The sequence below is a fragment of the Clostridioides sp. ZZV14-6345 genome (assembly GCF_020657775.1).
Taxonomy (GTDB): domain Bacteria; phylum Bacillota; class Clostridia; order Peptostreptococcales; family Peptostreptococcaceae; genus Clostridioides; species Clostridioides difficile_D.
In genome coordinates, this window is record NZ_JAGWCX010000023.1 from 1 (window position 1) to 54,242 (window position 54,242).

At 23.4% G+C, this 54,242-nt stretch carries 60 protein-coding genes; 17 read left to right on the plus strand and 43 right to left on the minus strand.

Annotation, left to right across the window (positions count from 1 at the left end; all coding sequences use genetic code 11):
• Positions 1–670 (plus strand): hypothetical protein (locus KGF39_RS08000; RefSeq protein WP_227821870.1); only part of this gene is annotated, 670 nt, incomplete at its 5' end.
• A gap of 154 nt (positions 671–824) precedes the next feature.
• A complete protein-coding gene (locus tag KGF39_RS08005; RefSeq protein WP_227821871.1) occupies positions 825–1,940 on the plus strand; it encodes a hypothetical protein in 1,116 nt (371 codons plus the stop codon).
• A 47-nt stretch (positions 1,941–1,987) separates the two neighbouring features.
• On the opposite strand, the gene KGF39_RS08010 is transcribed toward KGF39_RS08005, so the two are convergent.
• Positions 1,988–3,979, minus strand: coding sequence for an AAA family ATPase (locus KGF39_RS08010; RefSeq protein WP_227821872.1), 1,992 nt, complete (start codon positions 3,977–3,979; stop codon positions 1,988–1,990).
• 196 nt (positions 3,980–4,175) lie between these two features.
• Between KGF39_RS08010 and KGF39_RS08015 the strand changes: the two genes are divergently transcribed.
• On the plus strand, positions 4,176–4,703 hold the full coding sequence (locus tag KGF39_RS08015) for a helix-turn-helix domain-containing protein (RefSeq protein WP_227821873.1): 528 nt from the start codon (positions 4,176–4,178) through the stop codon (positions 4,701–4,703).
• A 47-nt stretch (positions 4,704–4,750) separates the two neighbouring features.
• On the opposite strand, the gene KGF39_RS08020 is transcribed toward KGF39_RS08015, so the two are convergent.
• The 14 genes from KGF39_RS08020 to KGF39_RS08085 form a co-directional block, all read right to left on the minus strand.
• Entirely contained in the window at positions 4,751–10,111 is a 5,361-nt protein-coding gene (locus KGF39_RS08020) for a DUF960 family protein (RefSeq protein ID WP_227821874.1), read from the minus strand.
• Positions 10,112–10,134: 23 nt separating this feature from the next.
• Entirely contained in the window at positions 10,135–11,097 is a 963-nt protein-coding gene (locus KGF39_RS08025; RefSeq protein WP_227821875.1) for a hypothetical protein, read from the minus strand.
• A 259-nt stretch (positions 11,098–11,356) separates the two neighbouring features.
• Positions 11,357–12,154 carry a hypothetical protein gene (locus KGF39_RS08030; RefSeq protein ID WP_227821876.1) on the minus strand — a complete coding sequence of 266 codons (798 nt, stop codon included), beginning with the start codon at positions 12,152–12,154 and terminating at the stop codon, positions 11,357–11,359.
• Positions 12,155–12,251: 97 nt separating this feature from the next.
• Positions 12,252–12,941, minus strand: coding sequence for a ThiF family adenylyltransferase (locus KGF39_RS08035; RefSeq protein WP_227821877.1), 690 nt, complete (start codon positions 12,939–12,941; stop codon positions 12,252–12,254).
• 5 nt (positions 12,942–12,946) lie between these two features.
• The gene (locus KGF39_RS08040) at positions 12,947–13,303 is read right to left on the minus strand and encodes a hypothetical protein (RefSeq protein ID WP_227821878.1); all 357 of its coding nucleotides are present in this window, start codon (positions 13,301–13,303) and stop codon (positions 12,947–12,949) included.
• 25 nt (positions 13,304–13,328) lie between these two features.
• On the minus strand, positions 13,329–14,165 hold the full coding sequence (locus KGF39_RS08045) for a hypothetical protein (RefSeq protein ID WP_227821879.1): 837 nt from the start codon (positions 14,163–14,165) through the stop codon (positions 13,329–13,331).
• Positions 14,166–14,192: 27 nt separating this feature from the next.
• Positions 14,193–14,882, minus strand: a complete 690-nt coding sequence (locus tag KGF39_RS08050; protein ID WP_227821880.1) for a hypothetical protein — start codon at positions 14,880–14,882, stop codon at positions 14,193–14,195.
• Positions 14,883–14,947: 65 nt separating this feature from the next.
• The gene (locus tag KGF39_RS08055) at positions 14,948–15,238 is read right to left on the minus strand and encodes a hypothetical protein (protein WP_227821881.1); all 291 of its coding nucleotides are present in this window, start codon (positions 15,236–15,238) and stop codon (positions 14,948–14,950) included.
• Positions 15,239–15,249: 11 nt separating this feature from the next.
• Positions 15,250–15,924 (minus strand): hypothetical protein, encoded by a 675-nt coding sequence (locus tag KGF39_RS08060; RefSeq protein ID WP_227821882.1) that lies wholly within the window; start codon positions 15,922–15,924, stop codon positions 15,250–15,252.
• 232 nt (positions 15,925–16,156) lie between these two features.
• Positions 16,157–16,723, minus strand: coding sequence for a hypothetical protein (locus KGF39_RS08065; RefSeq protein ID WP_227821883.1), 567 nt, complete (start codon positions 16,721–16,723; stop codon positions 16,157–16,159).
• The gene (locus KGF39_RS08070; protein WP_227821884.1) at positions 16,716–17,495 is read right to left on the minus strand and encodes a hypothetical protein; all 780 of its coding nucleotides are present in this window, start codon (positions 17,493–17,495) and stop codon (positions 16,716–16,718) included. The genes KGF39_RS08065 and KGF39_RS08070 overlap by 8 nt, the downstream gene beginning before the upstream one ends.
• 83 nt (positions 17,496–17,578) lie before the next feature.
• Positions 17,579–18,130, minus strand: a complete 552-nt coding sequence (locus KGF39_RS08075) for a hypothetical protein (protein WP_227821885.1) — start codon at positions 18,128–18,130, stop codon at positions 17,579–17,581.
• Positions 18,131–18,784: 654 nt separating this feature from the next.
• Entirely contained in the window at positions 18,785–19,435 is a 651-nt protein-coding gene (locus KGF39_RS08080) for a YiiX/YebB-like N1pC/P60 family cysteine hydrolase (protein WP_227821886.1), read from the minus strand.
• A gap of 49 nt (positions 19,436–19,484) precedes the next feature.
• Positions 19,485–20,519 (minus strand): hypothetical protein, encoded by a 1,035-nt coding sequence (locus KGF39_RS08085; protein WP_227821887.1) that lies wholly within the window; start codon positions 20,517–20,519, stop codon positions 19,485–19,487.
• Positions 20,520–20,874: 355 nt separating this feature from the next.
• Between KGF39_RS08085 and KGF39_RS08090 the strand changes: the two genes are divergently transcribed.
• Together KGF39_RS08090 and KGF39_RS08095 are read left to right on the plus strand one after the other, a co-directional pair.
• Complete coding sequence (locus KGF39_RS08090; protein WP_227821888.1) at positions 20,875–21,234, plus strand: hypothetical protein; 360 nt, start codon at positions 20,875–20,877, stop codon at positions 21,232–21,234.
• 30 nt (positions 21,235–21,264) lie between these two features.
• A complete protein-coding gene (locus KGF39_RS08095; protein ID WP_227821889.1) occupies positions 21,265–21,636 on the plus strand; it encodes a BlaI/MecI/CopY family transcriptional regulator in 372 nt (123 codons plus the stop codon).
• A 95-nt stretch (positions 21,637–21,731) separates the two neighbouring features.
• Here KGF39_RS08095 and KGF39_RS08100 read toward each other — a convergent pair whose 3' ends face one another.
• The 7 genes from KGF39_RS08100 to KGF39_RS08130 form a co-directional block, all read right to left on the minus strand.
• Positions 21,732–22,310 carry a hypothetical protein gene (locus KGF39_RS08100; RefSeq protein ID WP_227821890.1) on the minus strand — a complete coding sequence of 193 codons (579 nt, stop codon included), beginning with the start codon at positions 22,308–22,310 and terminating at the stop codon, positions 21,732–21,734.
• 33 nt (positions 22,311–22,343) lie between these two features.
• Entirely contained in the window at positions 22,344–23,210 is an 867-nt protein-coding gene (locus tag KGF39_RS08105) for a site-specific DNA-methyltransferase (RefSeq protein ID WP_227821891.1), read from the minus strand.
• Positions 23,211–23,366: 156 nt separating this feature from the next.
• Entirely contained in the window at positions 23,367–23,720 is a 354-nt protein-coding gene (locus KGF39_RS08110; protein ID WP_227821892.1) for a BlaI/MecI/CopY family transcriptional regulator, read from the minus strand.
• Positions 23,721–23,789: 69 nt separating this feature from the next.
• Entirely contained in the window at positions 23,790–24,371 is a 582-nt protein-coding gene (locus KGF39_RS08115) for a hypothetical protein (RefSeq protein ID WP_227821893.1), read from the minus strand.
• 241 nt (positions 24,372–24,612) lie between these two features.
• Positions 24,613–24,963 (minus strand): helix-turn-helix domain-containing protein, encoded by a 351-nt coding sequence (locus KGF39_RS08120; RefSeq protein ID WP_227821894.1) that lies wholly within the window; start codon positions 24,961–24,963, stop codon positions 24,613–24,615.
• A 2-nt stretch (positions 24,964–24,965) separates the two neighbouring features.
• Positions 24,966–25,313: a helix-turn-helix domain-containing protein gene (locus KGF39_RS08125; protein WP_227821895.1), complete on the minus strand. Its 348-nt coding sequence runs from the start codon at positions 25,311–25,313 to the stop codon at positions 24,966–24,968.
• A gap of 295 nt (positions 25,314–25,608) precedes the next feature.
• The gene (locus KGF39_RS08130) at positions 25,609–25,956 is read right to left on the minus strand and encodes a helix-turn-helix domain-containing protein (RefSeq protein ID WP_227821896.1); all 348 of its coding nucleotides are present in this window, start codon (positions 25,954–25,956) and stop codon (positions 25,609–25,611) included.
• Between the two features lie 159 nt (positions 25,957–26,115).
• Between KGF39_RS08130 and KGF39_RS08135 the strand changes: the two genes are divergently transcribed.
• Positions 26,116–26,703: a hypothetical protein gene (locus tag KGF39_RS08135; RefSeq protein WP_227821897.1), complete on the plus strand. Its 588-nt coding sequence runs from the start codon at positions 26,116–26,118 to the stop codon at positions 26,701–26,703.
• 283 nt (positions 26,704–26,986) lie between these two features.
• On the opposite strand, the gene KGF39_RS08140 is transcribed toward KGF39_RS08135, so the two are convergent.
• Positions 26,987–27,718, minus strand: coding sequence for a LytR/AlgR family response regulator transcription factor (locus KGF39_RS08140; protein ID WP_227821898.1), 732 nt, complete (start codon positions 27,716–27,718; stop codon positions 26,987–26,989).
• 359 nt (positions 27,719–28,077) lie between these two features.
• On the opposite strand from KGF39_RS08140, the gene KGF39_RS08145 reads away from it, so the two are divergent.
• Entirely contained in the window at positions 28,078–28,761 is a 684-nt protein-coding gene (locus KGF39_RS08145; protein WP_227821899.1) for a hypothetical protein, read from the plus strand.
• Positions 28,762–29,026: 265 nt separating this feature from the next.
• On the opposite strand, the gene KGF39_RS08150 is transcribed toward KGF39_RS08145, so the two are convergent.
• From KGF39_RS08150 to KGF39_RS08175, 6 genes are all read right to left on the minus strand, one after another.
• Positions 29,027–29,827 carry a hypothetical protein gene (locus tag KGF39_RS08150; RefSeq protein WP_227821900.1) on the minus strand — a complete coding sequence of 267 codons (801 nt, stop codon included), beginning with the start codon at positions 29,825–29,827 and terminating at the stop codon, positions 29,027–29,029.
• 525 nt (positions 29,828–30,352) lie between these two features.
• Positions 30,353–31,009, minus strand: coding sequence for a class B sortase (gene srtB / locus KGF39_RS08155; protein ID WP_227821901.1), 657 nt, complete (start codon positions 31,007–31,009; stop codon positions 30,353–30,355).
• A 108-nt stretch (positions 31,010–31,117) separates the two neighbouring features.
• A complete protein-coding gene (locus KGF39_RS08160; protein ID WP_227821902.1) occupies positions 31,118–31,318 on the minus strand; it encodes a hypothetical protein in 201 nt (66 codons plus the stop codon).
• Positions 31,319–31,458: 140 nt separating this feature from the next.
• Positions 31,459–33,849, minus strand: a complete 2,391-nt coding sequence (cas3, locus tag KGF39_RS08165; RefSeq protein WP_227821903.1) for a CRISPR-associated helicase Cas3' — start codon at positions 33,847–33,849, stop codon at positions 31,459–31,461.
• 112 nt (positions 33,850–33,961) lie between these two features.
• Entirely contained in the window at positions 33,962–34,174 is a 213-nt protein-coding gene (locus tag KGF39_RS08170; RefSeq protein ID WP_227821904.1) for an HTH domain-containing protein, read from the minus strand.
• A gap of 137 nt (positions 34,175–34,311) precedes the next feature.
• Positions 34,312–35,397, minus strand: a complete 1,086-nt coding sequence (locus tag KGF39_RS08175; RefSeq protein ID WP_227821905.1) for an Rpn family recombination-promoting nuclease/putative transposase — start codon at positions 35,395–35,397, stop codon at positions 34,312–34,314.
• Between the two features lie 1,239 nt (positions 35,398–36,636).
• Between KGF39_RS08175 and KGF39_RS08180 the strand changes: the two genes are divergently transcribed.
• Positions 36,637–36,969, plus strand: coding sequence for a hypothetical protein (locus KGF39_RS08180; RefSeq protein WP_227821906.1), 333 nt, complete (start codon positions 36,637–36,639; stop codon positions 36,967–36,969).
• A 283-nt stretch (positions 36,970–37,252) separates the two neighbouring features.
• On the opposite strand, the gene KGF39_RS08185 is transcribed toward KGF39_RS08180, so the two are convergent.
• From KGF39_RS08185 to KGF39_RS08195, 3 genes are all read right to left on the minus strand, one after another.
• Positions 37,253–37,774 (minus strand): hypothetical protein, encoded by a 522-nt coding sequence (locus tag KGF39_RS08185; RefSeq protein WP_227821907.1) that lies wholly within the window; start codon positions 37,772–37,774, stop codon positions 37,253–37,255.
• Between the two features lie 153 nt (positions 37,775–37,927).
• Positions 37,928–38,692 carry a phospholipase D-like domain-containing protein gene (locus tag KGF39_RS08190; RefSeq protein ID WP_227821908.1) on the minus strand — a complete coding sequence of 255 codons (765 nt, stop codon included), beginning with the start codon at positions 38,690–38,692 and terminating at the stop codon, positions 37,928–37,930.
• A gap of 276 nt (positions 38,693–38,968) precedes the next feature.
• Positions 38,969–39,349, minus strand: a complete 381-nt coding sequence (locus KGF39_RS08195) for a BlaI/MecI/CopY family transcriptional regulator (protein ID WP_227821909.1) — start codon at positions 39,347–39,349, stop codon at positions 38,969–38,971.
• Positions 39,350–39,562: 213 nt separating this feature from the next.
• Between KGF39_RS08195 and KGF39_RS08200 the strand changes: the two genes are divergently transcribed.
• Positions 39,563–39,940 carry a helix-turn-helix domain-containing protein gene (locus tag KGF39_RS08200; RefSeq protein ID WP_227821910.1) on the plus strand — a complete coding sequence of 126 codons (378 nt, stop codon included), beginning with the start codon at positions 39,563–39,565 and terminating at the stop codon, positions 39,938–39,940.
• Positions 39,941–40,066: 126 nt separating this feature from the next.
• Here KGF39_RS08200 and KGF39_RS08205 read toward each other — a convergent pair whose 3' ends face one another.
• The gene (locus tag KGF39_RS08205; protein WP_227821911.1) at positions 40,067–40,444 is read right to left on the minus strand and encodes a BlaI/MecI/CopY family transcriptional regulator; all 378 of its coding nucleotides are present in this window, start codon (positions 40,442–40,444) and stop codon (positions 40,067–40,069) included.
• A 51-nt stretch (positions 40,445–40,495) separates the two neighbouring features.
• On the minus strand, positions 40,496–40,723 hold the full coding sequence (locus KGF39_RS20230) for an IS3 family transposase (RefSeq protein ID WP_413927079.1): 228 nt from the start codon (positions 40,721–40,723) through the stop codon (positions 40,496–40,498).
• Between the two features lie 100 nt (positions 40,724–40,823).
• On the opposite strand from KGF39_RS20230, the gene KGF39_RS08215 reads away from it, so the two are divergent.
• Entirely contained in the window at positions 40,824–41,420 is a 597-nt protein-coding gene (locus KGF39_RS08215) for a hypothetical protein (RefSeq protein ID WP_227821913.1), read from the plus strand.
• A gap of 285 nt (positions 41,421–41,705) precedes the next feature.
• Here the strand turns inward: KGF39_RS08215 and KGF39_RS08220 are convergent, their stop codons facing one another.
• Positions 41,706–42,818, minus strand: a complete 1,113-nt coding sequence (locus KGF39_RS08220) for a tyrosine-type recombinase/integrase (protein ID WP_227821914.1) — start codon at positions 42,816–42,818, stop codon at positions 41,706–41,708.
• Between the two features lie 429 nt (positions 42,819–43,247).
• On the opposite strand from KGF39_RS08220, the gene KGF39_RS08225 reads away from it, so the two are divergent.
• Positions 43,248–43,457: a BlaI/MecI/CopY family transcriptional regulator gene (locus KGF39_RS08225; protein ID WP_227821915.1), complete on the plus strand. Its 210-nt coding sequence runs from the start codon at positions 43,248–43,250 to the stop codon at positions 43,455–43,457.
• 100 nt (positions 43,458–43,557) lie between these two features.
• Positions 43,558–44,685, plus strand: coding sequence for a M56 family metallopeptidase (locus KGF39_RS08230; protein WP_227821916.1), 1,128 nt, complete (start codon positions 43,558–43,560; stop codon positions 44,683–44,685).
• Between the two features lie 313 nt (positions 44,686–44,998).
• Here KGF39_RS08230 and KGF39_RS08235 read toward each other — a convergent pair whose 3' ends face one another.
• Positions 44,999–45,244 (minus strand): helix-turn-helix domain-containing protein, encoded by a 246-nt coding sequence (locus KGF39_RS08235; protein WP_227821917.1) that lies wholly within the window; start codon positions 45,242–45,244, stop codon positions 44,999–45,001.
• Between the two features lie 111 nt (positions 45,245–45,355).
• Between KGF39_RS08235 and KGF39_RS08240 the strand changes: the two genes are divergently transcribed.
• Positions 45,356–45,562, plus strand: coding sequence for a hypothetical protein (locus KGF39_RS08240; RefSeq protein ID WP_227821918.1), 207 nt, complete (start codon positions 45,356–45,358; stop codon positions 45,560–45,562).
• A 34-nt stretch (positions 45,563–45,596) separates the two neighbouring features.
• On the opposite strand, the gene KGF39_RS08245 is transcribed toward KGF39_RS08240, so the two are convergent.
• The gene (locus KGF39_RS08245; RefSeq protein WP_074178672.1) at positions 45,597–45,836 is read right to left on the minus strand and encodes a helix-turn-helix domain-containing protein; all 240 of its coding nucleotides are present in this window, start codon (positions 45,834–45,836) and stop codon (positions 45,597–45,599) included.
• Positions 45,837–46,102: 266 nt separating this feature from the next.
• Between KGF39_RS08245 and KGF39_RS08250 the strand changes: the two genes are divergently transcribed.
• Both KGF39_RS08250 and KGF39_RS08255 read left to right on the plus strand, forming a co-directional pair.
• Entirely contained in the window at positions 46,103–46,804 is a 702-nt protein-coding gene (locus KGF39_RS08250) for a hypothetical protein (RefSeq protein ID WP_227821919.1), read from the plus strand.
• A gap of 58 nt (positions 46,805–46,862) precedes the next feature.
• Positions 46,863–47,315 carry a hypothetical protein gene (locus KGF39_RS08255; protein ID WP_227821920.1) on the plus strand — a complete coding sequence of 151 codons (453 nt, stop codon included), beginning with the start codon at positions 46,863–46,865 and terminating at the stop codon, positions 47,313–47,315.
• Between the two features lie 213 nt (positions 47,316–47,528).
• Here the strand turns inward: KGF39_RS08255 and KGF39_RS08260 are convergent, their stop codons facing one another.
• Positions 47,529–47,747, minus strand: a complete 219-nt coding sequence (locus KGF39_RS08260) for a winged helix DNA-binding protein (RefSeq protein WP_074178669.1) — start codon at positions 47,745–47,747, stop codon at positions 47,529–47,531.
• Positions 47,748–47,806: 59 nt separating this feature from the next.
• A complete protein-coding gene (locus KGF39_RS08265) occupies positions 47,807–48,034 on the minus strand; it encodes a hypothetical protein (protein ID WP_074178668.1) in 228 nt (75 codons plus the stop codon).
• Positions 48,035–48,262: 228 nt separating this feature from the next.
• Between KGF39_RS08265 and KGF39_RS08270 the strand changes: the two genes are divergently transcribed.
• Both KGF39_RS08270 and KGF39_RS08275 read left to right on the plus strand, forming a co-directional pair.
• Positions 48,263–48,472 (plus strand): hypothetical protein, encoded by a 210-nt coding sequence (locus KGF39_RS08270; RefSeq protein WP_227821921.1) that lies wholly within the window; start codon positions 48,263–48,265, stop codon positions 48,470–48,472.
• Between the two features lie 27 nt (positions 48,473–48,499).
• Positions 48,500–49,594: a hypothetical protein gene (locus KGF39_RS08275; RefSeq protein ID WP_227821922.1), complete on the plus strand. Its 1,095-nt coding sequence runs from the start codon at positions 48,500–48,502 to the stop codon at positions 49,592–49,594.
• Between the two features lie 100 nt (positions 49,595–49,694).
• Here the strand turns inward: KGF39_RS08275 and KGF39_RS08280 are convergent, their stop codons facing one another.
• The 4 genes from KGF39_RS08280 to KGF39_RS08295 form a co-directional block, all read right to left on the minus strand.
• Entirely contained in the window at positions 49,695–50,396 is a 702-nt protein-coding gene (locus KGF39_RS08280; RefSeq protein ID WP_227821923.1) for a Fic family protein, read from the minus strand.
• A gap of 215 nt (positions 50,397–50,611) precedes the next feature.
• Positions 50,612–51,976, minus strand: a complete 1,365-nt coding sequence (locus KGF39_RS08285) for a transposase (protein ID WP_227821924.1) — start codon at positions 51,974–51,976, stop codon at positions 50,612–50,614.
• Entirely contained in the window at positions 51,966–52,625 is a 660-nt protein-coding gene (locus KGF39_RS08290) for a hypothetical protein (protein ID WP_227821925.1), read from the minus strand. Before KGF39_RS08290 ends, KGF39_RS08285 begins: the two co-directional genes overlap by 11 nt.
• A gap of 183 nt (positions 52,626–52,808) precedes the next feature.
• A complete protein-coding gene (locus tag KGF39_RS08295) occupies positions 52,809–53,612 on the minus strand; it encodes a hypothetical protein (RefSeq protein ID WP_074178660.1) in 804 nt (267 codons plus the stop codon).
• Positions 53,613–54,242: the final 630 nt, after the last annotated feature.

Consider the following 54,242-nt stretch of genomic DNA (forward strand, 5'->3'; position numbering starts at 1 on the left):
ACTACCGTTCAAGAACGGTAAAAACTACCGTTCAAGAACGGTAAAAACTACCGTTCTTGAACGGGAAAATTTACTGTATAGTAATAATGATTCTAGTAATACTGATTTTAATGTTGTTGTTGTTGACAAAGAAAATAAAATTAATGAAATTGAAAAATTATATATTAATTTAAAAGTCGATAAGGAAATAAAACCAGGCATGAAAAAATTAATCGAAAAAAATAGTGATAATTTAGATATAGAAATCTGGGAACAAATTTTTATAAATGTTTCAGAAAACAATATTAAGAAAAAATATAGTTATATAAAAAAAGTATTAGAAAGTTTACAAGAGAAAAATATTAAAACACTTAAAGAATTTGAAAATGATAATAAATTATACAATGAAAAAAAATCTAAAAATAAGTCTTCTAAAAAAACAAATAAATTTGACAACTTTGATGGAAGCTTAAAAGATAAAGATGAAAATTATATTAATGAAAAAATAAAAGTTTCCCAGGATGTAAAATTTGGAAATAAAAAAGATATTAATTTAGAAGATGATGAAGATATTAATAAAAAAGTTTATGAAAATGCAGTAAAAAATGAATGGAACTGTGGAGTAGCAATTAAAAAGATTGCAATAAAATATGCAATAAAAAATAATTTACCATATCCAAAAAAACAATAATAAAAAATTGTTAATATTTTAGTAATATAATCTAAATACTGGCATTCTATTGTTGTACAAAAAGTTTAATTAAACAATTTAAAAGTTATAGTATTTATAGTAAAATTAAATTGTTATTAAAAATAAGATTAAGAGTCAGTTTTGTGAGGATTATATGAAAAAAATTTATAAAAGAATTTTATTTATGTTTGCAATATGGAGTTGTTTTTTTACAGATTACATAACAATAACTATGTGGTTTACATCAGCGATATTTGTTGTATTAATTATTATTATAATTTTAGATAATTTTACTGATTTTGAAAAAAGAAAAGTTATTAAGTATAAAAAAGTTGTAAAAATATCTATTTTAAGCACATTCTTAGGAATGATGTTATTTTTATCATTAGATGGAAAGATTGAAATATTTATAAGGTTTTTATATAGGATAAATGTAAGTTATTTAGATTATGGTTATAAATATTTACATAACTTTATTTTTATTATGATTCAAAATATAACCTTTTTTGCCTTATATATTTTTATTATTTTCAAACAAAAATCTGAAAATAACTCAAAATATTTAAAAACAACACTATTTTTGTGTAAGATACTATTACCAGTTATTTTCTTTATAATTTTTTTGCTAGAGATAGAAGAAATAAAATTTTTTATAAGTGTAGGAATTTACCTTTATAATATATATTTATTATTGTTTTTTATTATGTTATTAATTTCAATAAGTAGTTTTAAAAAATACCTTGAATCTTATGAAAAAATGCATATTAGAAAGATTATATCTGTTACATTTTTACTGATCAATATATTGATAGCTGCTTTTATAGTTTTTTTATCTGCTATTTTTTTAATGGCATTGTTTAGAGTTAAGATACCAAATGAAAATTTAGAAGCATTTTACTATATTATGTTTTTAACATTATTATTGTTTATTTATTTAATAGTGTATTTTAAATTAAAAAAAATTGCATTAGGAAAATCAATGTTTTTGATAATTAAAATATCTTTTTATCTTTCTCTTTTTATTTCTTATGTGCTTTCAGTAATAACTACGTTAGGTGTGGATATTTATGATTTTAAAATTATAAGTGTTATTAATAAATATTTTTATTTAAATTTTAAATCAATAATTAGTACAAGCTCTAAAGAAGCATTACTTACTTTTGTAATTTTTGATTCAATTTTTGAGAATATTTGTTCTTTTTTTGAAAGTACAAAAGAAGTATCTGAAGATGTCAGAGAAGCACCTAAAAGTACAGGAGAAATATCTTAAAAATTAGTTATAAAAAAGAGAGATATTAGAATACCTCTCTTTTTTACTTACATTCTGTGAATATTTATATTGTTAGAAAATTCTTCTAAATTAAAATGATTTAAAACTCCTATTAGTACTATATTATCAAAGTATTTATTCAACTTATCAATGTTCTTAAAAATAAATGTTAAATTATCATGGTCAAGTAATTCTAAATTATCTAGAGCAAGTAATTTAAAATATGAATCATTGCTTTGATATATGGCAGCCATCAGAGCAATTAAAAATATCAAACTTTCACCAGTTGACAGAGCTTCAAAAGATATCTCTTTAAAATTCATCATAAATCCAAAATCAACCTTATTCTTTTCATTTTTAATAAAAACAGTTTTATTATTAATTCCAATTTCTAATAAAAATTGGTCCATCAAATGTATAAATGGTTTTATCCCATTATTGATTAGATTGGACTTTTCTTGTTTTAAAAGTTTCTCTAATGATTTATAATGTTCTAATTTTATTTCTTTATCTTCTTTAATAGATTCATTTTTTTCTAACAGTATCATATTTTGTTTTATATCTAATTGTTGTTTCCATTTCTCTTTTAGATCAATTAAATCTTTTTCAGATAAAGATAACATTTTTTCAAGTAAATCTATATTATCAGAGCTATTAAATAATTTAAGTGTATGTTCATATGCTTCCAACTCAGCTGTTAGCTTATCTATATTCAAAATTTCTTTGTCAATATTATTAATTCTTTCTTTTATATTTGATAATTCAATGTTATTTTCTTTTATCTTATTTTCTTGTTTACTAATTATTTCTAAAAGACTATTTTTAGAATTATCAATTTCACGATAATCCTTTCTAGCTGAATTGTACTTAATTAATATATCATTATAAATATTGGAAAAGTCTTTTAATTCGTCATTTAAGGCATTTATTGACGCATTAAAGCCTTCCATGTTGCCACAGTATATATTTCCATCAATAATACATTTTTTCAGTTTATTTCGCTCATTTATTGTTTTTATTAAATCATTATTACTTTTAATTTTATTTTCTATATTAGTTTTTTCATTTTTAATTTCAATACCAGTGAGCTCTAGAGTTTTTAAAGTATTATTTAACTCTGATAGTTTTTCATTAATCTCATTATCAAATTTAAAATCTTGTAGTTTAAAAATATTTTTTTGTAACTTTTCTTTTTCACTATATAAACTTTTCTTTTTATCTTTATTTACTTCAACTTCATTTTTAAGATTATTATATTTACTTAAGACTTGGGATTTTTTTAGAGTTTCTTTTTTTATATTATCTATATCATTTCTTAATTTATAAATTTCTGACTGTTTCTTTTCAATTTCATTGTCTATACTATTGTTTATATCAATTTTTGTATCAAATTTTAATGATGTCAACTGAAAGATAACTGCTTTAATTTCTTTTATATCATTAGATATAATTTTTTTATTATTTGAAACATAATCTAATAGTTTATTAAGATTTTCTTCAAATGAATATTTTTCTTGATATGCATACATCAACTCATTTAGTATGTTTTCTGGGATGATACTATCTAGTTTTGAACTTAGATAATGTTTATCATACTTACCAGCTGATATTAAAGAATAAATTAATTTAGATTTATCATTTGAGTTTAAAGAAAGAAAAGTATTAATATCAAAAAAAGTTGTATTTATTCCAAGCTTATCTATTATATCTTTATTTTTACCACTAAGCTTACTCTCCTTAGATTCTGAAAAATAAAGCTCTTCACTACCACTTGATTTTTTTGAATTCAAGGATCTTTGTATAATCCCATTATCTGTATATAATTTTACAGAAAATCCATTTTGATATTTTGATATTTTCATCATATCAGCTGTTTTTTTATCACAGCCAGGTATGTATCCCAATACTGCAAATATAATACTTTCTAAAATAGATGATTTTCCTACTCCGTTTTTACCTGTTATGACTATTGGCTTTGATAAATCTATTGTTTTATCATCATAACATTTTACATTTGTTAAGTTTAGTTTTTGAAACATTTTAATACCCCCCTATTTTTGTTAAGCTGATAAATACAGCTAACTTTTATTTGCTAAAATATATAGCTTAAATTTTTATTTTCTTTTTATAATATGGGGCTATTTTTAAAAAATTTTGAAACTTTTTTTATTATATAAATTAATATGATATATGTTATTGTAGTTAATATAAATATTTATTGAAAGAGGTAAAATAATGAATATTGCTGAAAAAATAGAATTGAAGAGAAAAGATTTAGGATTTACAAAAGGACAATTTTGTAAATACCTAGAAATACATAGCAGTACATATACAAGGATACTAAAAAATAAGATATCTACTACAACTTTAATTAAAATTTGTAAACTTTTAGAATGGTCATTAGAAGACGAAAAAGATAAAAAACTTGTTTTTGTAAAAAGTAAATTAAAGGTTACATCATTAATAAGCATTCCATTAGCATGGATAATATATCTAAATGTTAAAGAAAAAGATAAATTTAGATTAAGACTTTACAGTGATAAAATTACTATAGAAAAAAGTATAGACAATGAATGTCCAGAAAGTGGTTTAATAGATGAAGTAGAAAAATTAATATATTTTCATCCTAATGCTGAAGGAAGAATAAGCCCACGAATACTGATACCATTAAAATGGAGAAGAATATTAGAAATAAAAGAGGAAGATATTTTTACTATAGGTATTTATAATAATAAAATAACGATGAAAAAGAAAAATAGATAGATTATAAATCTATCTATTTTTTTAGTTTTATATAATATCTTATTTGTTTAATATTCACTATTCAATAGCATTGTAACACAATCAATATCATCTATTACAAAAATTGTAATTTTAGTGTCTATTTTAAAATTTACATCTAGACTTTGTTCTATCTTATAAGTAGATGTATATTTAGGTACTTCTTGTTTATGTGTAATTAACATAGAACTAGAATCAATAGGAGTTATATCAAATACTTGAAGATAATCCTTTTTTATTTCTAACTTATCAATTAAATTCCACATAAATACTTGTAATTGAATTGAAATTTCATGCTCTACTCCTTTAGTAAGGAATTTTCTGCCTGTAAATAAATAACCACTGTCTGCTTTATTTTTTATAGATATGTTGTCATTTGGACTAGTTATTAATTCACTTTCTTTTTCTACTGTATTATGATCTAAGTTGTTTTTTTTAATTACAGTATTTCCTAATCTCAATTCATTTTCGAGATTTACTTTTGAAAGTTTAAGAGATTCTAATTTATCATCTTCTGTGAACTTACTTTTTAAAACTTCTTTAAGAGATAGTAGTTCATTTGTCTTAAATGAATATTTTTCTTTTAAACTATCTAATTTATCTGAACTAATTTTATTATAATCCATAAAATATTTAATTAAAGTCTTAGGCGTTTTCAAAGCAGAAAATTCAAATTTATAGTTGTTGCCAAGTGAAATAAATTCTCTAACTTTATTATCAAATGTAAACTCCTTCTCATAAACTATATTTAGGCCATAAATTTCACCTAAAAAACCAACCTTTCCACCATCCATAATTTCTCCAAGAGTTTCTATAGCTGTTTTATTATCAAAATAAGTTTTTCCATCTAATGTTATTTTAAAATCATTAGAATTAGAAGCATATACTTTAATATCTTCTTCTAATTTAGATATTGATATATTTAAAGCTTCTATAGAATTTTCTATTGACTTTATATCTTGTAAAGTAAGTAAATTTTGATTTAGAAATGCTTTTTTATTTAATTCAATTATCTGAATTTCTCTATTTATTTCACATAATTTTAATATTCTATCATCAGAACAAGCACATGCTTTTGTTTCAGCATAACTCATGAGTTGATTTCCAATATCTTCAGCAGTTCTAGAAGATGAAGAATTATTAAGAATTTGAGCTATATATTTTGCTTTTATTTCTATTGTCTGCCACGAATATGCGTCAAAAGAACCTTCAACTACATATCTAAAAATATATACCTCTTTATTTAAATTTCCTTGTCTTAATATTCTACCTTCTCTTTGTGAAATTGATGAAGGTTTCCAAGGTACATCTACATGATGAAGTGATTTTAAATGTTTTTGAAAATTAGTTCCTTCACCCATTTTAGAAGTAGAACCAATTAATATTCTAATAACACCATTATTAAAATCATCAATAAGTTTCTTTCTTTTTTCTGGTGTATTGGCATCATGTATGTATGCTATATCTTTTTCTAAAACATTATTTTTTAGAAGTTCATTTTTTATATCATTATAAACATTATGTGAACTTCCAGTAGGGGTTCCTAAATCACAGAATACTAGATGTGTACTTATTTTATCCTCATGATATAAAGAAGCTATATTTTCGCCAACTTTTATTATCTTTGGTGATATACCATCAATTCCAACTAATGCAGGGCTTACAGCCATTAACCGACCATCTGTAGTTACATTTAACATGTTATCTATTCTTGGATCATATGGGCCATTATGAATTTCCTCTGCACGTTTTACAAGAGAATCTATATATTCTTTCATTTGGTTTGTAGGTTTTATAATTTCTACTATAGGTTTTCCTTCTTTTACTTTAGGAATATCTAAATCTTCTATATCACAGATATTAACTACATCAGCAACTTGTCTAAATATATTAACTAGTTCTGGAACATTACAAAATTTAGCAAATCTCTGTTGGAATCTAAAACCTTGTCCAGTTGGATCTACTTCCATTGAAGAAATGATTGAACCAAATGTACTTGCCCAAGCATCAAAAGTATCTACTCTATAATGTTCTAGAGAAGGTTTATTTAAATAAGTAAGCAGAGTATACATTTCACAGATACTATTAGAAATAGGGGTTGCTGTAGCAAATGTAACACCTTTATTTCCATTAACAGATTTAAAATATCTTAGTTTATTGTATAAGTCTTGAGTTTTCTTTGTTTTTAAAGAAGATATTCCAGATACTTGCATAGTAGTATTAAAATATAAATTTTTAAAATTATGAGCTTCATCTATAAATAAGTTTGTTATACCAAGTTTTTCAAATGAAAGAAGAGCATCATCTTTACGCATGTCATTTAACTCTTTAATTCTATTTAAATAATTTTCTTTTATTGTTTCAAGTTTTTTTATAGAAAAGTTAGGACATTCATCTCTATAATACTTAAGTGTTTTATTTAATTCTTTTAGATCTGATTCTACTAATTTTAGTTCTGTTTCAGCTTCTAAAGGTATTAATCCTAAAACTGAGTGAGGAATTATTATACTATCCCAATTACATGTAACAATTTTAGCTATAATTTTTCTTCTATTGGCTTTAGAGAAATCCTTTGAAGTAGTAGCTAAAATATTTGCTTGAGGATATAAATTAAAATATTCTTTAGCAAATTGTCCAGACTCACAAAGCGAATTTGGAATAACAAATAGATTCTTATTACCTTTCTTTGAATCTATTTTAGAAATCCTATTTAATTCTTGTGCAGCTGTAATCATTGTATAAGTTTTTCCTGAACCAACACTATGGCACAGAAGAGTGTTACAATCAGAAGTAACTATTCTACTAGCTCCTTTTAATTGATGTTCTCGTAATTTTATATTAGGATTTATTCTAACATCATTTAGTATATTTTTGTATTCTTTTTCCTTATAATCTATAAACTTTTCATTGTATATATCAAGTAACTCTTTATGAATATAACTATTACTTGTTACATAGTTATGAAAAGCTATAAGCCATTTATCTAATATATTCATAGCAAGTTGAGTTTCTTCTAAGTTTTTGACAGAAACTTCTTTACCATTTTGAGTTTCTTTATCAGTGACAGTTATAGTCTTCATGTTTAATGCTGCTTCAACAATAGATAAAGATTTTCTTCTTTTTGTACCCCATATAAACTCATTTTTATTTATAGGTATATAAGCAGAACAATTTATTGAATAACCAAGGTGTGTTGAATATAATAGTTGAATTGAATTTTTTCTAAGATCTAATGTCTTTTCAATAAAATCAGATTTTATATTTGAAGGTATCCAAGTAGATGAAATGTTAAAAAATACATCTGTTTCATATTTAGGTTGATTAGCTTCTAGAGCTTTAACATTCACCAAAAAGGCATTATCATTTACTGATGCTTCTTTGGCTATTTTTAATTTTTCTTTAACATATCCACTTAAATAACTATCTCTATCTACTAAATATCCTGTCAAAGGATCAATATAAGCAAGTTGCTTAGATAATAATTCATCTTTGACACTATGATATGATTGATTCATGAGGCTACAGATATAATCAATATTTAAATATCCATAATTATTAAATGCAATCATAATAGCATCTTCTATTTTTTCAGGTTTTTTTTCAGATTTTGATTTACCTATCGTTCTTTTTGAAAACATGTCAGCTTTTTTATATGTATCATTTTGCTTGTTATATATTTCTAAAGATGCTACAAGATAGTATAAAGTATCTTCAGATAAAAGCTTTTTATTTCCTCTAGAACTTATGAAACCATACTCATAGATATATTTATCATATTCAGTATTTAAACTACTCTGAAGGTCATTTAATTCGTTATCTGTACAGTTATTAAGTTGAGCTTGTATTATATTTTTTATAGTCTCTTTAATTATTATAAATTGTTTTAATTTTTCTTTTCTTTTGCCAACTAAAGAAGAAGGTATAAGATATTTTCCTTGTTTTTGATAAATCAATTCATTTTCTAATATAAACTCACCTTCTTTTAGTTCATCATCAACATCAGTACAAAGTTTTAATTCATCTTCTTCATACATATATGCATCATTTAGAGGTGTTTCATAAATATCTGAAGGAAAATATTTTAATAATTTATCATAATCACTAATAGATAAACTTTTTGCATTTTTTAAAATTTGTTTTGGACCATATTGAGAAGAAACTATTTTCATTTCTCCTAACATCATATGAGGGTTATTTTTATAATAACTATTTATAAGAAAGTCTTCATAATTAACAATATCTACCCAATCTTCAGAATGTAACTTATTATTATTTTTTCTTAGAAATATTATGTCTGTAGTTGTATTTGTATCACAAAAAACTTCAATAGGAAGTCTTACAGCACCTATAAAATCACACTTTTTATCTATAATCCTTCTAACACTAGTATCTGCTTTATCCAGTGTACCTGAACTTGTTATAAATATAATTAATCCCATATCTCTTACTTTTTCAATTGATTTTATAAAATAATAATCATGAATGTTTAAATTGTATTTATTTAGATGTTTATCTTCTGTATCATAAGGGTGAATTGTACTAAATGGAACATTTGTTATGCATAAATCAACACTTTCATTTTTAATTTTACTATCTTCATATTTAGTATTTATTATTTTAGATGATGGATATAAATATTTAGCAATGTCAGAGCTTAATTTATCCATTTCAATACCTAATATTTTAGAATTATAATACATATCTTCAGGCATAAAGCCTAGGAATCTACCAGTTCCACAAGCAGGTTCTAATATACGACCTTTTTCAAAGCCAAATCTATCTAATACTTTGTAAATAAACTTTATAACTGTTGCAGGAGTATAGAAACTAGTTAAGCATGAAGCTTTTGCACTATCATAATAATTTCCTAAAATATTTTTTAACTCTTTATCACTCTTAGAATTTTCAGTGAATTTTTTTGAAAGACCACCCCATCCAACATATTTTGCTAAAATAGATTGTTCTTTAGTAGTTACATCTTTTTTTGAATCATTTAGTCTATTTAATATGTTTACTGCATCTAAATTATTTTGATAGCGTTCTGAATTATTATTTGATAGATTCTCTCTTGATAAAAAGAAATCAGATATATCTGATTTCTTTTCATTAATTTTAGAGCTTAGATTTGCAATTTGTTTAAGAAAAGTGTTTTGAAAAAGTTTATCTGAAGTAGTTTTACTAAATTTCTTTATGTTACTATCAATATTAGGTTTTGACTCTTTATCAGCTTTTGTATTATCTACTTTATCAAAAGATAAATCAAACAAAGAAACTTGATTTTTTAAGTGTTTTTTATTTTTGTCTTTATTAGATTTTTTTGACTTTTTGTTGTTGTCATTTTTACTTAATTCATTAAATTTAGATTTAAAAAAGTTTATTAAATTACTCATTTTTTTCTCCTTTTAAATTATTTTTATAGGGTTTCTGCATACTGTATTAGAAGTTTTATTTCCTTGTTATTTAGGTTTTTAACTTCTTCTAAATTGACATCAGGAAACAATATTTCAATTGCTTTCGTTAACTTATCTGGAATTGTTTTTTTGCATTCTGCATATTTGGCTGATAGAATTAATCTCTCATTAGAGTATTCTTTTTTATTTATTTCTTCATCATAGTTTTGAATAGATTTTAAATACTCTAAGTCCACTGCATCTATGATTTCATCACTATCAATAGCAACAAGCTTACAATTCAATACATTAGCATTTAATAACTTAGCACTATTTATAATTTCATTAATATCTTTATCATCTTCATAAAAATAGGGTATAGTTGTAATTGCCATTCTATAACCAGGTATACCAGTTATATTAGTTATAGGGCAATTGAACTGAGGTAATTTTTTTAAAGCGTTTCTCTGACTATAAGATAGTGCAGTTCTATCAGAAAGATTTTTGTTAGATAAATACTGACTCAAAGTTTTTTGGACTTCTGTATTTTTTAGATTTACAACTATTTCTAATGATGAATTAATAGGTATAATATAATTTTCATTAGTATTTGTTGATGTTCCTCTTTTTAATATTTCACCAGCTGTATAATCTTCTGAAATAACATGGCCAAGAGAATCTAAAAGGTAGGATTCTGTATTAATACTTGCTGTGGCTTGAGTCATTATTTCATTACCATTATAATTTGAAACTGCTACTGAAGTAGAAATTGCTTTAAAAATTGATCCATCATCGTTGTTAATAACATATGGATTTTCTCTATAATCTCCATCAAAATAGATTCTATCTGGTTGAAAAACACTTGCTCCTACTAGTTTATTTACATAAAATACACCTTTTAAAGTAAGACTTACTTTTTCGTCTTTATCAAATATAATTTGTTCCAGTTCTTCAGACAATTTTAATGAAATATTTATTTTTTTCATAATGTATTCCTCCTAATTTTATATAGCTGATATATACAGCTTAAATTTAAGTTGCTAATTAATAGCTAATTTTTTTATTAAGTACAATATGGTACAAATTTTATTTTTTTTTGAATAAATAATGAAATAAATTTAAAAAAGCATAAAGAATTAGATTAAAAGGAACTGTTATCAGGAATAGTTTTTTAAAAAAGAAAATATAAAAAATTTATTTAGAATATTTATGCTGATAAATAAAATAAGTTGAAATTATATAATTCTAAATGGACTTGTTATTTCTCATGCAAAAAGAATCCTTTGCTTTTGAATATATACTTTTAAAAGAAGCTATAATTATTGATATAATAGCATCTCTTAAGAAATAATTTGAGCATAACATTCCATGGCTTAATACAAAATAAGTATATTGACCATCAGTATAGCATCCACTTTGAATTGTTCCATTATAATCTAAATTTTCATTAATGAAGGAAATAATATCAGAATCAAGCAATATATCAAGAGCAATAATTTCAGCATCATCTTGATAAATATCAAAAAAAATATCAGTAAAATCATCCTCATAATCATCATCGTCAGAATAGTAGGAGAGCTCTTGTTCTATATTTTTCTTTATTGTTTCAAATACATTATAGATTTTAGATTCTAATTTAGGAGAAGTAACTATTTCATAGAAAGAACTATGAAAGTAATTTATATTTAATCTATTTTTTAAAATAATAAGGAAGTCTTCTATATCATCTGGAAGATGCCAAGAAATACTTTCATCTTCAATATTGGATGTAAATTTTGATAGAGTATTTACATCATTGCATGATAATATATTAAATTTCTCAAGATATTTTAAAATTATTATATCAAGATATTTATTTATTAAAAAATTATTTTTTGAATATTCATCATAATAATAATTTATGGCATCATTCATGTATAATTGTAAAGCTGAAAAATTACTTTTATTTTTAATATTTTTCATATAAAATATTTTAAAAGCTAACATTTCTATATAAGAATCTTGTAAAATCTTTTTCTCATAAGTACCAATGTTTTTAAACAAATTAAGTTCCTCCTTGTAATATATCAATTACTTATATAAAACTTTAATAATAAAGAAGCTGATATAAAACCAGCTCTTTATTATTAAAGTTAAATTTTTATTTTAATGAAATCATGTCTGTATCAAAAGTGTATATGTTTTTATATAGTTTATTTAAACATACAATGTTATTAGTTATAATAAACGCAGTTGTTGCACTCAATACATTTGTTGCAAAATTTTGAGGATGTTCACTTATATTAGAGCAAGTATATCCTTCTTCAACTATTTCATACTCGTCATTATATTTTAAAATTTCAGGGAAATAGCTACAAACAGGTTGTTTAATTATATTTTTATTATCTTTTAACCCAATTACAGTTTGTCCAGTTCTGTCATTTCCTTCTCCATTCCCTGTATCAATATATACCAATGATTCAATATCATTATCATTAAATACATCATTAAGTACAGTACGAGCTTTATTATTATCAACGCATCCAATTAGTATAAATTTTTTGAAAGAGTTTTTAATTATATCTGTAATCATTTCTTTACTCTCTAAATATTTATCAATAAATGAAATATTTATCATTAATTTACTATATCTTTTTGCAAGAACTTCAGCTTTATTTTTACCTAGATCTTTACTAGTAAACTTTTGGTTACGATAGTTTTTATTTTCAACAGTATCTCCATCAATTAGTATAATCTCATTAATTCTCCTTTCTGAGATTGATAATTGAGACAATAATGTTATTAAGTGACTACCTGTTGCACCACACCCTACTATTATTATGTTATACATATTTTTTACCCCTTACATTTAAAATTGCTATATGTTGCTGATAAATAGCCAGTAGTTTTATCATCATTAGGTTCAAGCATCCATTTAGGGGTTCTACCAAGCTCTATATATCCATAATCATGAAGTATTTTTTTTGTTAATTCCTCTATTTTTAAAGCATTTATTTCTTCTTCTGTTTCTAATTCTATTAATGTTTTTCCAAAAACCTTCACTATTATCTTAGTATATTTTTTACATTCGTTTTCTAGCTCTAGATAAGGATTAATAACCTTTTTTTCTAAATTATTTTCAGTATTCTTTGTTGTTTTTTTCTCCTTTTTTAATACTTCAAAGTGTTCTTTAAATAAATTTTCAAAATTCATTTTCATATCCTCCATTATATTTTAATTAATATTTATTAATGTCACAATTCCAAAAAAGTTTTACAATATTATTGTTATATTCCACAGAACAAGAGATATAATCTTTTGAAAAATATTCATAAGGAATATTGTAAGACTCTCTATATATAGGATAATTACTATTTTTTAACCAATATATTTGCATGGTTTGTGTCCAGTCAATAGGGAAAGAAATTACATGATACTTTCCAGTTAAAGTTTCTTCTTTTTTTATTACATATACAGGTCCTTTATTTATCTTGTGTAGAGTTTTTTTGTTGAAAATTAAATACTCATCTGGATAGAAACTGTAACTCCAAAATAAGTTAACTATATTTTTTTTATATTTTACATGGCATGATAAGTATTCTTCTGTAAAATAATCATGAACTACATTATAATATTCTGTAGCTATAGGATAGTTATGTTTTCTTAACCAATAGTGTTGCATCTTTCTTGTCCAATTCTTAGGAAAGGATAAGCTTTCATACTTGCCATTATTTGTTTTTTCAGATTTGACAATGCAAATGTGTGCTTTACACATAGTATTTAAAATTTTTTTCTTGAAAATTATAGGTGTTTTCTCTAATTCTGCACAATATATATATAGATCCAAATTATATTCTTCATCAAATAGATGTTTGATATCTTCAACGATAAATTCTAAGTAATTTCCTTTGTTATCAAGTAACTCAAAAAGTGAAACATCACAAGATGTATATAAATTGAATAGTTGAGTTGTATCAACGGACTTTTCTATAACACTTCCATCATTAGTAATATATTTTATATTTAATACTTCACATTTTATTTTACAATTATTTTTACCTAATAAAAAAATCATCTTTTACCTCCAATAAGTACACTAATATTACTTACAAATAGACTTAATCCATTCATCATAAATACAACATTCTACTAATAAATTGTCATCAAATGTTTTATGATTTAGATGTTCTAATAAAGCAAGAAATTCTAAGTGTTTTGTATTTCTTTCTATAGAAAAATAGTCAATTGTATTTGGCATACTAAAAAATATATTTGGAATTAAAAATAAATTATCAAAATTATTAAGATTTAAATTAATATTATTTGATCCAATACAAGCACTTGTTTCAGGACCAGGTGTATTTGTAAATGGATAAAAAAACAATTGAGTATTTTCTTTTATATGCTCAGTATCAGATGCAACTATGAATAGTCTGCTAAATATGTTATTAACAACTTTTATAGCAAATAATAAGTTTGGCATTCCTACATCACTATAATAATCTTTACCAAATGACATAGGAGAAGGGGATTTTTTTCTAAGAAATACATAAACATATGTATTTTTATTTGTTTGAATAGAATGAATGAATTTTATATTGTCATGTTCTTTATAAATATGATTATAAATAGGCTTGAAAATTTGTTTTTTTGGTTTCGTTTTATAGGCAGAAGTTAAGCTACTCATGAAATCTGATACATTAATATCATAACTTTTTTTTCTGCCATTTAAATTTTCTATGCAATGTATAACATTACTGTCCTCTAAAAATTTAAATGATATATCTTTCATTGTTTTACTACCTCCATACAATCTAATATTAATAATATTGTAAGTTTAAGATTTTTTTGTTTAGCTTAATATATTTCATCTACATCCATGCTCATGTTTGTAGATAATATACTTGAATTCAAAAATTCAAAAAGAGTCATATCAATTAGATGAGAATTTTTAGAAGGATCTTTTTTAAAAAGAATATCAAAAACCTTAATAAAGATTCTAGCTGGTAAATTTATTAAAAAATCGTCATCTACATCTTCTGATTCTGAAATACTACACATTTGAAGTAATTTTCTTATCAAGATATCATCATCTGATAAAGTTTGTATTTGATTGAGATTATTTTCTAAGTCATTAAAGTTAATCATATAAATCACTCCTAATTTTCATAATTTGATTCTTTTAGTTTATTTTCATAAAAAGAATTACATTTATGAAATTTCATACAATTATTAATTGTTTTATTAGTGAAATCACAACAAGGCATATTAAATCCCAATAACTCATACAAAGAATCATCATAATGGACACAATTTGCACATCTTACAAGGTGGAACTCTTCATCTAAAAGTCCTAAAGCATTATTTTTAGGGATTACAATAGTTCCATTTGTTTTACTAGATTTTGAATAAAGTAGTACAACTGATTTTTTTTCATTATTTTTTTTCATTGTAGTTTTTCTAAATTTAATATCCATATTATTGGCATGACTTACCTTAAATCCTAAATTAAATAAAAACTTTTTTATGCCAGATATATTTCCATCTTCCATAAGTATTTTTATTGTATTTTCTCTAGTGATTGTAATGATATTATTTGTACTATCTAATTTTGAGTAAAATAATGCAACTTCTTTTTCTTCATTATTTTCCTTAGATTTAAATTTTTTTAAGGCAGTGTTTGTTCTAGCTGGATATCTTACTTCGAACCCTAGATTGAATAAAAATCTCCTTGTTTTAAGAATATTTTGTTTGTTAATTTCGTTAAAGTTTTTAAATATTTCACCTAATTCTTTTTGATAGAGTAAAGATAATGATAAAGTTTTTGATTTCATGAAAAGACCTCCTTTTATTTTTTATGCTGATAATTACAGCTGGTTTTTATTTGCTAAAAGATAGCTTTAATTTAATTTGTATATAATATGGGGCATTTAGGAGTCTTTTTTGAAAATTTTTATAAGAAAATAAAAAAACTGTTATTAGAATGATTTATAATCACTTAATAACAGTTTTAATTATTAACATTATTTTTTATGGTACGAATAAGAATATATAATCTAAAAATGTTTAAGAATTAGTATTTTTTAGTTCATATTTCCAGGCTTCACCACTTCTTATTTTTTCTCTCTCAAAATAATTTGGATATCTAACAATAGGAAAAGGAGGTTTGTAAATAGGAGTAATATTATTTAAAGTACAGTAACGGATGTTAAAATCTTCATACCTTAGAGTGTTATCTTTTGTAATCCAAAAGAAATCTTCTACACTCATGGCAAGATTACTTCTACAAATATCCCAAACATCATAATATCCTAATTTAAATTCTTTTAATATAGAAGGTACCTCTGGTCTACATTCTTGAATAACTCTTTCCTCAATCCAAATTCTTATAAATTCATCCCATTTATCACTATCTAAATTTTTGAAAATATTTGTTATTGGAAATGGGTTCATTCCCTTATAATTTTTATTTTGCTTAAATGAGAATTTATCATTTATTATATTATATATTAAGATTCCTGCTGTATCGTTTTTATATTTTAAAAAATATAAGTCATTGTTTCCGATTACTCCATTATTTTTGATGATTAGTTTATCATCAAAATTTAGCTTATCATAAAATAAATTATTCATATAAAATTCCCCTCTCTTTTAAATATTCAATTCTTACTTTTAATAAGTGTTTAATACATTCTAATCTATGTTGTTTCAAAAGATCTTTATAGCTATCAACAATTTCTAATATTTCATTAGTATTAATTTTTAGACTTATATCTGATATTAACTCAATTTGCTCATAATGTGATATTCGAAATGGTTTACATTCATCTATTGATTCAAGAAATTCAGGATCATCCAGCTCCAACTCCTCATCAATGATATTTCCATATAATGCAAAGCCATGATCAAAAAGAGGTGCAAATTTTAAAGTACCTTTTTCATCTTGAAGCATACCAAAATTTCTTAGATGTCTATCAATATTATTAATTAAGAAATCTACTATTATCATAGTATCCAACTCTTTTTTATTTATATTAAGATTATTTATTAAATGATTATATAAATCATCAGTGTTATTGCCAACAAGTTCTCTCATTGTGATATATTTAGATAAATTTGCAAAATCAAAGGAATAACAAATATCATATACTTTATCATTTCTGTTTATTTTGTCATAGTAATATTTTACATGATTTACTTTTAAACTATCCAATATTTGAGATACCAATACTTCTGTCAATGGTTGAATATTGCTATATGTATTTCTATACTTAACACCAGTTTTTATATATATTAGTTGTCCATTTAGATAAGCGGTCCATTTATATAACATACCCTTAGATGAAGCATTTGCTCCAAAAGTACCATTTATATTAAATTTATTTTTTTCATATGAATTTAACATTTTTATTATATTCTCCTTTTGAGTATATTTATATTAATATTATCAAAGTTTATTGATTTTTACAGTACTTTATCTAAATAATTTTAGAGTGAGGAAAGCTCTGAAAAAGAACTACACTCTTGTAGTTTATAGTAAAGTATTTCAAGTGTTATGCTATCATCAAAATATATATCTATGCTATTATCAAGTACATATATTTTTGCTATAGTTCTATTGTCATAATAAAATAGTTTTACAACTGTTATATTTATAATTGTTTCTTCAATATAAACTTTCCAATCTACTTCAAAATCATGTAGTGTATAATATTCTTTTTCATCAATTACTTGATTAATAAATAATGTATCTTTAAATTCAGATTCATTATAAGTATCAATAGCTTTCATATTATCAAAAGAATAAATATTACTTTTGATAGTTTTATATGGAAAATTGATGTTACTGGGTTTGTTTTCATATAACTTATTAATTGAATGAAACAATAAAATTAACAATAAAAGATAGATTAATTGTTTTGGTAAAATCAATAGTAGACACAATAATGAAATTAATAGGTATATACTTACACGTAACTTTTTAAAAACATTTACAATAAAAAATATACTATGTTTATTTAATTTTTTTACTTTAATCATAAATATTCCTCCTAATTGCTGACACATGCAGCTTATTTTTATATACATTAAAATGCTTAAAATTTTTATTAATTATAATATGGGATAAAAATTAAATATTTTTGAAATAAATTTAATTTTCATTGTTTTATAAACATACAAAACAGGCCAAACATATTTATATGTTCAGCCTATTTCATATTTCAACTAGTACAAACTTCTTTAATTCTTTAATTAGATATTATTTATCTATTTTATAATCATAATTTTTCTTTCTCTTGTATTGTGAGATTTATTTATATTAATATTAGGGGTTTTATAATGTAATGCTAAGATATAGAATGAGAAGAAATATTATATTTACCACATATATCATAAAAGGACCTTATCCAGAAAGATAATCAATAGGTGTTTAATCTTTAGATGAGAGGTTGTATTTTTAGAAAATGATTTCAAATCTTCATTTCCATTAAGCCTATATACTAATCCATTCTCTAAATCGTTCATTGCATATACTTACTGTATTAGCTAATTCGGACACACTTCTTTCCACTTTAACATAAAAATATGCTCCCTTAATGATAATAGTTTTTTATTTAAACTATACACTAGAAAGGGAGCATATCATTTAATTAAACCCTTGTACTATCTATATCAAGATAAAATTATAAATGCTTAAACGTTTTTAGTGTAAGATGTATATGTTTCACCTGTTTTTACTAAATCATATGGAAATACAGCTCCTCCTTCATAATTTAAATTTACACCTGCAGTTGATTTATATGCTTTATAAACTAATTGAGAACAATAAAATGAATTTGTAAGTTCTGGTTGCTCAAATACCCAGTTATATGGTAGATTTCTTTTATTGTATGCCCATGTTGATGAAGTCTTATCTTGAGCTGTTGTAGTTTTTCTTACGCCTAAACCATAGACACTATTATATCTATCACGCCAATTATTATTATAAACCTTTACCCCACCTTCAGGGAAAGATTCAACTGTAGTTGTAGCTGTATGAACTATTCCTGCATGTCCTATAAGTTTTCCGAATTTACCATCTTTAGTAACAAGTATAGCACCTATCCTTGTTGGATATGTACCTGATGTTGCTCTTTCAATGTTTGGGTCTTTATCTGTACTTTCTACACCATTTTCACGTAACTCTTGATCTATTTCTTCAAATCCATCTAATTGTTTTTGAATAATAGCTTCATCACTTTGACTTTCAACCTGTTGAACTTCATTTGCAAATGATAGTATACTTGAATTGACAAAAACTAGACCTAATACTAAAGCACCTGAAACATATTTTTTAATCCTCATAATTCACATCCCCTTTATATTTTTATATTTTAACTATTCAAAAGAATAATTAATTATTAATAAAAAACGATACAAAAGTCTTATTCTCATATTCTTTTAATTTAATAGATTTTTTTAGTTTAAAATCACTTAAATTATAAATATAGATTTTTTTTCCATCAGAAGATAAAAATTCATCTTTATTTATACAGCTTGAAATATGCTCATTTTTTGTTTCATATTGATTTATTTCTAAACTATCTATATCTAATCTAGCTATCCTATGTTTAGTTGTTTCACCCAAAGAGTTATTTTCGGTTATGTACAGATAGTTTTTATCATCAAATATTTGAGATAAATTATCAAAAGGTAATTCAATGATCTTAGATGAGTAATCATTTAAGTTAATTCTTATCATTTTATTTGAAAGTGCATCATTACCATCTCTTTCCTTTAATATATATAGATTATTATTTATGATTTTTGCACCTGTTACATAACTTCCGTCTGATATATCAATGCTTTTTTCAACATTTAAATTTTCCTTATTTAGAACTGATAGAACTAATTTATATTTACTTGAAATTTCTTTAAATGATATTAAATATAATTTTTCATTGTTTTCAACTAATACTATTCCTATGCCTAAATCTTTTAATATTGTCGATTTTAGTACTTGATTAGATTTTAAATTTGTTTTAGAAAGTGAGATTTCGTCTAGACTAGAAGATCCTGAGTAGATATTTTTTTTATCAGATATAAAAAAAGTTGGATTATTTCCTTTAGATGACACTATAGTTTTAGGATTTAATGAATTTTTATTTATTTGGAGAACAAAATCATTTACGCTACTGTTTGTTACAGGAGCTATGTAATAAATATTTTCATTAGTATCATCTCCTATTTTTTTAAAACCTGCTAAGGTAATTCCTCCATAGTTGATTTTTTTATCACCTTTGTAATTGCCATCTGAATCATATAAAGAAATTATAGAGCTATTTTCCATAGATGTGTTAATAGTAGCATATTTATATTCTTCATCAGCAGTTTTTGAACAACCTGTAATTGTTACAATCAATAAAGATAATAATGCTAATTTTTTCATATACCCTCCTAATATTTATATATAATTGATTCTACTTGAATAGTATCACATTTTTTCAGAAAAATCAATATTTTCTCATAAATGGTCGTTTAAAGTTCATAAGTGGGCAAAATTATGTAGAATAATATAATAAATTATTAATATAAAACATAAAATAGCATATCAATTAAGATATCCTAATTAATTTTTTCAAAAAAATCTTTAAAATGAACCATATTACTTAGGACATATAAAATAGCTATCTATTAGCAAATAAAATCTAAGTTGCGATTGTCAATATAGAGAAAGGAGAAAAAATATGGTTTAGTAGTTAAAAATTTAGTAAAAATAATTTAGAAATATCAAAGGAGGCATTATGAAAAATAACAAAAAAAGTTTAAGTTTATTAAAGGAGAATATAGAGAATGAAACAGGTGTTAAATTTGATACTTTAGAAATAGGAGATATACTTTTATCTGTAGATAAAGAAGAGTTTGGCAGATATGAGCTTTTTAAGATAGTGCAATTAGATGAATTTGTATTTTTGATTGATTGTGATGAAAATGGAAATCTTATTAAATTTGGAAATGAAAAAGATATCTTGTATATAAACATAGAATCACATAAAGAATTTATTTTAAACAACTCTGAATATATACAATTAAATACACTTGGGAAAAAAGCTTTTAGAGATTTAGCAAATGATTATTCATTTACTAAGTTTAGTAAAAAATAAGAAAGAAAAAATATGAGAGGAATAGATAATATGATAATAAGAAAGATAGCACCAGCAGAACTAAAAGTAATGAAGTTTATTTGGGATTCAGACATTCAATTAGCATCAATTAATATTACTAATATTATGTATAAAAGATATGGATGGAAACAAACTACAACATTAACACTACTATCAAGATTAATTAATAAAGGTATTTTAAGTTCAAAAAAAATTGGAAAATATACTTATTATAAAGCTATAGTTATGAGGAATGAATACATAAACTTTGAAACTGAAGAATTCATTCGTAATGTATTTGACGGTTCATTAGTTAATTTCTTAGATTCATTAATAACTTGTGAGCAATTAACAGATATGGAAAAAGAATACCTAGAAATTTGGAGGTACTATTTAAAATAAAAAATCAAAAAAGCTATATTAGTAGAGAATAATACTCTTATATAATATAGCTTTTCATTTGGAGTTTATAATATAAATTTTATAAAATAATTCATTTAGTATAAGGAAACTTTAGTAATTTCGATTAAAGATTTTGAAGGAAAATCATGATGTATTATCTTTGGAATGAAACTGATTCGTAGATTTTCTTGGTTATTATAAATCTCACGAGTACAAAACCCATTTTTTAATTCATATAAAATTGAATCAGAAGTGTCTTCTGGCCATTCAAAGATACCAATATAAAAATCAATAGTTTCTCTTACCTCTTCACTAAATATATCATATGTATATATCTTACCAAGCATAGGTTTTAAGTTAGATATTATACTTGATATATCATCTTGTCTTGAATTATAGTAATAAAGTAATGAATAAAGACTATTCTTAATAGCATTCTTCAGCTCACACAATGAAATTTGATGAGTTTTATACTTATTAAATAAATTGTTAAATAGCTCAAAATCATTATACATAATTGTATCAAGATTTTTATCAGCAGGAGACAGATACAGCTTTTTATTATTTATAAAAGCTCCACATTTAGAAATTTCTTCCTTTGATATGCAAGTTTCTATGTATCTATCTATGATTTTATCATAATATTTTATATTTATTTTTAAACTTTCAGTCATAAAAATACCTCCTATAAATTTTAAAGTTAAAGTTTATAATATTGCCCAAACACCTTTTTCTCGTCTAGTAAAAATAGGATTTATTTGAAGTGTTTGCCTAACTTTTTCTCTCCAAAATTTATTTGAATTACACTTTTTATGACCTTCAATTTCTTTATAGATATCTTCTAATTTTGCTATTTTTCCTAATCTCTCTATTACAGTAGCAACTAAGTCCTTCCAAGTTATGCTTATACTATCTCTTAAGTCACAAGTACCTTTTTGTACTATTGAAAAATCTAATGTATATGAATAATCTCTTCTAAGAACTATTGCTGTTTCATGAGCTATCCTTATGAAATTTTCTTTTTTATAAGATTTTGTATCACTAAGACAATTATTCTGTTCTTTTACAATTATTTGTTCTAAAGTTCCTATTTTATCCATATCTAGCAACATAGAATATAGTTTTCCCTGTTTTTTTATATCAGCTGTAAGAATTATGAGTCTGCCACCTTTTTCTAATGATGCAAACTGTTTTGATAAACAATAATTTATTTTTTTCATAAATAAAGAATAATCTTTAATGTGAGATAAATCATTTTTTAATGGAGTACTCCCATAAACGTGTCCACTGTATTTTATAATATCCCAATATGGTGGATGCCAAAATATGAGTTTATTTCGCTCCTTTATCTCATCTGTTATCAAATCAAATCCCATGTTTAAATCATAACAATTAGATTGAATACCTAATTTATCTGCGACATCTCCAGTTGTATTACTTCCACACATATAATCACTAATACAATCAGAGTGATAAACATTAAGTAGATCAACGATAAGTTTACCTGATGTATTTCCACGATAACTAGCATTTCCATAATCTCCTCTTTCTTTATAGCTTACTAAACTTCTCATATCCAATTACCTCCTTATTGCTGACACATGCAGCTTATAATTTCATTTGCTATAAATCAGCTTTATCTTTATAACTAATATGGTTCATTTTTAATCATTTTTTGAAAATTTTATTTAAGGAGGTTATTATATTTTGAAGTTATATTTAAAATGAGTTTATAGTTTTATATATTTCATAAAAGTGTCATTAATAAGATTACAATCTTCTAAAGATTTGATTAGACTTTCTATTGAATTTGAATGTATATTATCAAAAAAACACATAGTTTCAAAGTTTAAGTAGTCTCTATTTTCAACTATAACTTTATAATGTGTGTATCTACCAATTTTTTCAGTTGATAAAAAATTTCTTTTAACTAACTTTGATAATAATGAAAGGGTTGTAGAAGGTTTCCAATTGTATTTATTTTCCATAGCATACACTATATTTTTAGAAGACATTTCATAATCTGTTTCCCAAATAAATTTCATTATTTTAAATTCTGATTTTGGTATTTTTGTTATAGACATATAAATTATATTCCTTTCTTATAAAAAATGTATATATCAAAGCTATTCCATTTTATAAAATAAAAGTTATTATATATTTGGGTTAGCAATATATGTATAATTTCTGTATGTTTTTGAAATATAGTACTTGAATATAACCATATTATTTATATATGTTACTTCATAGGATGTTGAAGTTTTAGTAGCTTTATTTGAATGTATTGGATAATTATTATTTTTTAGCCAAATTATTTTCATATATTTATGCCAAAATCTTGGGAATAAAAATTTCTGAAATTTTATAATTGTTTTTTGGTCCTCAAAAACAATTAGGATAGGTGAAATTTTTATATTTACTTTATTAATTCTCTTTGATAAATCATTTTTATCATTAGGTATAAATAAATCTGGACAAAATGCTGAGATATATACTGTACGATTTCTCTTTGATAAGGTGTTAATTTTCTCTATAAAAAATTCTAATTTATTTCCATTTGGTTCTATAAAATTTAAAGCTTCTATATTACTATTAAGAGATAAGGCCTTTAACTTATAAGCACATACATTCTCTCTTATACATTTCCCACTTTCAGCTATATTAAAATCTATGTACTCAATTTCAATTTCTTTTTTTATAATTTTTTTACCATTTTTTCCTTGTATTTTTATCATAATTAAGCTCCTTTTGCGACATATAGGCATTTAAATTATAAAACATATACTATATGTATATATTAACATAAAATAAGCATAAGTGGGATGTTTATATTCTATGGATTTTAAATTTCATATTTATGATTAAAATAAATATTAGTATAGAATTGCTACTGTTAATGAGAAAAAACTAGATATAATTACAAATAAAAAAGATGTCTGAATTTATTAAGACATCTTTTTTATTATTAGATTTCTATTACTTTATGCTTCTATTTTTTATGACTGATTGTATAATGTCAATTATAAGAGTCAATTCTTTACTATCTAAGTCACTAATAAGTTCATGTATACTATTACTAGTTAATGAACCTGATTGTAATTTATTAAGCTTGTCATCATTTTTCAAAATACAGTTAGATGAGATATTTAGTGAATTAGTAATTCTTATAAAAGTAATGAGACTAGGAGCTTTTACTTCCTTTTCTATATTTGAAATATATGCTTTTGATAAACCTGTTGATTTATAAATATCTTCAAGAGTTAAGTCTAATTTTTTTCTTTGCTCTCTGATCCTTTTCCCTATTAATGTTTTATCTTCAGTATTCATTTTTATAATTTTCTATAGTCAATGATCTCTTTTACTAATTTAAGAATAGCTTCTTGTTCCTTTAAAGTTAAACTGTCAATTAGTTCATAACACTGCGAAGACATGGTATCAACATACTTTTCATTCTGTATAATATTTTCAAATAATACTTCTAAAGGTAACTCTAGTGCATTCGCAATTTTTAAAATAGATCGAAGAGATGCTCTTCTTTCTCCCCTTTCAATCTGTCCAATATACGCAGGAAATAAATCTGTTTTATTAGCCAATACATCTTGACTATATCCTAGTCTTCTCCTCTGATTTCTTATTCTTTTTCCAATTATATTTTCTATATTATTCAGTTCTAACATTTGCATCCTTCCTAATTAACTATATTAGTAATTTATGAACATATATATTTAGGTGATAATTATATATAAATAATATACTATGAGTGTTATAAATATATGCAAATAGTATATTATTTTAGTAATATATGTATATATAATATTTGACAAAAAGAAGATAAATATGATTATCTATATCTTTTATATAAATATAGATACCAAAAACTTTTACTGGTATCTATACAATAGTTTATAAAAATTTAAAAATAGAATTTATAACTTTTAAGTTCAAGTTTAATATTGACAGTAGAACATGTTTTTATAACTCTCTATATTTTATAATTTCTTTTATTAATTTAAAAATAGCTTTTTGTTCTTTCAATGTTAGACCATCAATTAATTCATAACACTGAGAAGATATAGTATCAACATGTTTTTCATTCAGTACAATATTTTCAAATAATATTTCAAGAGGCATTTCTAATGCATTTGCAATTTTTAAAATGCTATTAAGTGATGCTCTTTTTTCACCACGTTCAATTTGACCTAAATAAGCTGGAAATATTCCTGCTTTTTTTGATAATACTTCTTGGCTATATCCTAATCTTTTTCTATAATTCCTTATTCTTTTCCCAATTATACTTTCTATTTTATTTGATTCTAACATTTGCATCCTTCCTATTTTTGTTAATAATTTATAAAATCTGACATTCTTCGTTGAAGATGATTTATTTTAATGATATACTATACGTGTTAAAAATATATGCAAATAGCATGTTAATAAATAATTTACATACTATAAAGTCTAATGAGAGGAATAAAACAATTGGAAAATATTATTTATAAATTTAGTATCACTGAAGAGTTTGATAATTTCTTAAGCGAGTGTCAGAATAATGCTTTAAAAGAATTAAAAAGGAAAAATATAGCTATCTTTAATTCTTACTATAAACTTTCTAGTATCATAGATAAAAAGCTATCCTCTAATGATAGAGAAAAGTTTGAATCTTATAGAGAACAGAAATATGCTATTCATAGCCTAGAATTTGATTTTCAATACAAATCAGGATATAAACATTTTATTAAATTATACATGTCATCTAAATTTGATATTCTTAAAGAGCTAAACAGGCTTTCAAATATATCAATTGAGAATTTTAGAAGAAACAATTCGAAATATTTGGAAGAACTTAATAAGATTTTAAAAATAGATATAAATGATTTTCTTTATAATATAGATAGAGATATATTAAAAGAGTATGTTCAATTAGATGAGGAATTAAATAATTTAATGACTAAATATCTATTTTTAAAAGGTCATATAGACTGCATGAATTTAGCTATAGTACTAGACATACCTATTGATAAAGATAACAAGTATATAAAGTCTTTTTTAATTGAGATAGAGTATTAAAATTTCAATATTCTATCTTAAGTTTATTTTTAGTTATATATCTTAGATTTAGAATTATCAAGATATTACTAATATCTTGATAATTATTAAGCTATATTCATGCGAAATAAAAACGATTATTAAAATATAACAAATTTCAGGTTTTAATTATTATAATAGTTTTTAAAACATTTCTTCTCCTATTTTTTTTGATAAATAAACAATATCATTTTATAGATGTAGTTTCAATGATTTTGCCCAACTGGACATTATAAAGCTTAATTGGGTATAGGAAAGGAAACTACTACAGTAGAATTTTTAAAAATAATGTAACCTTACTTTTAAAGTCTTTAGCTTTATGTTTGCTTATTGGTATTTCTATTAATCTATTATTGTATTCCAGGAATGCTGTATTTTTTTCAATCTTTACTACTTTTCTTGCATTCACCAAAAAACTATGATGACATCTGAAAAAACCATAATCTGTGAGTTGATTTTCTAAATTACTTAAGCTGGTTGATAAAATATGATTTCTTTTTTCTGTATGTATAGTTACTGTTTTTTTCATTACATCTATATATACAATTTCACTTGTTTTAAGAAATAAGCTTGAATTACATCCTATATGTTTTGAATTAATACATATTTTATTATTTCTAGATATAAAATCATATATATATGAATTCATGTAACTTTTTAAAACCTCATAGTTAACAGGTTTCAATAAATATCTATAAGCTTTTACTTCAAAAGTATCTAAAATATGATTTATCATAGATGTTATGAAAATAATATCTACATATTCATCAAATGTTCTAATTTTTTTAGCTGCTTCTATACCATTAATACCTTTCATTTTAATATCCAAAATGAGTATATCTAATTTACTAGGATAGTTTTTAATAAGTTCTTCAGCTGAATAAAACAAACTTATGTCATAATCTATCTCATCTTCATTGATAATTTTGTATAAATATTCTTTTATTGTATTTATACAAGATATTTCATTTTCACAAATAGCTATTGATAAAAACATAAATAATGCCTCCCTCATATTAAAAAAAGTATTCTAATAGTATTCTATAAGATAAAAAAGTATTCTAATAGAATATATTATATCATGATTACTATACAAATATTTAAACTCAAATATATTTTCAAATAAAATCGAAAAATGCCCCATATTAGTTATGTAAAAAAATAAGCTAATTTCTAGTAATTAAAAAATAAGCTACATGTTAGCAATGAGGAGAGTGTTTAAAGCATGAATAATCATGAAAAAAAGAATAGATTATAGAGAGATATTAGTTTATGAAGTAGTATAAAAAGAAAATATCTTTAAATATGAAAAATGGGTTAAAAATTTAAAAATAATTAATTTAGAGAGGTAAAAAAATGGAGATTAAAAAGATGAAAGCATGTAACTATTTTGATGTGTTTGGTGTAAAGATAGAAGAAAAACTAGATAGGATGTTAGAATGTGTTGAGTATGAAGATCTAGAAGAAATAACAGGTGGATTTTTTATGAAAGATGAAAAGATGTTTTTCTTTTATCATTATAAAAAAAATATATATGACTATATAAATATAGATGAATTGTTATATGATGTTATCATTATTTTTGATGATATTATTCAAAATATTATAGAACAAGAAACTATGAGCAGGTCTTCAGCAAAAGAGAAAATAAAGAATGACATTTATACTGAGATATATCAGATGTTTAAAAAATATGTGAAAATTAAAGAGTGTAAAGATAATTTTATAAAAGAATTAAAAAATTATCAAGGAAAAATTTTACATAAATCAGAAATAGATGATTTAGTTATAAAAGCTTATTCGGAAAACTTTGAATATGAATATGAAAATGAAATTGACATTGAAATTGGAGAAGACGATGAGGAATGTAATATTCTTGAATATAATCTTACAAGTAAATGGGAAGAATGCTTGAATAATATATATTTATCTATTAAAGTAAAAATCTTAGAAGAATTTTTATGCATAATATCTGAAGTAGATGTTTTCTACCATAAAAATGATTCAAAATTTATAGAAGAATTAGAGGTACAGTGTTGATAGAAAATATTAAGAATGTACTTCATAAAAGAACAGAGAAATATACCTAGTAGATATAATAAACTTAAATATAAAAACTTAATCCTTATTTTCAACTACTAAATAATAAAGACAATACACTAAATTATAGTATATTGTCTTTATTTATATATTTGATATACATTTACTCTAAGAGTTAAACTATATTCTTATATTAATTTAAAAAAGGCTGTACACTTAATTTTAACATACAACCTTTATGTAGATACCTTCTAACGCTTATTGCTTAATATGTGTGGCTTCTAATTATCTCTATTTTGCCATTTTTGTCTATCATTTCCGTCATTATATCTAAGTCGCAAGTTTCGTTTGGGTCGTTGCAAGATACAGCCCAACTCTTTACCACTTGCTTTTGCCCTGTTCTTTTTGCTTCTTCAATTAATCTTGCTATTTTTTCCTGTTCTTTTTGCTTTCTGTCTTCTTTTTGTTTCTCGATTTTTTCTTGCTTTTCAGCTAAAATTTGTTTTGCTTTTTCTGCTGCTTCCAATAAAGTTTTTTTAGTAACTTGGCAAGTATCTGCAAACTCGAAAGTTTTTCTTTTTTTAAATATTCCTCCTACCTCATATGCCACTTTATCTATTTCATCCATTATTTCTTTTAAATTAGTGCTTTGATTTATTTCTTTGTCGTTAATGTAAAAACGAGATGTTCCAATTACTAATTCAATAGTTTCATTTTCGTCTAAATTTTCCCAAACATTGTTATAATAGTCTCTTTCTATTTGATAAGCTTTTTTTAAAAATTCGTCTCTCATTTTTTCAAGTTCAGCTGGAGCTTTAATATAAAACTTCTTTTTTTTCATATTAAATAATTTTCCTGCTCGCTTAGCAACTTCATGACCAAGTTCAATTACAAATTTCATGCAGTAATAAGTAAGCTCAGCCCACCTTTCTCCTCTATCTTTTAATAAGTTTCCATCTATCGCCAATGTTTCGATTTCAAATTTTTTTTCCTTTAAATTTTTTGATATTACAAGTTCACAAATCCCTCTGGATGTTTCAAATTCATATCTCATTTCTTCATTCATTTTTTCACCTCATACAATTAAATTTTATTTTGAAGAATTAGATTGTTTTTATAGAATTTTAAGTTTAGATTCTTCTAATTTAAATGTAAACATTTTTTCCTTTCTTCTTAAACTTGATTCCTTTACATCTTCTCTCATATTTACACCTCTTTTTTTATTTAGCTGTCTAATGCAACTTAGTTTTTTATTTGCTAAAATTAGCTTATTTCTTCTCATAAATAATATGTGGCATTTTCATATTTTTTTTGAGAAAATATTTTTATAATTAAATAAATTGATTTTTTTAAGTTCTCTTAACTTAATTATAACAATGTTTGGTGAAGTATATCTGTACCAAGTAAAATATTTTTAAAAAATGTATAATGATTATTTAAGGATAATATAAGATTAATACTAGATTGGAGATAGAACTATACTTATTTAAATCATTTGATAACAAATACTTTTTAATATTCAAATATTTATTTAAATAAATATAAAAGGGATTATCACATGAGCAAATTAAATTTACTATGACTATTTTGCTTATATTAATTTGCCATGAATTACTATTCTAGCATTATCAAATTCATAGGTACATGTAGAAAGTGTAACGATTTTATTACTACTATTTAATTTAATAGGTGATTTGTGTAATGATTTAGAAGTAATAGTATTTATATAGTTCTGGAATTCTAATTGCCTATCAAAGTTTGTTTTTAAATAATCATAATCTGAATCTACAATATAAACAGAAAATATATTGTATAAAAATTTTTTTCCATTCATAGTGATTTTAATTTGATTATTTTCCTTAAAGAAATTATCATCTTTAAACTTATTTAAATTATTAAGCATAGTATTATTTTTCATATTGTGGCCATTAAGAGTTTTGTTTCTATAATCCATAAATAATGTACCTGAGATAGAATTTTCTTTATAAAAATTTTTATCTAGATAGTAAGAATTATCTTTAGATTGAACAACTGGATAATTTATATTTGTGTTATCAATAGAAATCCAAAATTTAAAATCTTTGTTTATCTTTGACAAGTCTTCTTTTTTATTTTCTATTTCTTGAAGTTGCAACGATATTTTATTATTATGATTATATTTGGTAAGCTTTAAGCATATGTTAAGTGTACTGTAAATTATTACCAATATTAGTGTAATGTTAATTATCAACTTGTATAGTTTTTTCAATATTTCACCTCAAATCAAAAATAGTATGCCTATTTATATTACACTGTTTTTAAATAAATCTTGTTAATTTTATAAAAAAACATTAGCTGGATAGCTAATGTTTTTAGATTAATTGTTATTATAAATTTCTTTAATTTCATCTTCACTTAGATCAAAATCATCAAATTTGCTTAATATATCATCTAATTTAAAACCATTCTTTTTTAACATTACAATTAGCTTATGATCTTTTCTTCTAGCTTCTTCTCTTTTACCTTTTTCAATACCTTCATTAAAAATTTCTTCCTTGAAGTTTCTACTTTTATTCATAATATATGCACCTCTTTTCAAATTTAATAAATATTCTTCATTTCTTCCTAGATCTTTTAACCTATCTAAAGCTTTCCTAATAATAAAGACAATACACTAAATTATAGTATATTGTCTTTATTTATATATTTGATATACATTTATTGTAAGATTAGACCTACAGTACTATTATATTCAAACTTATTGCTAGATTTTAGTATCATATATCCTTCTAATGGAGTTATTAATCCTAGATAATAAAATCTATTAAATATAAATCCTGATACTTGAATTGAATCATTTCGCAAGTCTCTATCTTCCTTATAAAAATCTTCTTCTAGAATTATTTTACAGCTTATTTCAGTAGATTTGAAAAGCTTAGATGCTTCTTTCTCATTATCAATAATATTTTTATAAGGTTCAAAATTAAATATTAGGTCTAAACCATCAAAATGAGTTTTATATATACCAAAAATATTCTTAATTTCTTTATCACAATTGCTAAAACTGTCTTCAAAATATTTTTTAACCATACCATTATCATAATAATAATCCAAAATATTTTTTCTAAGACTCATTGTAAAAATAGAATTAGTATTTAAGGTATTATTTAAGATATCTTTAGTTGCATTCTTAAGTTTATTATCATAAAAGTTATCTTCACTAGGTAGAATATAAAAATTTCCATATTCATATTTATTATTTATATTACATTTACCCATCCTTTGTATTAAACAATCCATATGTGCTAAATCACTTATTACTATATTGAAATCTAAGTCTAATGATATTTCTTGAGTAGATATCAAAATATCCCCTTTTCCATTTAATATTTTACTATATTTATCTTTTTTATCTTTGAATTTAAATCTATTATGCAAAACATTTATATCTATACCATTATATTTATCTGATAAGTTTTCTTTTAAAAACTCATATGCACTATTAGCTGAATCAATAGTATTTTTTATTATTAGAATTCTTTGTTTCTTTTCTAAAGCTTCTTCAACTATTAACTTAATTTCTTTTTCCTTTATAAAAGAAACCTTTACATTTTTACCTTCACAAAGCTCTTCTTCCTTGTTGCTCTCAATAAAAACTATTTCTCCTTTATCAGTAATGTTTTCATTACATTCTTCTTGAAAAATAATGCCCTTACTTATCATTTGATCTTTATACGGTTTTGGAAGTATAGTTGTCATTAAGTGAAAGTCAACATTTAAATACTTACATGCAAATTGCATAAAATATATTAAAATCAAAAATATCTTTGGATGCAACAAATGTACCTCATCAATAGTTATAGATGAATTTTTAATAGCTGCAAATGTCATTTCATATCCTGGAAATTTAAACATACTAAGTAATAACTGGTCAATTGTTGCAATTATATATGGTTTACAAAAGTTTACACTTAAATCTATATCCCTTGATGTTACTACAAAATCTAGTTCTTTATTGTTTTCAGTATATGAATATAAGTTTATATCACCATCAATTAACCCAATATAATCATCATTTCTTCTATCTAAATTATTTTTATTCTTAAATATATTTTTTATGTAAAGACTTTCTAATGATAATTGATTTGAAACCAAAAATAATTTTCTTTTAAATCGTTTTCTATCATCAGCATACGTTTTTACTGAGTTTGTAAAGTCAACAGTCAATACATTTTTTCCAGATAGCTCTCTCAGTCTTTTTTGTATAATATTAAATTCTACATTACTTTTTTCTAAATCAGAATGATTCTTACAGATATCAATTAAAATCATCTCATCAATTTCTTTATCTGTAAAATCATTATAGAATTTTATATCTTTATTTATACTTTGAGCTCTATGGTCTATTAAATTTAACATTCCTTTATAAAAAATATGTTTAGACCTTCTATCATTTAAAACCGAGTCATCTATTTGACCATTGTTATAATCACTTTCTATAACCATATTCTCGCTTACTTTGTCTAGATAATCATAATCTAACATATCTTCATTGAATTTAAATTCTATATCTAAAATGTATTTTATATAATTTTCTATATCTTCTAGATTGAAAGAATCTTTATTTTCTAAAATTCCACTCTCAATATACTTATAAATTTCTTCTTGCACTTTAGTAGTAGTTAATTTCATATAATCTATATAGTTTCCATGATGTAACATTATAGTTTTATATATGTATAACTTATCTTCTTCTGATAAATTCATTTTTTCCAATATTGATTGCAAAAATGCTCCAGAAAATACATTGTGTCTTGCTATCTTTTCTAAAGATTTTTTTTCATATTCTAATTTTTCTATTTCTTCTTTTGAAAAACTAGATGATATTTTATTATTAATTTCTATTTTTTGTTGCACAATTAAATTAATTTTTCCTAGATCATGCAAAGCACAGCATATCTTTAGTATTTCTATATCTTTATATGAATACAAATCTGGGTCTAATATAGATTCTAATACTTCAAATAAATCTTTAATATGTTCAACTAATGTTTGCTCTTTTTTATTGATATTTAAATTACATGGTCCAGCTAATAGTTCCTTTTTCATGTTAAACACCTATCCTTTAAAGTAATTTATAATTTTTTTCTTTTGCAACTCTAATAGTCATCTATCTTTCGTACCTTCTTTAAAATTTCTTCTTATATTTTAATATCTTCATTTATCTAATACAAAATGGACACTCTTCTATACAATATCCTCCCTTAATACCTGGTTTACTTTTGATGTCAACTCCAGCCTTTCTTAGTTGACATATATATTCCTTTACTTGTCTCTCCGATATACCTATTTTTTTGGATATTTCACTAGATTTTAAATTTTCATTTTTTCTTAGAAGTAATATAATTTTAATTACATTTTCTATTTTACTCATATAAATACACCACCTTTATTCAAGTTTAACATTTCTTGGTGAACTATTATTGTATGGAGTAAAATATAACTGCGAAACTATTACATTTAGATTTAAAGAAATAAAACATTAACTATTTAGTTAATGTTTTATTTTTATTAGTTTTGATTATATACTTTTTCGACCTCTGATTTATTTAAATCATCTATAATGTCACATATTTCATTTAAATTATAACCTTTATTTTTTAACTTTATGATAAAATTAAATTTCTCTTCTCTTTTCCCTTTTTCAATGCCTTCTTTAAAAATTTCTTCTTTGAAGTTTCTACTTTTATTCATAATATATGCACCTCGCTTTAAATTTAATAAATAGTCTTCATTGCTTCCTAGCTCTTTTAGCCTATCTAAAGCTTTCTTAACAACAGAATCATTCTTAGCTATAAACCTAACATCTAAATTAGAAGGATTACTAATTAATTTTCCCCACAACATGATTCTATTTACTATATTGTTATATCTGTTAATTTTAGGAAGCTCTACAAAGTACAATGCCGTTTTTTCTGAATAAATATTTGGATGACCATCCATAGTTAATCTCATACAATTTATATAATCATCTATTTGATTATATTTTACATGATTTAATATGTGTATTCCAATAGTTTTTCCAATTTCTTTGTATTCTTTACCTTCTTCTAATTTTCTACCATGCACACGACTAAGATAATATTCAGCTCTTTCTAAGTAATCGTCCTCAAAAGCTCTTTGCATCTCAATATTAATGTGATTATTTTCTTCATCTTCAGCTAAAATATCAAGTCTAGGCCTTTTCTCTCCAATATAATTAATAGTTGGGTCAGTTTCAACTCTAATTACTTTCTTAATTTTCGTAAATGGCTTAATATTCCTATTAGCATGTGGAGCATCATTTAGAATATCATTTATAAAACTTACAAGTAAATCATAATCATTGTTTAAAGTAAATAATGATTTAAATACTTCGTCATATTCAGGTTTAGCGTAACCATCTTCTGTCACAACTTCGCCAACATTTTCACTAGTCAATATCTCTTCTGGAATTAAATTTTTGATTTTATGTAATTCCTCATTAGAAAAATCACCCTTACTGAGTATATCATTTAGTTTTTGAGTCCATTCTCTGTTTTTTTCTTCAATTCTAGTTCGCTTATATTCCTTTGATATTTTAGTAATTTTAGATTTTTCTTCTAATATCTGTTTCATTTTAACACCTCTTTTTTTTATTATACCAATTTTTTCTTAATTAATCTCTTTTTAATATAATTACCCCCCTCATTATTTAATTGACTAATGCAATTTAATTCTTTGTTTGCTTAAAATAGCTTATTTTTTATTTACATAAATAATATGGGGCAGATTTATTTTTTTTTTGAAAAATCTTTTAATATATTAGGACCTATTGTACTTTAATATAAATGTTTTTGAAGTATAAAAGTAATTAAATCTAGAGAGAAATTGCATTATTTAAAATTAAAAAATACAGGAAAGCAATTAGTCAGTATATATGACTAACCACTTTTAACAATAAGCTCTATATTACTAATAGATTAAAAGACGAGTAATTGGGAATATATTTATGAATATATTGGAGTTTAAAAGGTTAAGTAACGAAAAAGAAGGAGTAAAAGTAAGAAAAGCTGAATAAAGAAATAAATTCTTAAAGCAGGACTCATTTCTTTATATTGATAAACTATCATTTGTTTTAAGTATATTATTTTGTAGGCTCAAATCTCTTAACCCATCTATTTGACAAAGAATCTATATCAAATATAGGAGTTATGTTTATCATAGCTAATGGAATGATTGTAAAAAAACATTTCTCACTAAAAAAACCGTGTCATTTAAATCCTCTTTATAAAAAAAGCCATTAATATTTAAATAGATAAAGAGTATTACAGAAATTAAAATTAAATGGTATCTTAAAATATTGAAATTATATTCAATATTTTTTAATGCATAAAATTTTCTACTAAAAAAGATAAGCATTATTTTATTAATAAAGACACCAAAATATAAGTATGCAATTAATGAAAGTGTAGGTATAAAGTATACTAATATTGATGATTTCATAAATTTATAATTTATTAAAATGAATAAACTTATAAATGAAATTAAAAATGTGTAGAAAGTTAATGTGATTAGTGTACACATAAAAGTAAATTTATTTTTTAAAGAAAAACATAAAATAAAAAATACTATGCAGATAAAAATTATATTTAATAATAGCATAAAATTCTCCTTTATCAATTTCTTATTAAATTATACATTAAAAAAACCTAATTCGAATCAGTTTTATTAAAAAACTTTAAAAAGAAAAAAGCAAAAAAAATCAGCAATTTTTTTTTCATATTTTCTTGATATATATAGCAATATAAATTTCTGTGATTATTTCGATTAATTATTACGAATTTATGTTGACTATAATTAACGGAGGAAAAAAATATGACAAAAATAAAGATTAAAACTAATGAGATGGGTAAAAGTAAATTAAAATTAGTTTTAAAATATTGCGATGGAAAACAAAATTGTATTAACTTTAAATTAAAATTTTCAAAATATAGTTATTATTTTAATTTAAAAGTAGACAAAATATTAATAATGAATCATAAAATACCTTATAAATTTCCGAGGTTTATAAATATTTTTTTAGGTAAAGTGATTGAAATTCTTATCTCCCATATATTAATGGATTTAGGAATAAAGCCTGAATTTAAATGGTTTGTAGCAAAAATATTAGCATATATTATAATTAAAATAATTAAATTTATAAATTAGATAAATATAACAAAGCTAAAACTAATCAAATAAATAATAACTTAAAAAGCTACAGATTTTCTTATCTTGTAGCTTTTATTTTAATTTTAATCAAGTAACTCTCTATACAATACTAAATTAAGATATTTTATTTCTCTTTATATGTACAAATCATATATCTAACTCTATAATATTATCAGTGTCAATGTATTTTTTAAAGCTGCATTGCCATTTATTTTCACATCTTCTTTGAATAAAACATAATTGATTTTTTTGCAATGATTTATTAATACTTATACTATGATTACTGTTTTCTTTCAAACTTAGAATATGCTCCTGCTAATTTTTTTATTTCTCTTGAGTTGTATTTTCTTTGTATTTCCTTGATTTTTCTCACATGTTCATCCTTATTAAAATCATGTGATAATTGTTCCATTGCACATTTTTTTAAATATTTAGATGTATTTACATTAAGACCAACACGTCTGAAACCTTTTACAATATTATTATTAGCTTCTACTAACATTAGATCCATTGCATATCCTTCATTTTCTTCAAGTTCTTGAAATTCTTTACATTTAGATAAATGAATTGTAAATGGTATATCTGCATCTCCTATACCCATTGTGTTTGTAAATACGAAGAAAATAATTTTGTCTAAAAAAGATACATCTATTCTTAAATTACCTTTTCTAAATTCAATTATTTCTTTGTCTGATAAATTGTCTAATTTAAATATAGCTGTAAATCCAGTTTCACTAAAAGTAATACTTAAACCATCTGGTACTTCTGCTTCTAATTTTTTACCAATTTCTATTTTAAACATATTGGTCTATCCCTCCAATTATTTGTATTCTACATTATAAGTATAGCTTACTTAATGTCATTTTTCATCATTAAATTTATATACTCTCTTTATTATAAATTTTTTTAATCTATCAAAGTTTACTAAATATATATTAAAACTGAATAATTCTAATTAGGTATTATCTACATTTGTATTTACTGCTTTTTTCTTATCTAGCATCTTCAAAATGCTAAGTAAAAAGTTAACCGTTTTTTTAATAACCTTCATGCCATCTAATGATGTTTGATAAATTTCAGTTATTAAATTCTCTTGTATATCACTTGCATTTTGAGCTGCCACTTGAGCATAAGAATCTATTTTTTCAGGATTTCCAGCTGAAGCATACTCTTCGAATAATTCACTTGTTTTATTATCTACATCAAATCTTGAAAATTTCTCTAATTTTGAATTTCTTTTAAAATAGGTTATAATTTCTTCACATATACTTAAATCTAAATCTTGAAATATCTCAGGATACTCTTCATTATTCTTCTTACTCTCATCGGAAAAGTTTGCAGAACCTATGTATGCTACTGCATCTGTCATTATTATTTTGGAATGATTTCCGAAGTTAAAGAAAGTTCTCATATTTGCATCATACTTCTCTGGATTAAGTTTATCTATGTAATTAGCTATTGTTTTCTTTGCTCTATTTTTGGCATAAGAGCTTGTGTATTTCTTAAAACGAGCTGGGATATTTGTGATAATAACTACATCTTTATCTTCTTTGAAGTTTTCTATTTTTTCAATTAATTGCTTACTTTCAGCTGAGATATTATATGTAACAATTCTTACAAATGTAGCTTTTTCTAATGTATCTAATACTTCAGAGTATCTAAACTCATCATTTGTCATTATTAATTTTACATCATCATTTATTTTGATTTCATTTCTCATTTTATATCATCCCCTCCTTAGAAATACATCAAAACATAAAACTATTTTTAAGTTCATCATTAAAATATTCTAGATAATCTTCTATAGTCTTATATTTATTATACTTACTTTTACATCAACTATCTTTTCTATAACCTTAGAAGTATCATCACTTACTATAATTTGTATATACTATTATAGAAATGAAGCTCTAGTTTCTATTTACAGGGGTTTTGAAAAATTCTCCTTATCCATCAGTTTCTCTATCCATTTCATTAATATCTTGCTTTCTTAAAGTTAAGATTTTTTATTAATAGTTAAATAATCTTCTAAAGCACTAATTAAACTTTCTATAGAACTAGAATATACTTCCTCTAAAGAACTAAATAAACTTTCTATAGAACTAGAATGTACTTCCTCTAAAAATTTTTTAGTTATAAATTGTAAATAAATTTCTTTGGTTATGATTATTTCATAATGTGTTAGTCCTTTAATTCTTTCAGCATATAAAAAATTCTTTTCAACAAGTTTTCTCAAAAGGGTCAATGTAGTTGTTTGTTTCCAGTCACATTCTAATTCCATAGCTACAACAATTTCTTTTGATGTAACTATGCTATTTTTTTTCCAAATAAATTTCATTATTTTCAATTCCGCTTGTGGTATTTTTTGTATCAACATATGAACAACCCTCTCTAATTCAAGATAAGTAATAATTATATTTTTAATTTCTTACAGAAAAATTTTTATGGTGGGGTAGCTATCTTATTTTCAATAATTTTTAGAACTTATTGAAGGCTAAAATGCTTTATATAAATTATTCATGCATATAGACTATTATATTATACTATGCAAATGGTTACAATATAAAAAACAGAAAGGAGAGTATAATTTATGGATGTAGACTACAAATCATTAGGAAAAAGAATTAAAATTGCAAGAATTAAGAAAGGTGTGACTCAGGAGGTAGTTGCAGAAAAGATAGATATAACCCCATCTCATATGAGTAATATAGAGACTGCAAAAACAAAGGTAAGTTTGCCTGTTTTAATTAATATTGCTAATGTTCTTTCTGTAACGATAGATGAATTATTATGTGATAATGTATTAAATTCTAAAATTATATTTGAGGGAGAAGCTAAAGAAATTTTTAACGACTGTGATGAGTATGAAGTTAGAATGCTTGTTGATGTTTTAAAATATATGAAAGAAGTAATGCGTAAAGATAGAAAAATAAGAAACCAGTTTAGTATGCAAAATCCAGATTTTTAATTAAGTATATACGGATTATATATATTACAGTGTCAAAAATAGAAAATTAAGATTAAATTTTTTATAATAAATTGTGTATATGGTAAGTCATATTAAAATTTTAATTTAAGAAATAGTATATAATCTTTAGTCATCTTCTTCCCAGTTTTTTATCCATGTTTCTAATGAAGTTATTTTTTCATGTGTTAATTCTTCTTGAGATAACGATACTAAAAGACTTTTTATAAAGTTATAACATAAAAGTTTATGTATTTTTTTTGATATGAATTCATAGTACTTATCCTCTTTAATTGAGATTGTATAATATGTACATTTGCTTGTTTCTTGAATATATAGAAATCTTTTATTTGATAACTTTGATAAAGTTTTTAAGGTTGTTTTTTCTGACCAACTGTGTTTTTCTTTCATATAATTAATAACATCATATGATTTTACTTTTGCATCTAAATTCCAAATGAATTTCATTACAGTTAATTCTGATTTTGAAAGTCTTCTTAAACACATAATTATCGCTCCAGTCATTTGTTTATTTAACTAAATATTATAACAATAATTTCATACAATCAAATCCAATTTTTTCCATATAATTAGAATAATAATTAAGCAGGTATTCACAAAATTTTGTTTTAATATTTTTAATTTGTGGTATAACCTAAATTCAAGTGGAGACATAGAATTTAATTTCTTTTGATATCTAAAATTATTATAGTAATATATATAATTCTCTATTGCTTTAATTAATTGTTCATATGTATCAAATTTCCTTAAATAGTACATTGACAAGCGAAGCTTTTTTCATTGAATAAGGATTGAAATATTGGAAATATATAGATACAATAAGTATAGAAAATAAATATCCTATTATAAGGAAGGAAAAATTAGTATGAAATTAAAAATGATAGATAATGCCATTGATTTACTTAAATTAGTTAATGAATATTTTCATGACTACAATACTAACAAGGAGCATAAGAAAGATAATATAAGCTTAGAACTAACTATTATATATTTACATAAATCTATTGAATTACTGCTTGAATCAATGCTTATAAATGAAAATGAATTATTAATATATGAAAATTTACTTCCAAATAAAGTAGATGAATACAAGAAAATTAGAAATTACCCTAATACTATTTTATTTTTAGACGAGTTTTTAATGAAAAGAGAAGAAATCAAAACTATTGATTATACAAAATTAATAACTATTTATTGTGATGCATTTAATGCTGATAAAAAAACTCAAAGAGTGCTTTCTGATTTAGGAAAACTAAGAAATACTGTAGTTTATCTTGGTATGAATGAGTCAGATGGTTTTGAACATATTTTAATAACTATCTATGAAAGTATAAATATAATTCTTGATGTTTTATGTGAAGACCTGGAGAAAACTGATAATTATTTTGAATATGATAATGTTAGAGATATACTAGAACCACTCGTGGAATCTTATAATGATCTTTTCGCTCCAATTCAATGACTTTTTTTTAATAAATAATATAACTTTTGAAGTTAATAAAAATGGACTTTTAAACCTGATAACTTCTACTCTGAATTTTAGTAAGTAATATATTTTAATGCATTTTCTATAGCCTCATTCAGTTAATATTATAATAAAATGAATGAGGCTATATTGTAAAAACATGTTTAAACTATGAAACTATAAAAAGATGCTTTATATGCCAATATAAGAGCTTTCTTAAAAATTTTCTTAGTTTTATACCTTTAATTTTTATTATTAAATTTATTAATTTAACAATGATTATTAATTAACATTATATAATTTACCTGCTATTTTATCTGAAGCCTCTCGGTCCATTTCATCAAGTACATGAGAATATATGTTTAGAGTGGTATTAACATTTGAATGGCCAACTCTTTCTGAAATAACCTTTATGGGAATATGTGAGTTCATAAGTAATGTAACATGAGAATGTCTTAAATCATGAAATCTAATATGAGGAAGTTGCTCAGATTCCAGGAATCTTCTAAATCTATGACTTATAACACTTTCATCTATAGGAAAACCTTTCTTATTAATAAATAATAGATTGTATTTATTCTCAATACTACCATTTAGCAGCTCTCTTTCTTGCTCTAATTTATGTTTTAATATGAGATTCATTATTTTATCTGGAGCTGATATCTTTCTGATTGAACTCTCAGTTTTGGTATCCTTAAGTATGACTTCTCCATTAACCTTTGCAGTGATTTTCTCTATTGAAATTATTTTTCTCTCGAAGTCTATATTTTCCCATGAAAGACCTAATATTTCAGATATTCTCATACCAAGACCAACACCTAAATTTATATGAAGCTCTAAAGCAGTATTTTTACAAGCTTCTAATAATCTTATTATTTGTTCTTCATCATAAATTTCATTTTTAAACTTCTTTGATTTAACTAAATCTATTCCTTTAGTTGGATTTTTATCAATTATTCTTAAATCAAAAGCACTTTCAAATGCAAGTTTCATTATATTAATATGTATTTTTAAGGTTTTAGAACTTAGAGTATCTGACAAGGTATTTATATAATTTTGTATATGTATTGTATCAATATCTTGTAATCTCATTTTACCAAGATGTGCTATTATGTATTTATTGCATATATTAATATATTTACTATAGGTAGTTATTGACCATCTAGATTTATATTCTTCTATGAATGTTTTTAAAAAATGCTCAAATAAAATATTATTTGGGATTAGTATATTATTTTTATACATACTATCTTTTACTTCTGCCAGTCTTTTATTAGCTTCTCTTTTTTTAGTGAAAGAACCCATGTTCTTTTGCTTTTTCTTTCCAGTAAGTTCATCCTTATATTCTAAGTAGACTATATACTTTTTATTTACGATTCTTATAAACCCAGTCATAGAAAACCACCTTTCTTAAAAAACTTTATATGTTAATTATACCATTAAAAATTAAATAAAAGTACGATTTTGCTGAATTATAACTGAAATTTATTAATAAATAAACAGTACAACTTAGTAATATCAATATATTAGAAAAAATATCATAGAATTAAATATTCTATGATATTAGTTATTATTTAATAATTAAATATTAATTTCGATTTTAAGACACTGTAATCTTATATAGGATAAATTATAAGGCAACAAAAAATATTCCTTTCTAACAGGCATTTAAAAGGTGAGTATTTTTGTGATAACTTATATCAAACTTTATATAGAATATTCTTAACTATTCATGTAAAATTATCTTAGTAGACAAGAATTTTATTAATGCAATTTATTTTAACTTTGTAGTATTAAATTGTAATATATTCTAGGGGGTGTCTTATGATACAAAAAATACAACAAGAAGAACTAATGGTAATGAAATTTATTTGGGAAAAAAATGATGAAGTGATTTCTAAGGAAGTCATTGAGTTTATGGAAAATAAATATAATTGTAAACCTTATACAACACTTCCATTATTATCAAAGCTAGTTAAAAAAGAATTTTTATCAGTTGAAAAATTGCTAAATACACATATTATAAAATTGTAGTTAGAAAGAGAGAATATTTAAACTTTAAAATTGAAAATTTTATTGGAAAAAGAAAACTTTAAAATATCTTATAGAAATAGCAAAGGATCTGGATGAATAAATGAATGTTTTATTTGAAAATTTATTAAGAACAACAATTGTAAGTAGTTTGGGTATTTGTATATTAATATTTCTAAAAACATGTCTATTTAAAATATTTAGTAAAAAATTTAATTATTATATTTGGTTAATTGTTCTTTTTAGAACGCTATTTTTCTCAATATCTTGTTCAATTGAATTTACTACAAAAACAGAAGAAAGTTATACTCTAATTGATAATATAACTAATTTTAATAATAATCATGCAGATAAAAACCTTACATTTTTATTTGTATGTATTTGGATAATTGGAGTTATATTTTATTTATCTCATATATTAATTAAATATATAAGGTTTAAGAATCTCATTGTTGATACTTCTTTTGAGGTTGAAGATGAAAATATAACTTATACTTATAAAAAATTATTAACTGAATTAAATATAAAAAGAGATATCCCTCTAAGGATTACAGATGAATTGGCCAGCCCAGCAGGTATAGGATTATTTAAACCATACATATTTTTATTGGATCTTCCATATGATAAAGAAAATATTTACTGGATTTTAAAACATGAATTAACACATTTTAAACATAGAGATATCTTAATAAAATTCATAGTGGTTTTTGTAAAATCTATTTATTGGTTTAATCCTTTTGTTTATATTATGAGTAAGAAAATAAATTCTGACTGTGAACTATGTTGTGATGAAAGTGTTATTAATGAATGTTCACCAAAACAGAAAAAAGAATATGCATTGACCATTTTACATGCAATTAAACTAAGTAATTTAAATAATATGGGCATGTTAGTAACAGAGTTTACAAAAACAAATTTAGAAATAAGAATAGAAAGTCTAGGAAAAAGAAGAGGAAGACGTGGAATAATCCTTGCTATTTTAATATTTATAGGTTCATGTTTTTCTTTTATTGATATAAATGCACAAGCACCAATAAAGAAAAAAATCTTATCTAGAAATAAGACTGTTACACCAAGTACTGGATTTAGTTTTGAAACTACAGATTATACATATGCAACAGCTCCAGAAGATGTAAGAAAACTTTATGAAGAAAAATGTAAAAAAATAGGTAAAGTTCCTAGAGATACTGATAAAATAGATATATATAATACAGACAATACAATAGAATAATATTTTATGTAAACTATGAGGAGTTGTCTTATTAGTATTTTATTGTATATCTGATAAGACATGAATGTATTTGGAAGAAGAAATGTGATTGATTTTTTTCTTGATAAGAATTATTGTTTTTTTGTACTTTATATTGACTATGATAATTACAACAAAGACTTTTTACATAAATTTTTCCATTTAATTTATAATGAAAAAGCTAAGAAAAATAATATAAAGCATACAATTATAAAAATTTCACACTAACTGAGTAAAGGTATGTATAGCACATACCTTTTTATGATTAAGGGATATATACATATTAAATTCAATTTTAAGGCAAGTCTGAAAAGAAATCTTTATACTCTGCATTGAATATATGTTTAAGTGCAACTAACACACTTATCCGAATGCCATATGTACCTGTTTCCATCTGAGCATATGCTGATCGAGAAACATCACACCCCATTGTTTGTAATTTTGAAGACACTTGTTCTTGCGATAATCCTGTTTTTTTGCGTAACCTTTTTAATGCACTTCCTATAGTATAATTATATTCTTGATAAAGCCACTGTGACAAGGTCTATCCTCCTTAAGTATTTGTAACTGTAGAATTACATATTTCACTTGATATTAGCATAAATATTAGCTATAATTGTAATTGTAGAATTACAATCGGAGGTGTATATACTTGAATAAGAAAAATATAGTTCTAGCACAATGGTTCATAGAACACCCACATGAATGGGAAATTATATGTGGTATTAGAGAAACAGGACCTCAAAATAATTACAAAGTTATGCGAATGCTTGAAGATGCTGGTTTTTATGAGTTAAGTTATATGATTTCATATAGATTAAATTATCTTCTTAATGAGAAGAATAAAATAGAAATATAATAAATATTACTTAGAAGTATTAAAACTTGTTTAACTAAGGCAAGTCTGAAAAAAAATCTGCATATTCTGCATTAAATATATGTTTAAGTGCAACTAATACACTTATCCGAATGCCATATGTACCTGTTTCCATTTGAGCATACATTGCCCGAGAAACATTGCAGCCCATTGTTTGCAATTTTGAAGATACTTGTTCTTGTGATAATCCTGATTTTCTACGCAATTTTTTCAAGGCACTTCCTATTCTATAATCTTGATAAATCCATTGTGGCATCATTTTTCCTCCTTTAAAACTTGTAATTCTGAAATTACACTTTCCCTTGAGTCTAACAAAAAAACATATAAAAAATGTAATTGTACAATTACATTTCAACTCATATATAAATATATTTTTTGTCTATATAGAAAAATATATGATATTAATATAAAATTATAATTAGAAGGAATATTACATTTTTTTAATGTGTTATTAGATGAACTTAAGATATGATAAAAGAGTTGTAGATAAATTATCTTACTTTAAAAGGAGAATGAAAAATTATGGATGACAAAAACTTAGAAAAGAAAATCAAAAATATAATTCAAGATATGGGTCAAGATATAAGGAGCATGTGGGAACCATTATATGCACTTTCACAAATTTTATGTCCACAAATAGCTGCAATAGCTAACCTTGTTTTCCAGTCGACAAATCAAAGAATTGAGAGTAATAGAAAACTTTTTTTTAAAGAACTAGATAAAAATCCAAGATTAACAGAAGAAATTATAACATCAGATATATTCATAGAGCGTTTTACTATAACACATAAAGCTGTTATGGAAACATATAAAGAGGAAAAGATTAGATGTTTTGCTAAATTTCTAATTGGAAGCTCAAATGACCATTCATTAGATATTGATATATATGAAGAATTATTAAAAAAAATAGTAGAACTTTCTAATAGAGAAATGGCGATATTGTCAAAATTATATACATACGAAAATAAACATCTAGATAAAGAAAATGCCATTAATCCAAATGTTATTTCTAATTATTGGAATAAATTCATAGAAGATATACACAATCAATATTATATTGAAAAAGAAGAAATAGAAGCGATTTTAATCTCAACAAGTAGAACAGGCTGTTATAAAGAATTAACTGGTGCATTTCGTAGTTATTCTGGAGGTTTAGGAACTTTAACACCTATATTTTATAAAATAGTAGAGTATATCAAAGATTATGATACAGTAAATCAATAAAATTATTAAAAAGGAATTATTGATAGATGATAAAGAAATAAACTGAAGGAGATAACAGATGTCTTATATATATGAAATCCAAAATGATTCTGAAAAGGAAATACTAGAAATATATTATAAATTAAATAAGGAAAAGTATGAAGATAAATATAGAAATTTTGATATTTATCAATTACATAGAGATATAATAAGTGAAGATGCTTCTATAAGAATTTGTATGAGGGAAAGAAAGTTAAAGCGAAAAATAGTTTGTATGTTTATAACGATTATAAGTATTTTTATATATTTATTTTTAAGCATTAATGTTTATCATGCTTCTAATTCACCATTAAAATACTTATTTGTTTTTGGTATAGTACTATTTACTTATTTACTGTGCTCAAAGATAAAGGAAATAAATCTAAAATATAAATACTATAATTTAATTGATTTTAGTGCATTAAAGGTATTAGAAGATATAAGAAATACTAAATGTTCAGAAATAAAAAAGGATTTCTTTGAAGAGTTTTAAATAAATACCATATACTCAATAATGTATAATAGATTAAGTAGATAAACATATGTCATATATATAAATTTAATAATGATGAAGATGAAATCCATTTGTACAAGCTTAAAAAATTAAAATTAGAACGTGATTAATAATAATCCACTTGAAAGGCAATATAAACTTACTGACTTTTAAGTGGATTATTTAATTTTTTTCTATCTTCTTAATTCATTACTATCTTTCTAAAATTTGAATTGCTCTTGGTTTATTTGGCTCTCTCTTAATATATCCTTTAGCTTCTAGCTTATTCAAGTTCTCATATACAGATGAAGTTGAACTAAGGCCAACAGAATAGCCAATATCTCTGATAGAAGGTGGATATCCTTTTGTTGATATTTCTTTTTTTATCACATTTAAAATTAGAAGCTGATTGTCTGATAAATCTTTACTCATATATACACATCCCTTTACTTTTGTAAAACATACGTTCGGCTAGAGGGTAAAAATAAGCACTATGCTAATTTTATATATTCCTCATGATCTATCTCACATCCAGAATAACCTTCTGAAGATGGATCTTGATAGCATAATATTTCTTCATTACATATAGCATTATTTAAAATCTTTTTACTAAGTAGTTTAGTATAGCAATTATTTTCATTGTTATACTCCCAGGCTTGAAGAATTTCAATACTTACTCCATCATCTGTTGTATAATCAGTTATATAATATTTTGTCATAAAGTTCACCTCTCATTAATAAAATAATATATTTATTATATTATAACATATAATGGCCCTGTTATTTTGTATTTTAGGAATATTATGAATTACCTTAATTATAATGTCTAAAAATATTATGTTTCAATGTACAAAATAAGTGTTGTAGCATCATTTTATGAGAATGCCATTTTTAAGGTAAAATGCTATAATAAAACTAAATAAATTAATGTTGAAAGGAGTGGCATTATGAAAGAGCATGAATTAGAGCTAGAAATAAGTATCTCAATACCAATTTTAACTGTTATTTTTTATATGGCTACAGTTTCCATTGTACTATTAGGTTTATCTGCTCTAAATAGCTTTAACAACATAAAATCTATACCAATAGATGTACTAGGTTTAACAATTGGGTTTATTGTATTTAATCTCATAAGGAGTTTATTTAAATGTAAATAATATATATTTTAAGGAGATTAAATGCTTATGGAGTCAATAGAATCTAAATCACTAGTATTAATAGAAGTTAAATCAGATATAACTAATAAAATAGATTTATTAATAGAACATAGAATATTAAACAACAGCTCACATCATTTAAACTATGTATTAACAAATCGAAATGGGAAGTTTTATTTTGTACATACTGATTCTGATTTGGTTACTACACTTGATAATTTAATTTGTCCATATTGTTTACAACAACTCACAATAAATCGTACATATGAAAAACAAAATGGTACTATAGTTAGATTTTTTGTAAAACATAAATCTAACAATAAACATAATGAGAACTGTATATTTAAGCAGAAAGTCATTAGTGGCTTTAGTAAAATGGTAAATGATTTTTATAACAGTAAAGAGTTTATCAAAAAAAATATTATTTTTATGCTCAAGAATGAAATACAAAGAGGATTTCAAATATCAATACCAAGTTATTATACAATAGTAATTGAAAATAAAATACCGATTGAGTTTGGCTACATACAACATAAAATAGAAGGAATATATGAATGTGATAGAGAAGAATTTATCTGCAGGTTAAAGACTAATAGAGGTCAGACTTTATTTTGTATGTTAGGTGAAAATGAAATAAATATAAGAAATGAAAATGCTGATATTTGGGATAAGTATAATGCAACAGTAATTGTTTTTAATAAAGATGAACCCTGTATAAATTCTGCCATTGAAGCAAAGATTAATATACATAGTAACTTTTATACAAGATGTTTATATTCTAAAATTCAAAAAGAAGCTTATGAAGCTTATGAAATAGAATGTAGAAATAAAAAAGCTGAGAGTGTAGATACCTATGATTATGAAAAGAATAGATTTAATAGGAAAAGGACGCTGGAAAATGTAGTTGAACATGAGTTAAACAGAGTAAAAGCTAAATTATCAAAAATGGTGGGATTAAGAGAAATCTCTGAGGGTTTATGGATAACTAATGATGGAAAAACTCATAAATTAAAAGGCATTAAAATTATAAAAGGTGATGTGCATTTTGGGTTGACATGCCCTGAAATATGTATAAATTATATAGAACCAATGGGATATAAAGTGGAAAGAATATCAGATTAAACAACCTAATTTATATTTAGAGCCACTTATAAAATTTCCATCCTAGAACATTAAAGCAATAATAAATAATAATAATATCATTTATTATTGCTTTAGATAATTATCTCCATAACATTTTATATACTTCTCTAAAGTCTTCTAAGTTTTCTAAGTATAAAGTTAAATGAGTATAATCTCCAATACTACATAAACTTAAGGAATTTCTATATAAATCTTCATTATCCCAAGATACAATTTTTACAGGAAGATTATTCTCTAACATTTGTTTTAACATAAGAAATCTGCCAATACGACCATTTCCATCCTGGAATGGATGTATTAGTTCAAATCTATAATGAAATTCAGCTATAGAACTCATTGTTATCTCTTTCTGATTATAGTACCATTCAATTAACTCATCAAGCTTTGGTTCTACCTCAAAGGGCTGTGCTATATCTGCATTAGTTCCTATTATCATGTTTGGTATAGTTTTATATATACCAGCCATACTTCTAGAATGTAAAGTTGTATTGAACATTAAGCTTGAATGTAATTTTTTAAAGAAATTATGTGTTGTTTTTTCTCCTAATGAATCAATTATCATATCAAAAACATAGCTGGAATTAACCGTTTCTTGCACATCATCTAAAGTATGTCTTCCTGTAACAACATTCTTATCAAGTAATAAAGCTAATGCTTCAGTAGTAAAAGTACTACCTTCTATCTTATTAGAGTGGTACAGAAAATTATGTTTTAATACACCATATAGTGAATTTTTAATTTCTCTAGTTTCAAGTAATTTATTTAAAAACTGATTGTCCATATTACCACCTCAATCTATACTTTTATTATCAAAGATTACTTACGACTTCTTGTAATCTCTATAGTATATATTTTCATTCTGTCATATTTTAAGAGTTGCTTATAGAAAGAAACTAATAAGAGGTTATAATTATATCACTTCTTATTGTTTTAAATAAAGTATTTCTATAATATTAGTTTTGAACAATCTACCTAAAAACTGACTGTATATATTATTTACATAAAATCATTGCTTCTAGCTATGTTTATAGCAGCATTATAATCTGAATCTAGTTTCAATCCACATTTTGAACATTTAAAATCACTTAAAATATGGTTGCTCTTATGTATATAACCACATTTTGAACATTTTTGACTTGTGAAAGATGGATTAATATATCTTACAATAATGCCCTCTTTGGCAGCTTCATGTTCAATATTTTTTTGAAAGTTAGCATATGTCCACCCATCAAATAGATTTTTACCAAATTCATTAACTTGTAATTTTTCTAAATTTATATACTCACAAAAATTATATTTAGCAAAATCTATTATATGATTAATTATTCTATTAGAATATGTTTCTAGCTCAACTTTTTTATAGAGTTTTACTGTGTTTAATTTATCTGAGTTTTTTAACTCATGAAAATTTATTATCTTTCTTGCTTTAATAAACTTATCACTAGTTCCTATTTTTTTATGAATGCTTATATTGTCATTTAAACAAAGATATGCAATATTTCTCATGCCCAAGTCTACGCCCAATGTTCTTTTTTTAATTGGAATATATTTATCATTTACTTCTGGCATATCAATCAGAAACTCCATAATCAATAAGTTATCCTTTGTGAACCTTAGACAACTGTTAAAAATATTATATTTTTTATTTACTATATTGTTTATAATAAAGTCTAATATGTATGTATTATCTATATCATGATTGAAATTTTCATCTATTCTACTTAAGATATATTTATTACTAACAAATTTATTGTATTTATTTAAGAAGCTTATATTATTTTTAACTTTTACTTTATATCCAAACATATTTTTAATATAAAAGTTATTGTCAATATATTTAAAGATAATTTTTTTAGAGTTAATCATTAAGGGTGTATTTTCATTATATGTTTTAAGTGATTCCTCACCCTTAAGAATTCTATTTAAACTATAGTCTTTATTAAGCTTTTCAATAACTAAATCTGCTGTATCCTCTTGAATAATGTTCATTGTTTTTAAAACATGTTGTAAAGAATCTGACTCAAAATAATTATCTCTAAAATCATCTTTAAGTTTCAATCTATTCTCTTTTAACTTACTTAGCTTGACTAAATTAGTATTAATCTTTTTTTGTTCAAGATTAATCTTTTCTCCATTAGTATCAATTCTTTTTTTAAGGTTCTCTATTTTAGATAAAGTTCTTTTTATTTCTTTTTCAATCTTTACCTCTTCTCCACCAGAGACATTTTCAAGAATTGAATATGAATGCATCAAGGCTAATCCAGTATTTAATGCTTTATTTTGTTTAAAGTTTTCTTTTCTAATAAAGCTATAAAAGGAAGTATCTTTACAAGTAAGATTTAATTGTACTTTACTTATCATTCGTAATATCCTCCAGTATGATATTTGCAAGGTTATTTTCCAACATGTAAATAACTTTATTACAAAATTTATCAGATAATAATTCTTCCTTATCAACTATAGGAGAAAATATTTTATCAACAGTTTGTATATCTAATTTATATTTATTTATCAAGTTATCTTCATTTATATTATAAACATAACCATCGACAAATTCATTTTTTACTATATATTCATGAAAACAAAATCTATCAAGTCTATAAAATAGATAATAGTTGTTTATATTGTATTTTACATATACTTTATATTTTGTTACATAATCTTTTATATCTTTATCAAAATATGTAATATCCTCAATAAATTCACAATGATTTTTATCAAAATCATGGTCATCTAATGAAACTGTAAAACTTGTAGGTATATTTTCTTTATGTATGCAAGTTGGATTAATTAAGGATAATAAGTATTTTTTCTTAGAATAATACTCTTCTTTTTGAAGTCTGTACTTTTCTTCTAATAAATAATCACCATCAATAAACTTTTTTTGATCTTCTTCTTCTCTTTTGTAAATTTTAGCTTTTTTATTTAATGAAAATATAACCATACCCAATATTTCCTCTGTTATAACACCTTTTTCAAGACGATATCTAAATCTTGATGGAGTTTTCATACTTCTTCACATCCTTTTGAACATTTATCATATTAAAATTTAAATAAATATATAAAATATTTTATTTGATGCTATTTAAAAACATCTTATGTTATTGTTTAATTCATTTTCATTCTTTTTAAATGCTATATATATTTAAAAACATCTTATGTTATTGTTTTATTTAACTATAGCATATTTATTCTATAATGCGTTAATATATATTTTGTCAAAATTTGTTTTATATTTTCTCTTATATAATTCTATTGCATTACACATAGAATAAGATTCAATTATGCCATTTTTATTATTGTCTAATTCATTAATAAACTCAAATTTTTGTTTAAATACTTCCTTTACATTATCTTTCTTAAATGTTAATTCATCGCCAAACACATCAAGCGTTATAAAATCTTGTGTTTCTTTTAGAAGTCCAAATTCAAATTCTAATTTAGAATATACATTATTTGGGTCTAAAATTTGAAAGATTCTTTCATAATTTGTTATTTTGTCTAGACTGTATTCTTTATAATTATAGTATCCATACATTTCGTCAAATCCTCCAAAATCATCATAATTAGAGTTATTTTTATTTTCTACATCAACAATTTTTTTTAACATCTTTGAAATTTCTTTTCTTAATACTTGCTTTCTAGCAACATTATAGTCAAGGTTATATGTTATTTGCTTGTCCATTTCTTTTTGCTCTTTTTCTGTTGCATTTTCATACTCATTACTGTCAGTTAATATAAAATAGTTGGGAGATGAATGTATCATCAGATGTTCAGCCCCGTTTATGATTGTATTTTTTCTTACTGTTGCAATATAGTTATATTGCTTACAATAATACTCAAAATCTCTTATTCTTTCGTCTTCTATGGAAATATTATATAATATAGTTCCATCTATTTTTAAAATGTTATCATAATATGGTTTTTCTTTTGCTTCTGCTTCTTTAACCATTTCTAAGTATCTTTTAACTAAATATTCTTTAAAATATAATTCCATTTTTATACCCCCTAGTATCCATATATTTATTTTTTATTTTAAATTTTTCTTTATTGGCTTTTTAATCTAATATTGTATTAAACTCTATATTTAAAGAGTGAACTTCTATTTTATGTTTTAATTAAATTATAACAACTATTAGCAAACTATATATGCAATGAAATAAATTTATTTTCACATTTTTAATTCAAATTTATTTTGACACATTAGATTATTTTTTATATAATTAAAACATAAACATTTAACGTTTATACTTGCAATATACATGTCCAAATTAAACTATGTTAGTTATAAAGGACTAGGCTTAAATTATTGTTTAAATTAAACTATGTTAGTTATAAAGCCTTAAGCTTAAATTATTGTTTAAATTATACTATGTTAGTTATAAAATGCCATGCTTAAATTATAATCATATTGCAAGTTGTTTAAATTATACTAAGTTAGTTTTTGAAAAAGAAGTATAAATAAAATCTTATTTATACTTCTTTTTCAATTTTCATTTTCTTGTATTTAATAATTTAATTTTCATAAACTATATTTTTATTATAAATTACTCTATACCATTTTCCATCCAAATATTTATAGACATTTTTGTCTGCATACCTTCCTTTACTATATTTTACTGCATAA

Coding starts and splice junctions, on each gene's coding strand:
- KGF39_RS08020 (WP_227821874.1), bottom strand. CDS start 10,111: ATGAGTAATTTAATAAACTTTTTTAAATCTAAATTTAATGAATTAAGT.
- KGF39_RS08125 (WP_227821895.1), bottom strand. CDS start 25,313: ATGTTAGAACTGAATAATATAGAAAATATAATTGGAAAAAGAATAAGA.
- KGF39_RS08185 (WP_227821907.1), bottom strand. CDS start 37,774: ATGTTTAAAATAGAAATTGGTAAAAAATTAGAAGCAGAAGTACCAGAT.
- KGF39_RS08075 (WP_227821885.1), bottom strand. CDS start 18,130: ATGATTAAAGTAAAAAAATTAAATAAACATAGTATATTTTTTATTGTA.
- KGF39_RS08175 (WP_227821905.1), bottom strand. CDS start 35,397: ATGAAACAGATATTAGAAGAAAAATCTAAAATTACTAAAATATCAAAG.
- KGF39_RS08145 (WP_227821899.1), top strand. CDS start 28,078: ATGGAGATTAAAAAGATGAAAGCATGTAACTATTTTGATGTGTTTGGT.
- KGF39_RS08270 (WP_227821921.1), top strand. CDS start 48,263: ATGAAAGAGCATGAATTAGAGCTAGAAATAAGTATCTCAATACCAATT.
- KGF39_RS08005 (WP_227821871.1), top strand. CDS start 825: ATGAAAAAAATTTATAAAAGAATTTTATTTATGTTTGCAATATGGAGT.
- KGF39_RS08035 (WP_227821877.1), bottom strand. CDS start 12,941: ATGTATAACATAATAATAGTAGGGTGTGGTGCAACAGGTAGTCACTTA.
- KGF39_RS08095 (WP_227821889.1), top strand. CDS start 21,265: ATGATAATAAGAAAGATAGCACCAGCAGAACTAAAAGTAATGAAGTTT.
- KGF39_RS08190 (WP_227821908.1), bottom strand. CDS start 38,692: ATGAGAAATGAAATCAAAATAAATGATGATGTAAAATTAATAATGACA.
- KGF39_RS08100 (WP_227821890.1), bottom strand. CDS start 22,310: ATGACTGAAAGTTTAAAAATAAATATAAAATATTATGATAAAATCATA.
- KGF39_RS08180 (WP_227821906.1), top strand. CDS start 36,637: ATGACAAAAATAAAGATTAAAACTAATGAGATGGGTAAAAGTAAATTA.
- KGF39_RS08045 (WP_227821879.1), bottom strand. CDS start 14,165: ATGATTTTTTTATTAGGTAAAAATAATTGTAAAATAAAATGTGAAGTA.
- KGF39_RS08040 (WP_227821878.1), bottom strand. CDS start 13,303: ATGAATTTTGAAAATTTATTTAAAGAACACTTTGAAGTATTAAAAAAG.
- KGF39_RS08160 (WP_227821902.1), bottom strand. CDS start 31,318: ATGAATAAAAGTAGAAACTTCAAGGAAGAAATTTTTAATGAAGGTATT.
- KGF39_RS08080 (WP_227821886.1), bottom strand. CDS start 19,435: ATGAGGATTAAAAAATATGTTTCAGGTGCTTTAGTATTAGGTCTAGTT.
- cas3 (WP_227821903.1), bottom strand. CDS start 33,849: ATGAAAAAGGAACTATTAGCTGGACCATGTAATTTAAATATCAATAAA.
- KGF39_RS08010 (WP_227821872.1), bottom strand. CDS start 3,979: ATGTTTCAAAAACTAAACTTAACAAATGTAAAATGTTATGATGATAAA.
- KGF39_RS08055 (WP_227821881.1), bottom strand. CDS start 15,238: ATGATTAACTTTAATGACTTAGAAAATAATCTCAATCAAATACAAACT.
- KGF39_RS08290 (WP_227821925.1), bottom strand. CDS start 52,625: ATGAAAACTCCATCAAGATTTAGATATCGTCTTGAAAAAGGTGTTATA.
- KGF39_RS08205 (WP_227821911.1), bottom strand. CDS start 40,444: ATGTGTTTAAGAAGACTTTCAAAATCAGAATTAACTGTAATGAAATTC.
- KGF39_RS08065 (WP_227821883.1), bottom strand. CDS start 16,723: ATGAATAATTTATTTTATGATAAGCTAAATTTTGATGATAAACTAATC.
- KGF39_RS08225 (WP_227821915.1), top strand. CDS start 43,248: ATGATACAAAAAATACAACAAGAAGAACTAATGGTAATGAAATTTATT.
- KGF39_RS08245 (WP_074178672.1), bottom strand. CDS start 45,836: ATGCCACAATGGATTTATCAAGATTATAGAATAGGAAGTGCCTTGAAA.
- KGF39_RS08285 (WP_227821924.1), bottom strand. CDS start 51,976: ATGATAAGTAAAGTACAATTAAATCTTACTTGTAAAGATACTTCCTTT.
- KGF39_RS08260 (WP_074178669.1), bottom strand. CDS start 47,747: ATGAGTAAAGATTTATCAGACAATCAGCTTCTAATTTTAAATGTGATA.
- KGF39_RS08110 (WP_227821892.1), bottom strand. CDS start 23,720: ATGTCTATAACAAAAATACCAAAATCAGAATTTAAAATAATGAAATTT.
- KGF39_RS08200 (WP_227821910.1), top strand. CDS start 39,563: ATGGATGTAGACTACAAATCATTAGGAAAAAGAATTAAAATTGCAAGA.
- KGF39_RS08195 (WP_227821909.1), bottom strand. CDS start 39,349: ATGTTGATACAAAAAATACCACAAGCGGAATTGAAAATAATGAAATTT.
- KGF39_RS08140 (WP_227821898.1), bottom strand. CDS start 27,718: ATGTTTTTATCAATAGCTATTTGTGAAAATGAAATATCTTGTATAAAT.
- KGF39_RS08230 (WP_227821916.1), top strand. CDS start 43,558: ATGAATGTTTTATTTGAAAATTTATTAAGAACAACAATTGTAAGTAGT.
- KGF39_RS08115 (WP_227821893.1), bottom strand. CDS start 24,371: ATGATAAAAATACAAGGAAAAAATGGTAAAAAAATTATAAAAAAAGAA.
- KGF39_RS08265 (WP_074178668.1), bottom strand. CDS start 48,034: ATGACAAAATATTATATAACTGATTATACAACAGATGATGGAGTAAGT.
- KGF39_RS08085 (WP_227821887.1), bottom strand. CDS start 20,519: ATGAAAAAATTAGCATTATTATCTTTATTGATTGTAACAATTACAGGT.
- KGF39_RS08025 (WP_227821875.1), bottom strand. CDS start 11,097: ATGAAAAAAATAAATATTTCATTAAAATTGTCTGAAGAACTGGAACAA.
- KGF39_RS08150 (WP_227821900.1), bottom strand. CDS start 29,827: ATGAATGAAGAAATGAGATATGAATTTGAAACATCCAGAGGGATTTGT.
- KGF39_RS08280 (WP_227821923.1), bottom strand. CDS start 50,396: ATGGACAATCAGTTTTTAAATAAATTACTTGAAACTAGAGAAATTAAA.
- KGF39_RS08105 (WP_227821891.1), bottom strand. CDS start 23,210: ATGAGAAGTTTAGTAAGCTATAAAGAAAGAGGAGATTATGGAAATGCT.
- KGF39_RS08255 (WP_227821920.1), top strand. CDS start 46,863: ATGTCTTATATATATGAAATCCAAAATGATTCTGAAAAGGAAATACTA.
- KGF39_RS08250 (WP_227821919.1), top strand. CDS start 46,103: ATGGATGACAAAAACTTAGAAAAGAAAATCAAAAATATAATTCAAGAT.
- KGF39_RS08120 (WP_227821894.1), bottom strand. CDS start 24,963: ATGAATACTGAAGATAAAACATTAATAGGGAAAAGGATCAGAGAGCAA.
- KGF39_RS08170 (WP_227821904.1), bottom strand. CDS start 34,174: ATGAGTAAAATAGAAAATGTAATTAAAATTATATTACTTCTAAGAAAA.
- KGF39_RS08295 (WP_074178660.1), bottom strand. CDS start 53,612: ATGGAATTATATTTTAAAGAATATTTAGTTAAAAGATACTTAGAAATG.
- KGF39_RS08050 (WP_227821880.1), bottom strand. CDS start 14,882: ATGAAAGATATATCATTTAAATTTTTAGAGGACAGTAATGTTATACAT.
- KGF39_RS08130 (WP_227821896.1), bottom strand. CDS start 25,956: ATGTTAGAATCAAATAAAATAGAAAGTATAATTGGGAAAAGAATAAGG.
- KGF39_RS08060 (WP_227821882.1), bottom strand. CDS start 15,924: ATGAAATCAAAAACTTTATCATTATCTTTACTCTATCAAAAAGAATTA.
- KGF39_RS08070 (WP_227821884.1), bottom strand. CDS start 17,495: ATGTTAAATTCATATGAAAAAAATAAATTTAATATAAATGGTACTTTT.
- KGF39_RS08220 (WP_227821914.1), bottom strand. CDS start 42,818: ATGACTGGGTTTATAAGAATCGTAAATAAAAAGTATATAGTCTACTTA.
- KGF39_RS08215 (WP_227821913.1), top strand. CDS start 40,824: ATGAAATTAAAAATGATAGATAATGCCATTGATTTACTTAAATTAGTT.
- KGF39_RS08015 (WP_227821873.1), top strand. CDS start 4,176: ATGAATATTGCTGAAAAAATAGAATTGAAGAGAAAAGATTTAGGATTT.
- KGF39_RS08090 (WP_227821888.1), top strand. CDS start 20,875: ATGAAAAATAACAAAAAAAGTTTAAGTTTATTAAAGGAGAATATAGAG.
- KGF39_RS08275 (WP_227821922.1), top strand. CDS start 48,500: ATGGAGTCAATAGAATCTAAATCACTAGTATTAATAGAAGTTAAATCA.